General features: G+C 65.7%; 49 protein-coding genes (1 of these 49 cut by a window edge). 24 read left to right on the top strand and 25 right to left on the bottom strand.

What is annotated here, in order from left to right:
• Positions 1-56: 56 nt before the first annotated feature.
• From CI41S_RS08360 to CI41S_RS08335, 6 genes are all read left to right on the top strand, one after another.
• Positions 57-1,289, top strand: coding sequence for an efflux RND transporter periplasmic adaptor subunit (locus tag CI41S_RS08360; RefSeq protein WP_139858446.1), 1,233 nt, complete (start codon positions 57-59; stop codon positions 1,287-1,289).
• Positions 1,290-1,298: 9 nt separating this feature from the next.
• Positions 1,299-4,475, top strand: coding sequence for an efflux RND transporter permease subunit (locus tag CI41S_RS08355; RefSeq protein ID WP_139858444.1), 3,177 nt, complete (start codon positions 1,299-1,301; stop codon positions 4,473-4,475).
• 286 nt (positions 4,476-4,761) lie between these two features.
• The gene (locus CI41S_RS08350; protein ID WP_139858442.1) at positions 4,762-5,364 is read left to right on the top strand and encodes an adenylate/guanylate cyclase domain-containing protein; all 603 of its coding nucleotides are present in this window, start codon (positions 4,762-4,764) and stop codon (positions 5,362-5,364) included.
• Between the two features lie 95 nt (positions 5,365-5,459).
• Positions 5,460-7,160: a peroxidase family protein gene (locus tag CI41S_RS08345; protein WP_139858440.1), complete on the top strand. Its 1,701-nt coding sequence runs from the start codon at positions 5,460-5,462 to the stop codon at positions 7,158-7,160.
• 47 nt (positions 7,161-7,207) lie between these two features.
• Entirely contained in the window at positions 7,208-7,618 is a 411-nt protein-coding gene (locus CI41S_RS08340) for a hypothetical protein (protein WP_139858438.1), read from the top strand.
• Positions 7,619-7,696: 78 nt separating this feature from the next.
• Positions 7,697-8,107 (top strand): hypothetical protein, encoded by a 411-nt coding sequence (locus tag CI41S_RS08335; RefSeq protein ID WP_139858436.1) that lies wholly within the window; start codon positions 7,697-7,699, stop codon positions 8,105-8,107.
• Positions 8,108-8,119: 12 nt separating this feature from the next.
• On the opposite strand, the gene CI41S_RS08330 is transcribed toward CI41S_RS08335, so the two are convergent.
• From CI41S_RS08330 to CI41S_RS08320, 3 genes are all read right to left on the bottom strand, one after another.
• Entirely contained in the window at positions 8,120-10,264 is a 2,145-nt protein-coding gene (locus tag CI41S_RS08330) for an AfsR/SARP family transcriptional regulator (RefSeq protein ID WP_139858434.1), read from the bottom strand.
• A gap of 51 nt (positions 10,265-10,315) precedes the next feature.
• On the bottom strand, positions 10,316-11,611 hold the full coding sequence (locus CI41S_RS08325) for a YcaO-like family protein (RefSeq protein WP_139858433.1): 1,296 nt from the start codon (positions 11,609-11,611) through the stop codon (positions 10,316-10,318).
• A 163-nt stretch (positions 11,612-11,774) separates the two neighbouring features.
• The gene (locus tag CI41S_RS08320; protein WP_139858431.1) at positions 11,775-12,776 is read right to left on the bottom strand and encodes an NADP-dependent oxidoreductase; all 1,002 of its coding nucleotides are present in this window, start codon (positions 12,774-12,776) and stop codon (positions 11,775-11,777) included.
• Positions 12,777-12,993: 217 nt separating this feature from the next.
• On the opposite strand from CI41S_RS08320, the gene CI41S_RS08315 reads away from it, so the two are divergent.
• Positions 12,994-14,283, top strand: a complete 1,290-nt coding sequence (locus tag CI41S_RS08315; RefSeq protein WP_139858429.1) for a dicarboxylate/amino acid:cation symporter — start codon at positions 12,994-12,996, stop codon at positions 14,281-14,283.
• 12 nt (positions 14,284-14,295) lie between these two features.
• Positions 14,296-15,225, top strand: a complete 930-nt coding sequence (locus CI41S_RS08310) for an amino acid ABC transporter substrate-binding protein (RefSeq protein ID WP_139858426.1) — start codon at positions 14,296-14,298, stop codon at positions 15,223-15,225.
• Positions 15,226-15,694: 469 nt separating this feature from the next.
• On the opposite strand, the gene CI41S_RS08305 is transcribed toward CI41S_RS08310, so the two are convergent.
• Positions 15,695-16,639: an ATP-grasp domain-containing protein gene (locus CI41S_RS08305; protein WP_139858424.1), complete on the bottom strand. Its 945-nt coding sequence runs from the start codon at positions 16,637-16,639 to the stop codon at positions 15,695-15,697.
• Positions 16,640-16,937: 298 nt separating this feature from the next.
• Here CI41S_RS08305 and CI41S_RS08300 point away from each other — a divergent pair, with 298 nt between their 5' ends.
• The 3 genes from CI41S_RS08300 (at position 16,938) to CI41S_RS08290 (ending at position 20,811) form a co-directional block, all read left to right on the top strand.
• The gene (locus CI41S_RS08300) at positions 16,938-17,711 is read left to right on the top strand and encodes a ferredoxin--NADP reductase (RefSeq protein WP_139858422.1); all 774 of its coding nucleotides are present in this window, start codon (positions 16,938-16,940) and stop codon (positions 17,709-17,711) included.
• Positions 17,712-17,935: 224 nt separating this feature from the next.
• On the top strand, positions 17,936-18,805 hold the full coding sequence (locus tag CI41S_RS08295) for a patatin-like phospholipase family protein (RefSeq protein ID WP_139858420.1): 870 nt from the start codon (positions 17,936-17,938) through the stop codon (positions 18,803-18,805).
• A 380-nt stretch (positions 18,806-19,185) separates the two neighbouring features.
• A complete protein-coding gene (locus CI41S_RS08290; protein WP_139858418.1) occupies positions 19,186-20,811 on the top strand; it encodes an FMN-binding glutamate synthase family protein in 1,626 nt (541 codons plus the stop codon).
• Between the two features lie 361 nt (positions 20,812-21,172).
• Here the strand turns inward: CI41S_RS08290 and CI41S_RS08285 are convergent, their stop codons facing one another.
• The 4 genes from CI41S_RS08285 to CI41S_RS08270 all read right to left on the bottom strand — a co-directional run bounded on the left by CI41S_RS08285 (position 21,173) and on the right by CI41S_RS08270 (position 27,323).
• Positions 21,173-22,633, bottom strand: coding sequence for an FAD-dependent monooxygenase (locus CI41S_RS08285; protein ID WP_139858416.1), 1,461 nt, complete (start codon positions 22,631-22,633; stop codon positions 21,173-21,175).
• 248 nt (positions 22,634-22,881) lie between these two features.
• Positions 22,882-24,870 (bottom strand): carbohydrate porin, encoded by a 1,989-nt coding sequence (locus CI41S_RS08280; RefSeq protein ID WP_139858414.1) that lies wholly within the window; start codon positions 24,868-24,870, stop codon positions 22,882-22,884.
• A 368-nt stretch (positions 24,871-25,238) separates the two neighbouring features.
• On the bottom strand, positions 25,239-26,882 hold the full coding sequence (locus tag CI41S_RS08275; RefSeq protein ID WP_139858412.1) for an NRAMP family divalent metal transporter: 1,644 nt from the start codon (positions 26,880-26,882) through the stop codon (positions 25,239-25,241).
• A gap of 174 nt (positions 26,883-27,056) precedes the next feature.
• Positions 27,057-27,323 (bottom strand): hypothetical protein, encoded by a 267-nt coding sequence (locus CI41S_RS08270; protein ID WP_139858410.1) that lies wholly within the window; start codon positions 27,321-27,323, stop codon positions 27,057-27,059.
• Positions 27,324-27,654: 331 nt separating this feature from the next.
• On the opposite strand from CI41S_RS08270, the gene CI41S_RS08265 reads away from it, so the two are divergent.
• Positions 27,655-27,927 (top strand): metal-sensing transcriptional repressor, encoded by a 273-nt coding sequence (locus CI41S_RS08265; protein WP_139858408.1) that lies wholly within the window; start codon positions 27,655-27,657, stop codon positions 27,925-27,927.
• 122 nt (positions 27,928-28,049) lie between these two features.
• Here the strand turns inward: CI41S_RS08265 and CI41S_RS08260 are convergent, their stop codons facing one another.
• Together CI41S_RS08260 and CI41S_RS08255 are read right to left on the bottom strand one after the other, a co-directional pair.
• Positions 28,050-28,319, bottom strand: a complete 270-nt coding sequence (locus CI41S_RS08260) for a hypothetical protein (RefSeq protein ID WP_139858406.1) — start codon at positions 28,317-28,319, stop codon at positions 28,050-28,052.
• Between the two features lie 147 nt (positions 28,320-28,466).
• Positions 28,467-29,276: a creatininase family protein gene (locus CI41S_RS08255; protein ID WP_139858404.1), complete on the bottom strand. Its 810-nt coding sequence runs from the start codon at positions 29,274-29,276 to the stop codon at positions 28,467-28,469.
• 142 nt (positions 29,277-29,418) lie between these two features.
• Here CI41S_RS08255 and CI41S_RS08250 point away from each other — a divergent pair, with 142 nt between their 5' ends.
• The 7 genes from CI41S_RS08250 (at position 29,419) to CI41S_RS08220 (ending at position 36,000) form a co-directional block, all read left to right on the top strand.
• Entirely contained in the window at positions 29,419-30,450 is a 1,032-nt protein-coding gene (locus CI41S_RS08250; protein ID WP_139858402.1) for an ABC transporter substrate-binding protein, read from the top strand.
• 205 nt (positions 30,451-30,655) lie between these two features.
• Complete coding sequence (locus tag CI41S_RS08245; protein WP_139858399.1) at positions 30,656-31,459, top strand: ABC transporter ATP-binding protein; 804 nt, start codon at positions 30,656-30,658, stop codon at positions 31,457-31,459.
• Entirely contained in the window at positions 31,456-32,244 is a 789-nt protein-coding gene (locus CI41S_RS08240; protein WP_139858397.1) for an ABC transporter permease, read from the top strand. The genes CI41S_RS08245 and CI41S_RS08240 overlap by 4 nt, the downstream gene beginning before the upstream one ends.
• Positions 32,244-33,227, top strand: coding sequence for a 2-hydroxyacid dehydrogenase (locus CI41S_RS08235; protein ID WP_139858395.1), 984 nt, complete (start codon positions 32,244-32,246; stop codon positions 33,225-33,227). The genes CI41S_RS08240 and CI41S_RS08235 overlap by 1 nt, the downstream gene beginning before the upstream one ends.
• Positions 33,227-33,922 carry an AprI/Inh family metalloprotease inhibitor gene (locus CI41S_RS08230; protein ID WP_139858393.1) on the top strand — a complete coding sequence of 232 codons (696 nt, stop codon included), beginning with the start codon at positions 33,227-33,229 and terminating at the stop codon, positions 33,920-33,922. The genes CI41S_RS08235 and CI41S_RS08230 overlap by 1 nt, the downstream gene beginning before the upstream one ends.
• A gap of 376 nt (positions 33,923-34,298) precedes the next feature.
• Positions 34,299-34,694 carry a YciI family protein gene (locus CI41S_RS08225; RefSeq protein ID WP_139479700.1) on the top strand — a complete coding sequence of 132 codons (396 nt, stop codon included), beginning with the start codon at positions 34,299-34,301 and terminating at the stop codon, positions 34,692-34,694.
• 31 nt (positions 34,695-34,725) lie between these two features.
• Positions 34,726-36,000 (top strand): RNA polymerase sigma factor, encoded by a 1,275-nt coding sequence (locus CI41S_RS08220; RefSeq protein ID WP_139858391.1) that lies wholly within the window; start codon positions 34,726-34,728, stop codon positions 35,998-36,000.
• Between the two features lie 359 nt (positions 36,001-36,359).
• Here CI41S_RS08220 and CI41S_RS08215 read toward each other — a convergent pair whose 3' ends face one another.
• The gene (locus CI41S_RS08215) at positions 36,360-36,632 is read right to left on the bottom strand and encodes a hypothetical protein (protein ID WP_139858388.1); all 273 of its coding nucleotides are present in this window, start codon (positions 36,630-36,632) and stop codon (positions 36,360-36,362) included.
• A gap of 660 nt (positions 36,633-37,292) precedes the next feature.
• On the bottom strand, positions 37,293-38,003 hold the full coding sequence (gene radC, locus CI41S_RS08210; protein ID WP_139858386.1) for a RadC family protein: 711 nt from the start codon (positions 38,001-38,003) through the stop codon (positions 37,293-37,295).
• Positions 38,004-38,100: 97 nt separating this feature from the next.
• On the opposite strand from radC, the gene CI41S_RS08205 reads away from it, so the two are divergent.
• Positions 38,101-38,820: a DNA-3-methyladenine glycosylase I gene (locus CI41S_RS08205; protein WP_139858383.1), complete on the top strand. Its 720-nt coding sequence runs from the start codon at positions 38,101-38,103 to the stop codon at positions 38,818-38,820.
• An 11-nt stretch (positions 38,821-38,831) separates the two neighbouring features.
• Here the strand turns inward: CI41S_RS08205 and map are convergent, their stop codons facing one another.
• Both map and CI41S_RS08195 read right to left on the bottom strand, forming a co-directional pair.
• On the bottom strand, positions 38,832-39,656 hold the full coding sequence (gene map, locus CI41S_RS08200; protein WP_139858381.1) for a type I methionyl aminopeptidase: 825 nt from the start codon (positions 39,654-39,656) through the stop codon (positions 38,832-38,834).
• A gap of 167 nt (positions 39,657-39,823) precedes the next feature.
• Complete coding sequence (locus CI41S_RS08195) at positions 39,824-41,140, bottom strand: mechanosensitive ion channel family protein (RefSeq protein ID WP_172627947.1); 1,317 nt, start codon at positions 41,138-41,140, stop codon at positions 39,824-39,826.
• Between the two features lie 246 nt (positions 41,141-41,386).
• Here CI41S_RS08195 and CI41S_RS08190 point away from each other — a divergent pair, with 246 nt between their 5' ends.
• A complete protein-coding gene (locus tag CI41S_RS08190) occupies positions 41,387-43,180 on the top strand; it encodes a potassium/proton antiporter (RefSeq protein WP_139858378.1) in 1,794 nt (597 codons plus the stop codon).
• Between the two features lie 11 nt (positions 43,181-43,191).
• Here the strand turns inward: CI41S_RS08190 and CI41S_RS08185 are convergent, their stop codons facing one another.
• From CI41S_RS08185 to mepA, 7 genes are all read right to left on the bottom strand, one after another.
• Positions 43,192-44,370: a hypothetical protein gene (locus CI41S_RS08185; RefSeq protein WP_139858376.1), complete on the bottom strand. Its 1,179-nt coding sequence runs from the start codon at positions 44,368-44,370 to the stop codon at positions 43,192-43,194.
• A 195-nt stretch (positions 44,371-44,565) separates the two neighbouring features.
• Entirely contained in the window at positions 44,566-45,237 is a 672-nt protein-coding gene (gene modC / locus CI41S_RS08180; RefSeq protein WP_139858374.1) for a molybdenum ABC transporter ATP-binding protein, read from the bottom strand.
• 2 nt (positions 45,238-45,239) lie between these two features.
• The gene (gene modB, locus CI41S_RS08175; RefSeq protein ID WP_139858372.1) at positions 45,240-45,935 is read right to left on the bottom strand and encodes a molybdate ABC transporter permease subunit; all 696 of its coding nucleotides are present in this window, start codon (positions 45,933-45,935) and stop codon (positions 45,240-45,242) included.
• Positions 45,936-46,098: 163 nt separating this feature from the next.
• On the bottom strand, positions 46,099-46,884 hold the full coding sequence (gene modA, locus CI41S_RS08170; protein WP_139858370.1) for a molybdate ABC transporter substrate-binding protein: 786 nt from the start codon (positions 46,882-46,884) through the stop codon (positions 46,099-46,101).
• A gap of 187 nt (positions 46,885-47,071) precedes the next feature.
• The gene (locus CI41S_RS08165; protein ID WP_139858368.1) at positions 47,072-47,581 is read right to left on the bottom strand and encodes a hypothetical protein; all 510 of its coding nucleotides are present in this window, start codon (positions 47,579-47,581) and stop codon (positions 47,072-47,074) included.
• 269 nt (positions 47,582-47,850) lie between these two features.
• On the bottom strand, positions 47,851-49,425 hold the full coding sequence (locus CI41S_RS08160) for a serine hydrolase domain-containing protein (RefSeq protein ID WP_172627946.1): 1,575 nt from the start codon (positions 49,423-49,425) through the stop codon (positions 47,851-47,853).
• A gap of 19 nt (positions 49,426-49,444) precedes the next feature.
• On the bottom strand, positions 49,445-50,392 hold the full coding sequence (gene mepA / locus CI41S_RS08155) for a penicillin-insensitive murein endopeptidase (RefSeq protein WP_172627945.1): 948 nt from the start codon (positions 50,390-50,392) through the stop codon (positions 49,445-49,447).
• Positions 50,393-50,587: 195 nt separating this feature from the next.
• Here mepA and CI41S_RS08150 point away from each other — a divergent pair, with 195 nt between their 5' ends.
• Positions 50,588-51,025 carry a L,D-transpeptidase gene (locus CI41S_RS08150; protein ID WP_430650002.1) on the top strand — a complete coding sequence of 146 codons (438 nt, stop codon included), beginning with the start codon at positions 50,588-50,590 and terminating at the stop codon, positions 51,023-51,025.
• Between the two features lie 331 nt (positions 51,026-51,356).
• Positions 51,357-53,570 (top strand): putative bifunctional diguanylate cyclase/phosphodiesterase, encoded by a 2,214-nt coding sequence (locus CI41S_RS08145; protein ID WP_139858362.1) that lies wholly within the window; start codon positions 51,357-51,359, stop codon positions 53,568-53,570.
• A 312-nt stretch (positions 53,571-53,882) separates the two neighbouring features.
• On the opposite strand, the gene CI41S_RS08140 is transcribed toward CI41S_RS08145, so the two are convergent.
• From CI41S_RS08140 to CI41S_RS08130, 3 genes are all read right to left on the bottom strand, one after another.
• Positions 53,883-54,299 (bottom strand): DUF1801 domain-containing protein, encoded by a 417-nt coding sequence (locus tag CI41S_RS08140; protein WP_244626427.1) that lies wholly within the window; start codon positions 54,297-54,299, stop codon positions 53,883-53,885.
• Positions 54,300-54,371: 72 nt separating this feature from the next.
• Positions 54,372-55,154: a sulfite exporter TauE/SafE family protein gene (locus CI41S_RS08135; RefSeq protein ID WP_139858357.1), complete on the bottom strand. Its 783-nt coding sequence runs from the start codon at positions 55,152-55,154 to the stop codon at positions 54,372-54,374.
• Positions 55,155-55,345: 191 nt separating this feature from the next.
• Positions 55,346-55,951: a TetR/AcrR family transcriptional regulator gene (locus CI41S_RS08130; protein WP_139858354.1), complete on the bottom strand. Its 606-nt coding sequence runs from the start codon at positions 55,949-55,951 to the stop codon at positions 55,346-55,348.
• Between the two features lie 104 nt (positions 55,952-56,055).
• On the opposite strand from CI41S_RS08130, the gene CI41S_RS08125 reads away from it, so the two are divergent.
• Positions 56,056-56,310: a hypothetical protein gene (locus CI41S_RS08125; RefSeq protein ID WP_244626426.1), complete on the top strand. Its 255-nt coding sequence runs from the start codon at positions 56,056-56,058 to the stop codon at positions 56,308-56,310.
• Between the two features lie 222 nt (positions 56,311-56,532).
• On the opposite strand, the gene CI41S_RS08120 is transcribed toward CI41S_RS08125, so the two are convergent.
• Positions 56,533-57,671, bottom strand: the 3' portion of a protein-coding gene (locus CI41S_RS08120) for a methyl-accepting chemotaxis protein (protein WP_139858352.1). The gene runs 829 nt beyond the window's last position; only the last 1,139 of its 1,968 coding nucleotides appear in the window; its start codon lies beyond the right edge, outside the window — the gene reads right to left on this strand; it ends in the stop codon at positions 56,533-56,535.

Genomic DNA, 57,671 nt, shown 5'->3' with positions numbered 1-57,671 from the left:
CTGGTTTTCACTCGATACGACGACTTGACGAAAGCTTTTTGAATCGAGGCTCGGAAATGAGGCTTGCGCCCACACCGCCGCATTTCGTGCAAAGCAACGGCAATATTGTGCGACTGCGAACCGCGCCCTTGCTGCGCATCGCCTTCGCCGGATTCGCATTCGTCAATTTAAGTGCCTGCGATCAAAATAGTTTTGTCCCGCCGCCGCCGCCGAAGGTCGAGGTCGCGCCGCCGGTGCAGCGCGCCATCACCCGCTATCTGGACGCAACCGGAAACACCGCGCCGATCCAGACCGTCGATCTGGTCGCGCGTGTCCAGGGCTTCTTGCAGTCGATCGATTACAAGGACGGTGCCTTCGTGAAGAAGGGCACCACCCTGTTCACCATCGAGCCGGAAACCTACAAGCTGAAGCTCGAGCAGGCGCAGGCCGCCGAGGTCGGCGCGCAGGCGACGGTGAAGCAGGCCGAAGCCGACTACAAGCGACAGGTCGAGCTGGTGCAGCGGCAGGCGGTCTCGCAGTCCACGCTGGATACTTCGACCTCGACCCGCGACAACGCGACCTCCAATCTGACGCAGGCCCAGGTCAACACCAAGATCGCCGCGGTCAATTACGGCTACACCAATGTGGCCGCGCCGTTCGACGGCATCGTCAGCAACCATCTGGTCTCGGTCGGCGAACTGGTCGGCGTGGCGTCGCCGACGCAGCTTGCCACCATCGTGCAGCTCGACCCGATCTACGTGAACTTCAACGTCAGCGAGCAGGACGTGCAGCGGGTCCGCGACGAGGCGCGGCGGCGCGGCATCCCGATCGACGAGATCAGGCAATTGCCGGTCGAGGTCGGCCTGCAGACCGAGACCGGTTATCCGCACAAGGGCAAGCTCGATTACGTGGGGCCGACGGTCAACCAGTCGACCGGCACGCTTCCGGTGCGCGGCCTGATCCCCAATCCGGATCGCGCGCTGCTGCCGGGATTTTACGTCCGGGTTCGCGTGCCGTTCGACAAGCAGGACAATGCGCTGCTGGTGCCCGACACCGCGATCGGCAGCGACCAGGCCGGCCGCTACGTGCTGGTCGTCAACGCCGACAATGTGGTCGAGCAGCGCAAGGTCACGACCGGGCCGCTCGACGAGGGCCTGCGCGTCATCGAGAGCGGGCTGAAGGCCGACGATCGCGTCGTCACCGCCGGATTGCTGCGCGCGATCCCCGGGCAGAAGGTCGATCCGCAGCTGCAAAAGGCTGAAGCCGCGGCGGCGCCTAGCAAGGAAGCAGCGCCGGCTCCGGCGAAGTAAGGACGCGCCATGATCTCGAAATTCTTCATCGAGCGCCCGGTCCTTTCCAACGTCATCGCGATCTTGATGATCCTGCTCGGCGGCGTGGCGCTGTACAACCTCGCGGTCGCGCAATATCCCGACGTGGTGCCGCCAACCGTGCAGGTGACGACGCGCTACCCCGGCGCCTCGGCCAAGACGGTGGCCGACACCGTGGCGCTGCCGATCGAGCAGCAGGTCAACGGCGTCGAGGACATGCTGTACATGCAGTCCTACAGCGGCGCCGACGGCACCTATACGTTGACCGTGACCTTCAAGATCGGCACCGATCTCAACTTCGCGCAGGTGCTGGTGCAGAACCGCGTCTCCAGCGCGCTGTCGCAGCTGCCGTCGGCGGTGCAGAACCAGGGCGTCACGGTGCAGAAGCGCTCGACCGCGATCCTGCTGTTCGTGACGTTGACCTCGCCGAACAAGACCTATGACAGCCTGTTCCTGTCGAACTATGCCACCATCAGCATCCGTGACGAGCTGTCGCGGCTGCCCGGCGTCGGCAACGTCACGGTGTTCGGCGCCGGACAATATTCGATGCGGGTCTGGCTCGATCCCAACAAACTGCAGGTGCGCGGGCTGGTGCCGCAGGACGTGATTCAGGCGATCCAGCAGCAGAGCCAGCAGGTCACCGCCGGCCAGGTCGGCGCGCCGCCGGCGCCGCCCGGGCAGGCGTTCCAGTACACGCTGAACGTCAACGGCCGGCTCGACGACAAGAGCCAGTTCGAGGACATCATCGTCAAGAGCGGCAACGTCGGCGACGTCACCCGGGTCCGCGACGTCGGCTGGGTCGAGCTCGGTGCGCAGACCTACAGCCAGATCTTCTCGCTGAACCAGAAGCCCGCCACCGGCATCGGCGTGTTCCAGTCGCCGGGCGCCAACGCGCTGGAGGTCGAGAAGGCGGTCGAGAAGAAGATGGCGGAGCTGGCCAAGCAGTTCCCGCAGGACATCAGATACGACACGCCGTTCGACACCACCAAGTTCGTCAACGCCTCGATCGAGGAGGTCTACAAGACCCTGATCGAGGCCGGCCTACTGGTGCTGGTCGTGATCCTGGTGTTCCTGCAGGATTGGCGCGCGATGCTGGTGCCGGCGACCACCGTGCCGGTCACCATCATCGGCGCCTTCGCGGCGATGGCCGCGCTCGGCTTCACCATCAATTTGTCGACGCTGTTTGCGATCGTGCTCGCGATCGGCATCGTGGTCGACGATGCCATCGTCGTGGTCGAAGGCGCGGCGCACAACATCGAGCGCGGCATGTCCGGCCACGATGCCGCGATCAAGGCGATGGACGAACTGTTCGCGCCGATCGTCGGCATTACGCTGGTGCTGATCTCGGTGTTTTTGCCGGCCGCCTTCCTGCCGGGGCTGACCGGGCGGATGTACGCGCAGTTCGCGCTGGTCATCGCCGCCACCGCGCTGCTCAGTGCGGTCAACGCCGCGACCTTGAAGCCGACGCAGTGCGCGCTATGGCTGCGCCCGCCGGCGCCGCCGGAACAGCGCAACTTCTTCTATCGCGGCTTCAACGCGGTCTACGACCGGCTGGAGCGCTTCTATTCCCGCGTGGTCGGCGGCATTGCCGGGCATGCCAAGATTTCGGTCGCCATCGCGCTGATCATCATCGGCGCTGCCGGCTACGGCCTGTCGCGGGTGCCGACCGGGTTCATTCCGATCGAGGATCAGGGTTATCTGCTCGCCGCTGTGCAATTGCCCGACGGCGCCGCGCTCGGCCGCACCCAGCACGTGCTCGACAAGGTCACCGAGATCGCCAGCAAGACGCCGGGAGTCGACCAGGTGGTTTCGATCGCCGGCATCTCCGCGCTCGACAACTCCTCGAGCCTCGCCAATGCCGGCGTCGCCTATCTGATCCTGAAGGACTGGAGTGCGCGCGGCCCGGGCGAAGACCTGCGCTCGCTGGTCTTCGGCCTCAACGACAAGCTCGCGGTGATCCCGGAGGCGCGCATCCTGGTGATCCCGCCGCCGCCGATCCAGGGCATCGGCAACGCCGCCGGCTTTGCCATGCAGGTCGAGTTGCGCGACGGCAACGCCGACTACGGCAAGCTGCAGGCGGTCACCGGTGCGATCGTGGCCAACGCGCAGAGCCAGAGCGCGCTGCAGCGCGTGCAGTCCTCGTTCCGCTCGATGGTGCCGCAGTTCGACGTCGAGGTCGACCGCATCAAGACCCAGACCCTGCACGTCACCCCCGACCAGATCTTCTCGGCGCTGTCGACCTATCTCGGCGCGAGCTACGTCAACCAGTTCACCAAGTTCGGCCGCACCTTCCAGGTCTACACCCAGGCCGACGCGCAGAACCGCCTCAGCCTGCGCGACATCCAGAACATGATGGTGCGCAACAGCAATGGCGACATGATCCCGCTCGGCACCGTGGCGAAGATCACGCCGTCGGTCGGGCCCTCGCTGATCAGCCTGTATAACCTCTATCCGTCGGCATCGATCATCGGCCTGCCGGCGCAGGGCTATTCGTCGGGCCAGGCGATGGCGCTGATGGAGGAGATCGCCGCCAAGACGCTGCCGCCGGGCACGGGCTATGAATGGACGGCGATGTCGTACCAGGAGAAGGCGGTCGGCGGTCAGATCTACTACACGTTCGCGCTGGCGCTGCTGCTGGTCTATCTCGTGCTCGCCGGGCAGTATGAGAGCTGGTATGCGCCGATCTCGGTGATCCTGGCGGTGCCGCTGTCGCTGCTCGGCCCGATGCTGGTGCTGGTCGGATTGCGGATCGACAACAACCTCTACACCCAGATCGGCATTATCCTGTTGATCGCGTTGTCGGCCAAGAACGCGATCCTGATCGTCGAGGTCGCGCTGGAGCGCCATCTGCGCGACGGCCACACCGTCCTGCAATCCGCGATCGACGCGGCGCGCGCCAGGTTCCGGCCGATCCTGATGACGTCGTTCGCCTTCATCCTCGGCGTGCTGCCGCTGGTGCTCGCGACCGGCGCCGGCGCCAACGCCCGCAAGTCGATCGGCATCACCGTGTTCTCCGGCATGATCGCTTCGACCTGCCTCGCCGTGCTGTTCGTGCCGGCGTTCTTCGTCGTGGTGCAGACGTTCGAGAACTGGCGCAAGGCGAAGAAGGGGAAGCCGGCGGAGCCGCAGCCGACGCAACAGACGCCAGCGCCGGGCGCAATCCGGTAATTCAGCGTCAATCGCTGCGTCATATTTCATTTTTCTTCAAATGCCTGTGACGGGCGGGCTCGCGGCGAGCGGGCGCCGACCGCCGACGAGAAGGCGCTGGATTCGCATCGGCACCGACAGGCCAAGTCCTTCGACAAGCTGACAAAAAGGCCTCTTGCGCTGGCGGCCGGCGGCGCCGTGCGCAATCGCACCTCATGCCGAGCACAGGCGGATAACGCTGATATGACGCACGCCTGCGAGGTTGAGCCGATCAAAACGGGGACGTGCAAACAGTGTGAGGTCGGTCATGTATATCGAGCGCTTCACGGCAACTGCGCGGCAATTGGTCGACGACGTCGCGAACGAGCCCAGCGTCCAGTACCCCATCCGGAGATGGGGCGCGATCATTGCCGTCGATGTCGTCGAGTATTCGCGGCTCACGATTGTCGACGAGGAGCAGACCTATCACCAGTACAAGTCGCATCGCCGCGAGCTGATAGACCCCAAGATTGCAGAGTTCGGCGCCCGATTCCTCAAATCGACCGGCGACGGCATCATGGCGGAATTCGAGACCGCACTGGACGCCGCCCGCTGCGCCGTCCACGTGCAGCAGGGAATGGTCGGCAGATCAAGCGGTGAGGATGCCGACACACAGATTGTCTTCCGTATTGGCGTCAGTTGCGGCAGGATCATCGCCGATCCGGAAGACATCTACGGCCATGACGTCAACGTTGCCGCGCGGCTGCAGACACTGGCTCCGCCCGGCGGCATCGCGATGACCGAGGAGGTCGCCGATCGTGTCCGCGATGCCGTGGGCCTGCCGCTGGAAGATCTGGGCCTTCATTACTTCAAGAATATGTGCCGCCCGGTGCGGGTCTTTCAGTACCGGTTTGCAGCTGAAGCGAACTGATAAATTTCAATAGAATCAGTAAGTTGATAAATTTGACGATGGATTGACGCAGCCGCTGCATCGTTGACAGGTCGCAAACCAGGGGAGATGCGCCCGTGCACGGAATTAGCCTCTCGACCATTCCTGAACTCGTCGACGGCGTGACAAGGCTCGCCGTCGACGCTGACCTCAGCGGGACGCAGAATTTGCTCGCGTTGACCGACGATTCGATGTTCGGCGCCGGCAAGGAGCCCGCGGAATTGCGAAAACTGATGCGCAGGCTGGCGGCGCGCATCAGCCGCGAGACACTTCGTTCGGATCGTCCGGGCCGCAGCGAGGACAACCCCAACATCCCGTCCGGATACACCTACCTGCTGCAGTTCATCGCCCACGACATGGTCAACACGTCGATCTCCCTGGCGGCGACGGCGGGGCGGCGGTTCGGTTTTCAGAACGCAAGGCAGCAGCCGCTGACGCTCGACACGATCTATGGCGGCGGCCCGGATGTGAGCCCTCAGGTGTACGAGTATAGCGCGCAGTGCGTGCACTCGCGCGGGCTGATGCCGCGAACCAAGATGCGCTGCGGCCGCGCGCAGGACCGTGTCCATCCGGACGAAAAGATGCCGTTTGCCGATATCGGACGCGCGATGCCGGTCGAGGTCCAGGACAGCGGCCTCGACTCCAGCCCCGGCAATCCGGAGTGTCTGCGCACCGAGGCCCTCGTCGCCGATGCCCGCAACGACGACCACGCGCTGATCGCGCAAGTGACGCTGCTGTTCCATCGCATGCACAACTTCATTCTTGATCAGCTGAACAGCGCCACGCCGGCAAAAACCGCATCGGACGCCTATCGCAATTTGATCTGCGCCCGCTTCATTCTGACGCTTCTGTACCGGCGGATCATCGTCAAGGACGTGATGTACCGGCTGCTGGATCCCTCGGTGTATCGCTACTACTTCCTGCCGGATATCAACAGCGGCAAGCTGGTCTGCGACCCGGATGCCGGCGTCCCTGTCGAATTCTCGCATGGTGCCTTCCGCTGCGGCCACGCCATGACGCGCAACAGCTATCGCGTTCGCGACGACACGCCGATCCCGGCCACGCGCGCCATGCAGTTCAGCTCACGGCGCGCGCCGCAGTTCGTGCCGCTGAGCAAGGAGTGGATCGTCAAATGGGAGCAGTTCTTCGAAATCAACGGCAAGAAACCCGCCAATTTGAGCCGCCGGCTGCGCCCCGACTTCTCCTCGCTTGCACGCAGCGAATTCTACTTTCCGCCGCTGCTGCTTTCGAGCGATGGGCCCGGATTGCCGAATCGTGACCTGGTCAGTGCCGTCTACGCGCGAATATGGTCCGTTCCCAAGCTGATCGACGCCTTGCGGGCAAAGAACCCCGAGCTCGCCAATTTCCTTCCGACCTACCAGCGGGAATACGCTGCAAAACTGACCGCCTGGTTGAACGAAACCGCGGATCCGAAGGGGGGCTCCGAACAATTCGAGGCGGGCGACATCGCGGCCATCGTCGACGATCCGCCGCTTCCGTTCTTCGTTCTGTTCGAAGCGGACATCAAGCACGACGGCCAGCGGCTCGGTCCGCTCGGCTCGATCATCATCGCCGAGGCGATCATCGGCGCGATGGTGAAGTCGCCGCTCGGCAAAGGCCCGTTTGTCCTGGACCCGATGCGGCTACTGAAAGACCAGACGGGAGAATTCCGGAAGCTCGGCGTCGATGAAAAGGCGTTTTCCGTCATATCGGAAATGCAGAGTTTTGAAGACCTCCTGGTGTTCATGAACGCGCATGGGCTCTTGCATCAGGGGTAGTGAGCCGACCTGCGACTTAAAGGGATTTGCAGCAAAGGAGTATGGATATGGGCACGACCTTGAAAATCAGCGATGACGTCCGTTGGGGCAAGTTGGTGAAGTCTTGGGCCACCGGGCGGAACTATTTCGATGCGGCCGGGCAGCCGATCCCGATTCCGCGGACCCTCGACGAACTGGTAAGGACGGCGAGCGGCGTCGGCGTCGACATCGTTTTTCCCGACGGCATGGTCGGCCTGGCGGTCATTCAGTACAGCCCTCAGACGGCCGTGGTGAAGCTGCCGCCCAAGGCGATGGTGGAGGAGACGGAAGCCCAGTTGCGTCAGCCGGGCGCGGTCTATCCGATGCCGCCATTCTATGAACAGTTCTTCGAATCCCCGCTGCCCGCAATGTCCACCGAGGATCTCTTCAATCTCCATGCCGCGCGCATCGGCGACTACTCGATCAGAAACTGCGGATGAAATCTTGCGGTCGGTCCTGCGCGCGCGTGTGCTCGCCGGACCGGACGCGTAACGACCGCAATCGAGATGGAGGAGATCATGGGTACTAGTCTGGAGATCAGCGACGACGTCCTGTGGGGCAAGCTGGTCAAATCATGGGCGACCGGCAATAACTACATTGCACCGACCAGGCCGGCTCCGCCGATACCGCGGACGCGCGACGAGTTGCTGGCGCAAGCCGCCGAGATCGGGCTTACCATCACGTTTCCGGACGGAATGGTCGGCCTGGAAATTATCCAGTACAGCGGAGAGACGGCGGTCATCAAGCTTCCGCCCAAATCGATGATCGAAGAGACCGAGGCGCTATTGCGCGGCGCGGATGCGCTCTATCCGATGCCGCAATTCTACGAGGACTTCTTCGCCGCGCCGCTTCCCGCGATGGACGAGGCTCGGCGCTTGGAGCTGCATGCGGCCCGGATCGGCGACTATTCGGTGCGAAACTGCGGCTAGGATCGTCGCGGGCTACCACCCGTGATGGCTGAGACCATCGACCGGCGCGCCGGCGCCGGCGATGCCGTCGCGCAGGCGTGCCCAGCTTTCTGCGCTTGCGATCGGGAACAGATAGAGAAGCCACCGGGTCATGGTGGCGGGGGTCGCGGGCTCCGCGGACGACCAGCGCTCGCGAACGACCTTGAAGAAGTGATCGAGTTCGGCGCGTGCCTCGTCGTGGCGCCCCAGGTGATGCAGTGCGGCCGCCTTGAAGCCCGGCACGTTTGCATTGAGATCGCCGGCGAAATCCGCGGCTGAGACACAGCCTTCGTAATCCTTGATCATGAACCGCACCGCGGTGTGATACGCCCATTGCAAGGCACTGGGCGCGACGGTCGCCATTCGCTTCAACATCGAATCGACGATGTCGCGGGCTTCGGCGTCGCGGCCGCAGAACGCATAGCAATTGGCGGCGGATACCAGGGTCCACGGGTCGCTGTGGTTGAGCTCATGCGCCAGCGGAATGTAGATCATCGCCTGCTCGTAGTGCCGTGCCATCGCGTGCGACCAGCCGAGGCACAGCTGGCTGCGCGAATCGAGCGGATCCAGCCGCGCCGCTTCCTGCGCATAGGCGAGGGCCTGCAAGGTCCGGTTGGCGTCGCGCGGCGTGCCGGGCTTGACGATGTGATAGGAGTTGTTGAGTTGCGCGAGGCTCGAAAAGGCCGGCGCAAAATCCGGCATCAGCTGCACGACCTGCCGGAACAGTTCCGCCGCCCTGTCCCATCGCTTGACATCGAAGCCGAGCAGGGTCGCCTGTCCGAACAGCCAGATGTCATAAGCTTTCAGGTCGACGAGTTGCCGGCTCATGACGCGGTTCAAGCGCTCCGCCGAAACGTGAACGTTGAGCGTCGATGCGATGCGGCGCACCAGGTTTTGCTGGGACTGGTGCCAGTTCTCCAGCGTCAGCGAGAGACTCTCGCTCCAGAGATAGGTCCCGTTGATGCCGTCACGCAGGGTCAGCACCAGGTGAACCGCCTTGCGGCTCTCGAATCCACTGGCGTCGAGCACGAACTCGTCCGCTTGAGTACTGGGCGTGGGACTCGCCGGGGCGCCCGCCCAATCCCTGATATGCCATTCGCGAAATCGCACGAGGCAGGCGATCAGCTCGCGTCGAAAGCCCTGGGCCAGGTAGTCGCGCTTCAGCTCGCTGCCCGACAGGGTGAACGATCCGACTGAAAGAATCAGCCGGGCGTCGCGCGCGGCCAATTGCTGGTCCACGCTCAGTCCCGCGGGCGGGCTGGGTGGCGGGCTCGCGATGATGCGCGTCGCGGGCAATGGCGCGGGACCGCCGGGAGCTTCGAGACCGGACGGCGCGCCGCTGAACGGCAGCGCTGCCTTGACCTCAGCGATCAGGTCTTGCGTCTGCTGCGTCGGCTCGACGTCGTACTCGGCCTCGAGCAGGTCCCAGAGATTCTTGTAGACCTTGAGCGCGCTGCCGATCGCGCCGTCTGCAACATGCCCGCGAATCAGATAACGGCAGGCTTCCTCGTGGGTCTGATCCAGATTGATGATCGCGGCGGCGATGTCGCGGCCTTTCGCGGTGATGGTGATCTCATCGCGCAGCGCGGTCTCCAGATGGCGAATGAGTTGATCGCGAATGGTTTGCCGCTTGGCCGATACCCAGGTCTGAAATGCGGGGTCGCTGCTCTCGACCTCGCCGAAGATGTCGTCGACCAGGTTCTGCTGCGTCAGCAACTGCGGGTGCGGAGTTCCGGCCAGCGCATTCCTCAGCGCGTCGACCAGATCCACCTTGATCCGGGTGCGATCGAGCGCGACAACGAGCTTGTCCGCGTGCAGTCCCTCGAAGCCGGACGGCGCGAGCGCATTTCGGATCTCGTGCAGCGCCTGCCGCAGCGAGGCGCGTGCACGCTCTTCGGGGGATTCGCTCCAAAACAGACCGATCAGTCGTTCGCGGCTCTCTTCTCGCGACTCGGTGAGTGCCAGGTACCCAAGCAGCGCTTTGGTCTTGCGGCTGAGGGATTCGATCTCGTGTCCGCCAACGGACAGCGTCAGCTTGCCGAGCAAATTGATTGAGAGCGGGGGATCTTTCATCCCGCCACCTATTCCGCTCGCGCTAATCACAACTGGCGGCTCCACAAAATTGCCGCGATATGACAACGAATTGTCGGCTAGATATCATACTACCGAATTGCCTTCCATCGATTCAGCTCAGCCTATCAGTGCAAGCCCTCCCGTGTAGCGATCGCCTCCTCCGTAGTCGTCGCAGGCACGTTTGAGACGTTCTGTCACATTTGACGAAGGCAGAAGTTGGAGCGCCGGGGCAATTGCCCGCACGACCGGAATGCCGAACCGGGGACGCGTCATGTCGATCAGGATCGTCTCGATTCCGGACACGCTCATCGCCTGCGCCAGGACCTGGAATGGTTCGTCGCCTGCCGTCCGATCCTGTGTCGTCGATGGGCCGCGCGGATGCAGGAGGTCGCATTGGCCGGCATCGATGGCCGCGTCCCGTTCGAGATGGGCAAGTTCGGATGCTGCGAGCGAGTCCTGGCCGGCTTCGGCGCGCTTCAGCTCCGCGAGCTGTATGGCGAGCTCGGTCTGGCAAAGCTCGAGGATTGCGGCGCGAGCCGCCTCTTCCAGGGTCAGTCGAGCCGCCAGACCATAAGCGAGCTGCCGGCCACGGCGGTTGCACGAAAGCGCGGCAATCACGGGAATTTCGAGGTCGGTCGTGATGTCGAGCAGCCATGAAACGCGAGCTTGGGTTTGCTGCCGGAGGAATTCCAGGAGGCGGACCGCTTCGCGCATTGCTGCGCCGTCGAGCGGCAGGGATCTGCCGGGCCGGCCGCCGATCCACCACAGGCTCGCCGCATCGCGCTCGATGAGTTCCAGAACGGCGCGTGTGGCCGCCCATTCGAAGCTCGGGCCGGCGGCGACACCGACGCTGAGCTCGCTGCGTGGTCGCAGCCGTTGCTCGACGGCGGCGCGTCGCACCGTCCAGTCCGCCGGGACCAGCACGTCATCAGTCCGCTCCCCGGCAGCGCCGAGGCGGCGGCCGCGCATCCATGCAAGTTCGGTTGTCTGAGGAAGCCCCTGATCGGCCAAATCATCCGAGACGGCCATCGCCAAGGCGGGCGGCACCCGGGGCGCGAGCTCCGCCAGCGTTCCGACGCAATGAACATCGTCGGGACGTGCAATTTGTGCCAGCCGATCGATGCCTTCTCCGACACAGGCGACGAACGCATCTTCCAGCCGCTCTCCGGATCCGCTGAGGCTGTACACGACCGGCGGCACACCATCGCCGATGTCCTCGGCGGTGGTTTCCGCTCCCATGAAGCGAAGTGCGGGCGCCCAAGGAGATCGGAGCATGAACATCCGCCGAGCGAGGGATGCGGCGCGCGTGATGTCCGGTCCAAACCGATCGGTGACGGTGCCTTGAAGGGCCAGCCCCTGCGGCGAGGCGAGGTGGACTTCCATGAATGCCGGACGAACTGACTGCTCTGTCATAGCTGCACCGGTCCCGATTGGCCTCTCGAGACGAGCAGCCGACCACGGAGCCGAGGAGCCATCTCGAATGAGTCCTCAGCGTTGGCCCGTCCAGCCATGCAGTCAAGCCGACCGCATCACCGGCTGCAATGCGCCAAAACGCCCGGCTGGGCCGCGGCGGGCGCTACACCTTCACCATCCGCTTGCCGCGGTTCTCGCCGGCGAGCAGCCCGATCAGCGCCTGCGGCGTGTTTTCGATGCCGTCGATCACGTCTTCCTGCACCTTGAGCTTGCCGGAGGCGACCCAGCCTTGCAGCTCGGCCAGCGCCGCGTCGCGCTGGTCCATGTAGTCCATCACGATGAAGCCCTGCATCACCAGCCGCTTCACCACGATCAGGCCGGGCACGCCGCGCGGGCCGTGCGCGGAGGGGACGCCGTCATATTGCGAGATCGCGCCGCAGCAGGCGATGCGGCCGCGGTTGTTCATCTGCGCCAGGCAGGCTTCGAGGATGTCGCCGCCGACATTGTCGAAATAGACGTCGATGCCCTTGGGCGCCGCCGCGCGCAGCGCCTTGTAGGTGGCGCCGTCCTTGTAGTCGACCGCGGCATCGAAGCCGAGCTCGCTGGTCAGCCAATCGCACTTGTCCTTGCCGCCGGCAATGCCGACCACGCGGCAGCCCTTGAGCTTGGCGATCTGGCCGACGATCGAGCCGACCGAGCCGGCAGCCGCCGACACCACCACGGTCTCGCCCTCTTTCGGCTTGCCGACATGGAGCAGGCCGAAATAGGCGGTCAGCCCGGCGATGCCGAACACGCTGAGCAGATGCGTCATCGGCTCCAGCTTCGGCACCTTGGCAAGGTGTTTGGCGGGCACCGCGGCATAGTCCTGCCAGCCGGTGTCGCCGAACACCAGGTCACCCGGCTTCAGCGCGGGATCCTTCGACGTCACCACCTCGGCGATGCCGCCGCCGGCCATCACGGTGTTGGCTTCGACCGCGGCGCGATAGGTCGCGCCGTGCATCCAGGCGCGGTTGGCGGCGTCGAGCGAGATCAGGCGGGTGCGCACCAGCGCCTCGCCGTCCTTCAGCTCGGGGATCGCGCCGCTCACCAGGCGGAAATGCTCAGGCCCAAGCTTGCCGGTCGGCTTTTCAACTAGCAGGATCTGGCGATTGACGGTGTCGTTCATGGCGAATGTCTCCCCTTGCGTTTGATCGTTCTGAGCGCAATTGACCGCGTGGTACGCAGCTCGTTGCACAGATTGTGCGCTGCATGAACGCTAGTCCGCGCGCTGGCATTCCACAACGGAAACGTTCCGGCAAAGTCCCGTCCCGGCGCGAAGCGTGTTGCGTAGCTGCGTAAATCTGCCACACTTATCCTTTGCCGGGAACTTACGGGGGTAAGAAATGTCCAGCAGGTTTACGCAGTACATCCTGATTGCGATGGCGCTCGGCATCGTGATGGGGACGATCGTCTTCAACTACTTTCCCGACAGCCGTGCCACGATCGCAGCCGACGTCAACCTGATCGCGATGCTGTTTCTGCGCCTGATCAAGATGATCATCGCGCCGCTGGTGTTCGCGACCCTGGTCGGCGGCATCGCCCATATGGGCAGCGGCTCCAAGCTCGGGCGCGTGTTCGCCAAGACCATGGGCTGGTTCGTCACCGCCTCGTTCGTTTCGCTACTGCTCGGCCTCGTGATGGTCAACCTGCTGCAGCCCGGCGCCAACTTCCCCGGCACGCTGCCCGAACAGGGCCAGGCTACCGGCCTGCCGGTGTCGGCATTCTCGATCGAAAAATTCCTGACCCATCTGATCCCGACCTCGATCGCGGATGCGATGGCGCAGAACGAGATCCTGCAGATCGTGGTGTTCGCGGTGTTCTTCGCGGTGGCGCTCGGCGCCATGCCGGAACGCGCGAAGCCGATCATGGGCCTGATCGACGATCTCGCCCACATCATGCTCAAGGTCACCGGCTACGTGATGCTGTTCGCCCCGCTCGCGGTGTGGGCGGCGATCATGGCCACCGTCTCCAAGAACGGCCTCGGCGTGCTCTGGAAGCTCGTCGTGTTCATGGGCGGCTTCTACCTGTCGCTGCTGATCCTGTGGGCGATCCTGGTCGTGGTCGGCTTCGTCGTGATCGGGCCGCGCTACAGCCATCTGTTGCGGCTGATCCGCGAGCCGCTGATGATCGCGTTCTCGACCGCCTCGTCGGAGGCGGCCTATCCGAAGACGCTGGAGGGGCTGAACCGGTTCGGCGCCTCGTCGCGGATCTCGGCCTTCGTGCTGCCGCTCGGTTATTCCTTCAACCTCGACGGCACCATGATGTACTGCACCTTCGCGAGCGTCTTCATCGCGCAGACCTACCATATCGAGATGTCGCTCGGCACCCAGCTCGCGATGCTGGCGACCCTGATGATCACCTCGAAGGGCGTCGCCGGCGTGCCGCGTGCCTCGCTGGTGGTGATCGCCTCGACATTGGCGCAGTTCGGCATCCCCGAGGCGGGCCTGTTGATGATCATGGGCATCGATACCTTCCTCGACATGGGCCGCAGCGCCACCAACGTGATCGGCAACTCGCTGGCGACCGCGGTGGTCGCCAAGTGGGAGGGCGAGCTGAAGGCCGAGCATGAGCTCGGGCCCGACGACGCCGTGCCTTCCGACGCCGTGGCCGGCGACGCTGTGCCGGCGCACTGATGGGAGGGATGCATGCATCTCGTCCTCTGGAGGCCGATACGGGCTGAATGCCGGATTCTGTCAGCATGCCTGCTGCTTGCAGGCCTGCTGGCGGCCCCGGCGTCGGCGCAAACCGCCGGCGAGGGGCTCAGCCCCACGCTCGCCAACATCAAAGCCACGCACACGGTGCGGATCGGCTATCGCGAGAGCTCGCCGCCGTTCTCGTTCCTCGATCATTCCAACCGGCCGATCGGCTACAGCCTCGAGCTGTGCGATGCGATCGTCGAGGAGATCGGGACCGAGGTCGACGACGCCAACCTCAAGGTCGACTACATCAAGGTCACATCCGACGACCGGATTCCGGCCGTCGTGCAGAACAAGATCGACCTCGAATGCGGATCGACCACGGCGAATTCCGAGCGCGCCAAGCAGGTGGCGTTCTCGCCGCTGATATTCGTGGCCGGCACCAAGCTGATGGTGCCGAAGGCCTCGGGCGTCACGCAGATCGCCAACCTGAAGGGCAAGACCGTGGTGGTGACCAAGGGCACCACCAACGAGCAGGCGATCAACAACGTCAACGCCAAGCAGTCGCTCGGGCTGAACGTCGTCACCTCGCCCGACCACGAGCAGTCCTACCAGATGCTGGTCGACGGCAAGGCGGACGCGTTCGCGACCGACGACATCCTGCTCTACGGCCTGATCGCGCGGCACAAGTCGCAGGACAAATTCCGCGTCACCGGCGACTATTTGTCCTACGATCCCTACGGCATCATGTACCGCAAGGGCGAGAAGCAGATGAAGGATGTGGTGGAGCGCGCCTTCCGCCGCCTCGCCTCCAACCGCGACATCGTCCCGCTCTACAACAAGTGGTTCATCGCCCGCCTGCCGACCGGCGAAAAGCTCAACGTCGCCATCTCGCCGCAGCTCGAGGAAGCGTTCAAGGTGCTCGACGAGACCCAGTAGCCTCCGGTCGCGCGGCAAACACCACCGTCGTCCCGGCTTTCGCCGGGACGACACCATATCTGTTGCACACCCACCCCGTCATCCCCGCGCAACGCTCCGCGTTTGTCGCTAGAGGTGCGAGCCCTTCGGCGAGCCTCGAAGGATGAATCGGCCCCGCTGGTGGCCGTCGATCCTTCGAGGCTCGCAAGAGCTCGCACCTCCAGCGACAAAGGCGAAGCCTTTGCGCAGGGATGACGGTGTTGTTTGCTCAGCTTGCTCGGTGTCATCACCCGGCTTGACCGGGTGATCCAGTATTCCAGAGACGCCGGTGATAGAAGCGAGAGGCCGCGGCGTACTGGATCGCCCGGTCCATGTGCGCAATTGCGCACAGGGCGGGCGATGACAGCGGTGGGTGAGGACAAAGCTTCACACCCTCTCAGGATGACGGGTTGATAGCTTCGCCGGGACGACGACATTGGGACATGCTTGCCTACGGCTCTTCGGCGAACACCGCGTCCAGCGCCGCGTGATACGCCGCCTCGACCAGCTCCGGATGCCGCCGGCCCAGCGCTTCCATCTTCACCCCCGAATTCACCTCGAGGATCTTCCAGGCGTTATCGACGCGTACGACGTCGATCGAGGCGAAGCGGATGCCGACCGCCCGGGCGGCTTCGACCGCGAGCGCGGCGCAGGCGTCGTGTGTCTCGCCACCGCTCAGCAGCACCGGCGCCGCGCCGGCATCGAGGTTGTGCCGCCAGTTGATCATGCATCGCTCCGCTGCCGCCGGGATCGCGTCGAGCTCGGCCGCGGAAAAATCCTCGGCCATGGTTTTGAGCTGCTGCGTCGTTGCCGCCTGCTGCGCCAGCTCGCGCAGCGAATGCACGCCGTCGCCGACCACGGACGGACGCGTCTTGCCGTAGACGATCAGCGCGTGGTCATCGAGCAGCACCACGCGCACCTCGTCCTTGATCTCGACATAGGGTGAGATCGCCAGCGCGCGGTACTCCGCAAAAATGCGCGCGACCGCCGTCTCCAGCTGCGGCCGCGTGGTGACGCGCGTCACCAGCTCGCCGGAGGTACCCTCGTTGGGCTTGACCACAAGGCCGTGCGGATGCGCGTCGAGCAGCTCGGCCATCGCGTCGATCGAGCCCGATCCCGGAATGTGCACGCTGTGCTTGGTGCCCAGAAACAGCGTGTGCGGGATCGCGTCGATACCGGCCGAGGCCAGCACCTCGGCGCAGGCTGCCTTGTCGTTGGCGACCTGATGCGCCACCGCGCTGTTGAGCCCGACGTCATAGCCGATCGCGAGCCGCCGCTCGGTGCCCCGCCGCATGATCACCAGCCAGCCGCCGGACCGGATCTCGACCGCGATCTCGCGCGCGAGACAATATTTTTTGATGGTTTCCAGGAAGATTCGCTGGCTGATCAGGACCACTGAATGATTTTCCCTTCGCCGCGCCTTGCCGTAGCAATTATTTGCCGGATTGGCGGCGATCCCAGCAAGTATATTACGCCCGTCACGACGCGTTAACGATGTCGTGGCTGAACCTCTCTGCGGATTCGAACGACTGCCATTCTGAGATCGCAATTGCACGCCAATCGATCTTGACTATCTCATGCATCGGCGCGATGGACACGCGAGATCTTCAGTGATTTCGGGCACTTCTGCGCCGTCCGAGGCAGCCTAAAATTCAAACCATTCTAAATCTGGTCAATCGAGAAAACGAAAACACATGAGCGCGTTCTATCGAGAGAAGGTTCTTTCCGTTCAGCACTGGACCGATACGCTTTTCAGCTTCCGGGCTACCCGCGATTCCGGTTTCCGCTTCCAGAACGGCCAGTTTGCCATGATCGGCCTCGAGGTTGACGGCCGGCCGCTGCTGCGCGCCTATTCGATGGCGAGCGCCAATCACGAGGAAGAGCTCGAGTTCTTCTCGATCAAGGTGCAGGACGGCCCGCTGACCTCGAAGCTGCAGAAGATCCGCGAGGGCGACACCATTCTGGTCGGCCGCAAGGCGACCGGCACGCTGATCACCGACAACCTCATTCCCGGCAAGCGGCTGATGCTGCTGTCGACCGGCACCGGGCTTGCGCCGTTCGCCAGCCTGATCAAGGACCCCGAGGTCTATGATCGCTACGACCAGATCGTGCTGGTGCATGGCTGCCGTCAGGTTTCCGAGCTCGCCTATGGCGAGGAGCTGGTGGCGAAGCTGCACGACGACGAGCTGTTCGGGCCGATGCTGTCGGAGAAGCTCTCGTATTATCCGACCGTGACGCGCGAGCCGTTCCGCAACCGCGGCCGCATCACCGACCTCATCACCTCCAACCAGCTGTTCTCTGACCTGCATCAGGGCCCGCTCGACATCGAGACCGACCGCATCATGATGTGCGGCAGCCCGGCGATGCTGGAGGAGCTGAAGCAGCTGTTCGAGACCCGCGGCTTCAAGGAAGGCAGCGGCAACACGCCCGGCCATTTCGTGATCGAGAAGGCGTTCGTCGAGCGCTGATTCCGTAGAAACTGTCGTCCTGGCGAAAGCCCGGACCCATTACCACCACTCTTGGTTTTGCGAAGGCTGGGGTCCCATCGGGTCTCAGCCTTTTGCACTTGTGGTTATGGGTCCTGGCTTTCGCCAGGACGACGGCTGAGCTTGTGGCGTCCACCATTTCTGCCTTGCTATAACTCCACCAACGCCGCGCACGTCCCAAGCGCGGCGGCTGGGGAGCAAGCACCTTGTCCATCACCGAGCCCGATCCACCGAAGACCGCCTTTGTGATCGCCGGCGGCGGCAGTTTTGGCGCGGTGCAGGTCGGTATGCTGCAGGCGTTGGCCGCGCATGGCATCGCCGCGGATTTCGTGGTCGGGTCCAGCGTCGGCGCGCTGAACGGCGCCTTCTATGCTAGCGACCCCACGGTTGCGGGCGTGGCGCGGCTGGCCAAAATCTGGCGCGGCCTGAACCGGCATGACGTGTTTCCGGTGACCTGGCGAACGCTGGCAAGCTTTCTGTGGCGGCGCGATTTCCTGATCCCGCATGACGGCATCCGCCAGCTGATCGACGACCACATCCCGTTCCGCAATCTCGAGGACGCCCGCATTCCGGTGCACATCGTCACCACCGACATCATCACCGGCGACAGCGTGGTGCTGTCGGAAGGCTCCACCGCGGAAGCGATCGTCGCGTCGACCGCGATCCCCGGCGCCTTCACGCCGGTGCGCTACCGCGATCATTTCCTGGCCGACGGCGCGATCTCCAGCAACACGCCGGTCCGCGTCGCCGTCAAGCACGGTGCAAAACGCCTGATCGTGCTGCCGACCGGACATGCCTGCGCCAACCAGGCGCCGCCGGTCGGCGCGCTCGCCAACGCGCTGCATGCGCTGACGCTCCTGATCGCGCGGCAGCTCGTCAATGAGCTCGAGAATCTCGGCGACGGCGTCGAGTATTTCGTGGTGCCGCCGCTCTGTCCGCTGGTCGGCTCGCCCTATGATTTCTCCCGGACCTCGGACCATATCGCCCGCGCGCTCGACACCACCAATGCCTGGATCGAGAGCGATGCGCTGAAAGCAGGCCACATCCCGCGCGAACTGCAGCCGCACGATCATTGAGGTGGGACTGTCTCGCGCGATGGCTTTCTTCGCCTCTCCCCGCCTGCGGGGAGAGGCCGGATCGCATCGCAAGATGCGATCCGGGTGAGGGGGAGTCTCCGCAAATCCAACTGTCACCGTGTACGCGGAAACAGCCCCTCACCCCAACCCTCTCCCCGTAAGAACGGGGAGAGGGAGTAACAGCGCGCGTCGCGGGGATGCCCTTCGTTGCACCGCAAAAGCACCTCCCGCCAGTCGCCCCACTACAACCGCGGCACCCGCCCATTCGGGCGGTTGTCACATCCGTGACTGCCGGGCGGATATAACGTGTGGCGCTGGCTCGCTAAGTTGGATTAGGCTCACGGCCAAACAAACGGCCATGCCAATTGGTTGAGGGACTTATGGAAACGATGCTGCTTCCGTTTTCACCGCGCTTCATCGTGCTGACGATCTGCGCCGTCATCACCACGCTCCTGCTGCTGGTTGGAATTTTCGATCCGAAAGTCTTCAAGATCGTCCTGATCCCGCTTGTCATCTTCGGCGCCCTGACGCTGCTCGGCATCCGCGACCTCACGCAAAAGGGCCACGCGGTGTTGCGCAACTACCCGATCTCGGCGCATGTCCGCTTCCTGCTCGAGGAAATCCGCCCGGAGATGCGGCAGTATTTCTTCGAGAGCGAGAAGGACGGCATGCCGTTCTCGCGCGACACTCGCGCGGTGGTCTATCAGCGCGCCAAGATGGTGCTCGACAAGCGGCCGTTCGGCACCCAGGAGGATGTCTACCGCGAGGGCTATGAGTGGATGCACCATTCGGTGGCGCCCAAGCCGCATGCCGACGAGAAATTCCGCATCACCATCGGCGGCCCGGACTGCACCAAGCCGTATTCGGCCTCGGTGTTCAACATCTCGGCGATGAGCTTTGGCGCGCTCAGCCCGAACGCGGTGCGGGCGCTGAACGCCGGCGCCAAGAAGGGCGGCTTTGCCCATGACACCGGCGAGGGCGGCGTCAGCCCCTATCACCGCGAGATGGGCGGCGACATCATCTGGGAGGTCGGCTCCGGCTATTTCGGCTGCCGCAACCGCGACGGCAGCTTCAACCCCGACGAGTTCGCGCGCATCGCCGGCGAGGAGCAGATCAAGATGGTCGAGCTCAAGATCAGCCAGGGCGCCAAGCCCGGCCATGGCGGCGTGCTGCCGGCGGCCAAGGTCTCCGAGGAGATCTCCAAGATCCGCGGCGTGCCGATGGGCGAGGACTGCATCTCGCCGGCCTATCACAAGGCGTTCTCGACCCCGCTGCAGATGATGGCGTTCGTCGCCAACATGCGAAAGCTGTCCGGCGGCAAGCCGGCCGGCTTCAAGATGTGCATCGGCCATCCCTGGGAGTTTCTGGCGATCTGCAAGGCGATGAAGGAGAGCGGGCTGTATCCCGACTTCATCGTGGTCGACGGCAATGAGGGCGGCACCGGCGCCGCGCCGCTCGAGTTCATGGACCATTTGGGCATGCCGATGCGCGAGGGCGTCAATTTCGTCCACAACGCGCTGGTCGGCATCGGCGCGCGCGACCGCATCAAGATCGGCGCCTCCGGCAAGATCGCGACCGCCTTCGACATGGCGCGCGCGATGGCGATCGGCGCCGACTGGTGCAATTCGGCGCGCGGCTTCATGTTCTCGCTCGGCTGCATCCAGTCGCTGAGCTGCCACACCGACCGCTGCCCGACCGGCGTCACCACCCAGGATCCGTCGCGCAACCGCGCGCTCTATGTGCCGGACAAGATCGAGCGCGTGTACAATTACCACCACTCGACCCTGCACGCGCTGACCGAGCTGCTCGCCGCCGCCGGCCTCGGGCACACCCGGGATCTGCGGCCGATCCACTTCTCGCAGCGCACCTCGACCACCGACGTCCGCTCCTTCGCGCAGCTCTATCCGGCGCTGCGGCCGGGCGAATTGCTCGAAGGCACGCAAGACCCGCGCTACCGCGACGCCTGGGCCATGGCGCGCGCGGATTCGTTCCAGCCGGCGGGGTAGGGGGCGGTTGCCGCAGCAAACTCAGTGTCGTCCCGGCCCCCCCCGTGCGCAATTGCGCACTAGGCCCGGACGACGATGAGAGATAGACGGGCTATGCCTGTCGCGTGACTTCGGAATAATAAAAGAATACCGCTGACTTGCCCGACGTGTCAAGCTGCCGGGTCGAAGCCTGCCGGGTCGAAGCCGGTCCGCCGGCTACTTTGCATGGGGTTGTTTTTCGGCATTTTTTGTTCAGGCCGGGGCAAGCCCGGCCATGACGACGTATGTAGCCCGGATGAAGCGCAGCGAAATCCGGGGACAGTCTCTCCGTGGATCGTTCTGCCCCGGATCACGCTTCGCTCCATCCAGGCTACGCTTACCGTCAAAGTCGCGGCGCGCCGAACCATTTGGTCAGCGCCTCGGTCAGGCCAGCCTGTGTCTGTTCGCCCACCCACGCCACATGGCCATCGGGTCGAACCAGCACGGCGGTGGGCGCGGCGACGGCGCCGACGACCGGAAGCTCCCAGGCGCCGCGATAGCGCGCGTCGATCAGTTGAACACGGTCGCTCCATCCCGCGATCTCGATGCTGCAACGTTCGGCAAAATTGATCAGCACCGGCCGCGCCTCCTGCAGCAAGGCGAACACCCGCACTTCGCCGTCCGCAAGCACCAGGTCGAGATCGGGCATGCGGCGTCCGAGCAGCGGATGGCCGTCGCCGAGGTCGTAACGAACTTCGAGCCCGGACGTTGTCGCGACGACGCGCATGCGCGGCTCATCCATGCTGACGAGTTCGGACACGAACTCGTTCAGCGCCTTGCTGCGGTCGTCGGTGCGGCGCAGCGCGACCTGCGCCATCGTGTGACGCAACACCCGCGCGCCGACCGGATGGCGCTCGGCATGGTAGCTGTCGAGCAGGCCGTCCGGCGAAATGCCCTTAACCACCTGAGCCAGCTTCCAGCCGAGATTGACCGCGTCCTGCACGCCGATATTGAGGCCCTGTCCACCCATCGGCGGATGCACATGCGCGGCATCGCCGGCCAGCAGCACGCGCCGGTCGCGATAGCTCGCGGCCTGGCGGGTCATGTCGGTGAACCGCGAGATCCAGGCGGGACTGTTGATCCCGTAGTCGGTGCCGTAGATCGCGATCAGCGTTTCGCTCAGGTCGCTCAAGCCGGGCTCGCCGGATCCGAGCTGCGGCTCGGTCAGCACCAGCCGCACGCCGCGCCCGTCCTCCATTTTGCCGATGCCGTGGATGCCGACGGCGTCGTGGCGGAATCCCAATGCCGGCTCCTCGAACATCTGGGCTTCCGCGATCAGCCAGCTCGTGGTCGGATCGAAGCCGGGGAAATCGATGCCGGCCGCCTTGCGAACCAGGCTGCGGCCGCCGTCGCAGCCGACGAGATACTGCGCCCGCAGCGCCGTGCCGTCCGACAGCGCGACATCGACGCCGCCCTCGTCCTGGGTGAAGCTGGTCACGTCGCGCGCGCGATAGATCGGCACGTTCAGCTCGCCGACCCACTTAGCCAAAATGCGCTCGATATGGTTCTGCCACAGCGCGAGCGTGTAATTGTGCCGGGTCGGAAGGCCGCTGAAATCCAGCGGCACCGGGTGGACGTGGACGACCGGATGGCGCGTTCCCTGCGCGACGAACCGCTCGGCGATGCCGCGCTGGTCGAGCACCTCGATGGTGCGCGCATGCAGCCCGCCCGCGCGCGAGCCGGCCAGCTCCTGGCTGGCGCGCCGCTCGACGATCGCAACGTCGATATCGGCCAGCGCCAGTTCACCCGCCAGCATCAGCCCGGTCGGACCGCCGCCGGCAATCACCACTGCATGTTCCCGCATCCCGCACTCCTCCGTTCGATTGGGCGCGCGTTCTACGGGATCACCCCGGGCTTGCGGCAAGCCCGGGGGGTCTACATATATCTAAGTGGGGAGAGGGGCTTTCCTGCCCGATCCCATTCCAGCCGTCATTGTGAGAAGCGAAGCGCAAGCAATCCATTGCTTCGGCGTGTGCGGAGCCATGGATTGCTTCGCTGCGCTCGCAATGACCGTGTGTGATGCGCGTCCGGGACGACGTGGGAGAGAGCCGCCTAAAACTCCCCGTGGACGCGGCCCGAGAAAATGTGCACCGGGCCGCGGTCGGCGTTGTAGGCGGGGTTGGTGATGAACTGATAGTCCGCGGTCAAGGTCAGGTTCTTGTTCACCTGATAGGCGTAGTAGGTCTCAAAGATCCGCTCCGGGCTGTAGTTCAGCGCGCCGTCACCGATCAGAAGGCCAAGGCCGCCGGCGGCGAGGAAGTCGCGATGCGCGGCGGACAGGCCGTTGACCGCGCCGCCGATGCCGATGGTGTCGTTCGGCCGTCCCCAGCGGCCGCCCTTGATCGACAGGCCGCCCGAGACGCTGCGATCGACGTCGGTGAAGGACAGGATTTCATTCTGGCCGTCGTTCCAGGAGAGTCGGCCGAACAGGCCGACGTCCTGGACGATCTGCTGCTCGCCGTTCAAATAGAAGCCGTATTTCGGATTGTCCTTGCGGATGCCGGCCATCACGTCGTTGATGTCGAGCCTCGGATTGGCGTCCTCGATCGCGAGCGCCTGGCGATAGTTGCCGGAGTTGCCGCGGTTGCCGAAGATGCCGACGCGCAGTTTGCCGGGCTGCTCGAAAATCGAATAGCGGCCCTCGAACTCCACCACGGCGCCACCGGTGTTGTAGACCAGGACGTCGCTGTTCGGCGCATTCGGCACCTGGAACAGGCCGGCGCGCACCGCCCAGTCCTTGCGGTTGAGCTCGACCACGGCGCCGCGGGTGTAGCCGGGCAGGTCGGCCGGGAAGTCGTAGGCCGCCGACGCCCACATCGCCCAGTTCATGAAGTCGGCGCGCGGGTCCTTGGCGTAGGAATTGCCGTCGAAGAAGTCGCCGACCGCGAAGCGGCCGACCACGACCGTGACGCGATCGATGTCGCGCTTGCCGGCGATCTGGTTGGGGCCGTCGGCCAACTCTTCCTGCTCGCCGCCGAGGCCGAAGGTCTGCTTGAAGTAGTAGCGCTGCGGCCGGATCTTCGGGTATGGCGCGCCCGCTTTCTGCGCCTCGCCGTTCGAGAAGCCGGCGAGGCCGAGCGTGCCGTTGAGACCAAAGCCCTGCGCCGTTTCCGGGTTGAAGTAGAACTCGCCGCCGTCCCAGAGCCGCACGCCGAGGAATGCGGTCGTGGTCCAGGTCATCTGCGTCTGCCCCGGACCGGGAAGGCTGTTGGTGCCGGTATAGGGCGCGCGGAATGATGGATAGGTCTGCGGCAGCAGCGTCGTCTGCGCATGCACGCTCCAGTTATCGGACTCCGGCAGCGCGGTCCGCGTCGGTGCCGCCGACCACGGCGAGTCGCCGAACTGGTAGTTGAGGCCGAATTTCAAAAGATGCCGCCGCGGTTCGATCGCGACGCCGGGCATGCCGAACTCGGCAAGGCCGAGCGTCTTGCGCGACAGGTCGACATACTCGTATTCGACCTTGGCGGTCCAATTGCCGCTCAGCGCGAACTCGGCGCCGGCGCCGGCGGTCCAGCCGGTGTGGTACTGGCCCGGCTCGGAGATCACCGCGCCGTCGGCGTCGTTGACCTTGACGTGGCTGTGGCCCCAGGCGAAGCCGCCGGTCAGATACGGCATCCAGTTGCCGAAGCTGTAGCCGACGCGGCCGCGCAGCGTGCCGGCGTAATCGATCGTCGAGTTGAACGGAGCGAGCACGCGCCGCGGGATATCGGTTGGGCTGGTGAAGGTCGCATCTGCCTCGACGCCGAGCACGAAGCGGTTGGCGAATTCCTTGTTGTATCCGACCTGGAAACCGCCGATGCCGCCGGTGACCGTCGGCGGAAACAGGAAACCCTGTTGGGGCAGCGGATTGGTGCCGGGGCCGAGGCTGCCGTCGCCATAGCCGACATGGGCGCCGACATAGAAGCCGGTCCAGCTGTAGACGGTGCGGGCGGCCGGCGAATTCAGGGCCATGTCGGCCGCGGCCGCCGGCGTGCCGAAGGCGGCCGCGCCGAGCGCGGCGCCGGCGGCGATCCGGACCCGGAACAGGCGGATGCAGGTCATGACGCGGCGTCTTTCCGCGAACAATTGGCGGATTCGCCTGCCATCACTGCAGATTTGGCGGCCCCTCGCCACCCAAGATTTGAACTCATCGCCCGCCGTCCCCGGTCCGATCCGCGCCTGTCCCCGCAGGGCCAGGCCAGCACCCATCATCTTCAGGTTCTTATTGCAAGTAATTCGCAATAGCAACTGAGCGCGGCCGGTTACCCATCGGATTTGCACGCCCCTATGACAGCGATGCAACAGCGCGCCGCGGCCGGCCGTTGCCGCTGCCATTGGCCGCGCCGCCTCGACCGCCCGGCTGATCGATGTCGCCATGGTCTTCACCCCTGTCCTGATGGCCGGCGGTCCCGATTTCTTCCCCGGCACGGTCACGCCCCGACCGTGGCAAGCTGGACGATGCGCAGCAGCACGAGGCCGGCGGCGATGGCGAGATAGGCGCGCAGCACGATCATCCAGATCCGGCTCAGCGGGCTGAGGCGGGCCGGCGGCAGCCGGTCGAGCGGCGGCATCCGCCAGCTGTCGCGATCGAGCTTTGGCCGGGATGGTGTGATGCGGAGCGCCGCATGCCGCCGCGACGACAGCTCGTAGAGTTTCACCGCCGCGGTCACCGCGAGCGCCAGCACGCTTCCGCCAACGAGGATGCCGATGATCCACCCCTCGCCGAGATCGGGAAACAGCACCGCGGCGGTCAGGATCACCGATGGCAACACCAGCGCCGCGACCACCGCGCCGGTGAACAGGTTCAGCCGGGTCGAATTCACCCAGGGCCCGAGGATGTGGCGGTCGTTGCAGAGCAGCAGCAGGAACACGGTCGCGCTCGGCAGCAGCACGCCGGCCAGCGTCTGCACTACGTTGGTCAAGAGACCGAGCGGCGTGCCCGGCGTCAGCACCAGCACTGCCGCGAGCACGATCAGGCCGCAATAGACGCCATAAAAACTCTTCGCATCCGCGGGCTTGCGGTGCAGCGAGTGCTTGACCGCGAACACGTCGCCGATCGCATACGCGGTCGCCAGCGAGACCGCGGCCGCGCCGATGATGCAGGCATCGAGCAGCGTCAGCGCAAACAGCACCGCCGGCAATTTGCCGGCATATTTCTCCAGCCCCACCGCGGTGCCCAGCGCGTCGGTGTAGTTGCCGAACTCGGGCCGTCCGGCGAACGCCTGCGCGCAGAACGCGATCATCGCGACCGCGCCGATCACCACCAGGGCGATGCCGACGCACAGATCGATCCGCTCATAACGAATGAAGCGCGGCGTGATCCGCTTGTCGACGATGTAGCTCTGCTGGAAGAACAATTGCCACGGCGCCACCGTGGTGCCGACGATCGCGACGATCAGCAACATCACGTCGCTGAGCCTCGCGTCCTCGGGCATCTTCGGCACGAAGAAATCGGCGGCGATCTGCCCGATCGGCGGATGCACCATCAGGATCACAGGCACCAGCAGCAGGCTGCCGGCGACCAGCACGATGCCGAACCGCTCAAAGCGCCGGAAGTCGCCGGTCGAGACCGCGAGCATCACGATCGCCGCCGAGGCCAGTACGCCCCAGAACCGCGAGACGCCGAGATAAGATAGCGCCAGCGTGATGCCGATGAACTCGGTGACGATGGTCAGCGCGTTCAGCAGCAGCAGGTCGATGACGCTGAACGCGCCCCAGAACCGTCCGAACCGCGCGAAGATCAGCCGGGCATGGCCGACGCCGGTGACGGCCCCTAACCGCACCACCATCTTCTGGTTGACGTAGAGCACGGGGATCAAGAGCAGCAGCGTCCACAGCAGCGTGGTGCCGTAATTCTGTCCGGCCTGGGTGTAGGTGCCGAACGCGCCGGCATCATTGTCGCCGACCATCACGATCAGGCCGGGGCCGACGATGGCGAGCAGGGTCTTCAGCCGCGCCAGCCATGTCGCACGCGGTGCGGTGTCGTCGCGGGCAATGCTGCCGAGTGCGCCGCGGATGTCGCCGGTATGTGCGGTGTCGAGAACGGCCGTACGGGTGGTGCAGGTTTCGGTCATATCGCGTCTCCTCGCCGCTTGGCACGGCGAGGGGACGCGGAGCGGGTCTATGCGCGCGCGCCTCCGCTGCCGTGAGCAGCGGCACTTCCAGATGTCATGCTGTGCGAGAATCCCGTTGCCGCGCCTGAGTGGCGCGCAACGGGACGACTAGGTCCTTCGTCCATGTCGGCCTCCTCAGGCGCTGGCTGCGATCTTTGCTACGCGCGGGCCAAGACGCCGGCCCGCGCGCCGCCGCTGCGGAAGATCGCCGCTGCTGTCGTCGACGGTCCACCGGCATTCCAGATGGCCGCCGATCAGGAGCCAATGACAGGTCAGCGCCGGGGCTGGACGCCGGCGCCGCGCCGGATGGCGAACGCCCAGCAGGTTGTCATTGCAATGGGTGGCCGCCCGCGGCACACGCCGCGGCTCGAACGGCCGGAATTTTGCGAGCTTTTCGAACATCGCTCACCTCCACTTCCGCTGGTCGCGGCAGGCCGGTGAGGAGCGGGCGGTCAGAAGAGGCGCGACCACCTGTCCACGCAGCGGGTGCCTGCGCGATCAGTCTTGCTGTGTTGCGGCGGCAGTGCTCCCATCGGGATACTGTCGCCAAAGTTGCTACTGCCCATGTGCCTCTGCTGGCTCGTGGTCTGGTTCGTGTCCGGGGATACAATCCCGGTGCGGAACGAAGTTTCCGTCAATCGCGCACTACGCCTCACGATATAGGCTGTCAAGCCGAATCTGCTATCCTCCGGGGAGGATCAGGATCATCCTCCGGGGAGGATAGGAGAGCCATATGCCCGACGACGACCACCCGCATGTCGCGATCGTCCGGCGCCTGAAGCGCGCCGGCGGCCATCTCGAGACCATCGTCGAGATGATCGAAAAGGGCCGGCCCTGCGCCCAGATCGCGCAGCAATTGCAGGCAGTGGAGAGCGCGATCGAGAGCGCCAAGAAGGCGCTGATCCACGATCACATCGGCCACAGCCTGGAGGAGACGCTGAAGGCCTCAGGCCCGAAGGGCCGCGCCGTGCTGCGCGACTTCAGGCTGGTCGCAAAATATCTGTGAGCGTCACGCGGGTGAAAAGAATGACCCGCCCGGGGGGATCGCCGGGCGGGTCGGGGTACGACATGGGCTGGATGAGGACCCATGCCGAACGCCGGATCCGCAAACCGAAGATACCGTATCGATCAGTAGTAGCAGGTGCGCACGCGGCCGATGTAGTTGCCGTAGACGTCGTACTGGCGCACGAAACCGCAGCGGCGATAGCCGTTGTAGTAATAGCCGTCGTTGCTGGCGGCGATCGCGCTGCCGACGATGGCGGCGCCGACCAGGCCCGCGCCGACGCCATAGCCCCAGCCGAGCGGCTTGGCATTGGCCTGCGAGGTGGTGGTCGCAATCGTGCCGGTCACGGCAAGCGCGGTGAGGGCGAGGGCGGCGAATTTGGTCTTGATCGACATCGGATACTCCATCCTGTTTGAGCGCGGCGCCGGTGTGGTCCGCATGCCCGTTGGACGGAGCTGTTCCGGTTCCGGTTCGAGGAGTGAGGCGGAAATATGGTTTCGTGAAGCGTTTCGTCGCGGCCTGCCGGACGAAACAAGGTCGGTTTATCGAGCGCGGAGCGTGGTTTCGACGTCGAACTTGTCGACATCGTCGAGCAACTCGCAGAATGCGCGCGCGCCGTGCTCGAGCAGCTTCTCACCTTTCTCCGCTGTCGCCTTCGTGGCGTCGCCGATCGCGCCGCTCGGATGCAGGTCCTGCGCCTGCCAGGCGAACGGCGCCGGCCGCTGCGTCGACAGATGGCGGTGCTGCTTTTCGATTGCGATGCTCGCCGGCGTGAAGTTCGCGATCGCATCCTTGCGCACGTGCTGCGGATAGCGCGCCAGCATGATCGACGTCTCGACCGCGCCGCCGTGAATGCCGTGGCGCAATTCCTCGGCGTCGAACAGTCCGTCCGGTGCGCCGAACCGCGACCAGCTCGTGGTCACCGCCAGCATGCCGTGCTGCGCGCGCAGATCCTGCGCCACCAGCGACATCGCGGCGGAATTGCCGCCATGGCTCGTCACCATCACGAGCTTCTTGACGCCAGCGCGCGCCACGCTGGCGCCGAGCGCCATCCAGCTGGTCAGCGCCGCCTTGGTCGGCAAGGTCAGCGTGCCCGGAAAATCGATGTGCTCGGTCGAGATGCCGACCGGCTGCGGCGGCAGGAAGGTCGCCGGGGTCGCCGCCGGCAACAATTCTCGCACCCGCGAAAGATAGGCCTCGCCGATCATGACGTCGGTTCCAAGCGGCAGATGCGGCCCGTGCTGCTCGATCGCGGCCAGCGGCAGCACCGCGATCCAGCGCGAAGCGGCGGCTGCGGCGATCTCGGGCCAGCGGATGGCGGTCCAGTCACGGGGCGGAAGCGAAGAAGTCATCGAGCCAGACGTTTACAAGCGTTTCATTGGATGGATTTGCAGGGTAGTTTGTCGAGCCATCACGGGGGCGTTCCGCGCCCTTGGGCGCGGTCCACGTCCTCTGCCTTCCATCATGGGCCATAATGATCGACGGAGTCCAACCATGATGTCGGCCTTTTTGCCGCGAGCGTTAACCACAGCCCTGCTGACCGCCGCGATTTCCGCTTCAGGAGCCCTACTGCCGGCGCATGCGCAGACCCTGGACAAGGTCTCGTTCGGCACCAACTGGGTGGCCGAGGGCGAGCATGGCGGCTTCTTCCAGGCGGTGGCCGACGGCACCTACCAGAAATATGGCCTCGACGTCACCATCGTGCCCGGCGGTCCCAACGCCAACAACCGCACGCTGCTGATCGCGGGCAAGCTCGATTTCTTCATGAGCGCGAACTCGTTGCAGACCTTCGACGCCGTCACCAACAACGTGCCGCTGGTCGCCGTCGCCGCCATGTTCCAGAAGGACCCACAGGTGTTCTTGACCCATCCCGAGGTCAAGGTCACCAAGATCGAGGACCTGAAGCCGCTGACGCTGCTGATCTCGAAGGAGGGCATCACCAGCTATTTCCAGTGGCTGAAATCCGAATACGGCTTCAGCGAGAGCAAGGTGAAGCCCTACACCTTCAACCCGCAGCCCTTCATCGTCGACAAGCAGACCGCGATGCAGGGCTATGTCACCTCCGAGCCCTATGCGGTGGAGAAGGCCGCCGGCTTCAAGCCGAACGTGCTGCTGCTCGCCGATTACGGCTTCAACTCCTACTCGACCCTGATCGAGACCCGCCGCGACCTCGTCGACAAGAAGCCGGACCTCGTGCAGCGCTTCGTCGATGCCTCGATCGTCGGCTGGTACCATTACGTCTACGGCGACAATTCGGCCGGCAACGCCATGATCAAGAAGCTCAACCCCGACATGAACGACGAGTTGCTCGCCTACTGCGTCGCCAAGATGCGCGAGCACGGCATCGTCGATTCCGGCGACTCCATCAAGAACGGCATCGGCGCCATGACCGACGAGCGGATGGCTGGTTTCTTCGACAAGATGGTGCGTGCAGGCGTGGTCAAGAGCACCATCGACTATCGCCAGGGCTACACGCTGCGCTTCGTCAACAAGGCGGTCGGCGCCGAGCTGCGGCCGAAGAACTGAGCATGGTCCGATCTGCCTCGGCACCGGCAGTCCACCTCTCCCCCTGTGGGAGAGGTCGCATCGCATCGTTAGATGCGATGCGGGTGAGGGGTTCCGCCCTCTCGTGGGACCTGTGCCCCCTCACCCGCGCCTTCGGCGCGACCTCTCCCCGATGGGGAGAGGTGCAACTCGCGGCGCGGCGGCGCTCAACAACGTCAAATCGGCAATGGTAGACAGCAGAGCACCGGGAGCTAATGCCGGCCTCGCCGTGCGGCTGCGCGGGGTGACAAAAATCTATGACAGCGGCGTCGCGGCGCTCGGGCCGCTCGATCTCGACGTCGTCAGCGGCGAGTTCGTCGCGCTGCTCGGGCCGTCTGGCTGCGGCAAATCCACCGCGCTGCGGCTGATCGCCGGGCTCGCGGCGCCGAGCGCGGGCACTGTCGAGGTCTCGCACCATGGCGCGCAGCGGCGCGGCAGCCACAGCATCGGATTCGTGTTCCAGGAGCCGACCTTGATGCCGTGGGCCACGGTGCGCGACAATGTCCGCCTGCCGCTCAAGCTTGCGCGCGCAACCGGCGGTGATGCCGAGACGCGGATCGACGCCGCGCTCGACCAGGTCGGGCTCGCCGACTTCGCGAGGGCCTATCCGCGCGAATTGTCCGGCGGCATGAAGATGCGGGTGTCGCTGGCGCGCGCGCTGGTCACCGACCCCGACATCCTCTTGATGGACGAGCCGTTCGCCGCGCTCGACGAAATCACGCGGTTCCGTCTCAACAATGACCTGCTGGCGCTGTGGCGCGACCTGCACAAGACCGTCATCTTCGTGACACACTCGGTGTTCGAGTCGGTCTATCTCTCGCAGCGCGTGATCGTGATGACCGCGCGCCCCGGCCGGATCGGCGCCGAGTTTCGCATCACCTCGCCGGAGCCGCGCGGCGAGGCGTTCCGGACCTCGGCCGAATATGCCGGGTTCTGCCGCGAGGTCTCCAATGCGCTGGCGCCGTCTTATGCAGGACAGGCCGGCGCATGAAATCTCCGCACGATCTCGTCCGCCTCATCGCTCCGGTCGTGGTGCTCGCCGCCGGCCTCGTGCTCTGGGAAGCGATCGTCCGCGCCTATGACATCCAGCCCTACGTGCTGCCGAGCCCGCTATTGGTGCTGAAAACCCTGGTCAACGACTGGGGCGTGCTGTCGCAATCGCTCGGCATCACCCTGCTCACCACGCTCGAAGGTTTCTTCGCGGCCGCGATCGGCGGCATCGCGCTGGCGCTGCTGTTCAACCAGTCGAAATGGCTGGAATATTCGCTGTTCCCCTATGCGGTGATCCTGCAGGTGACGCCTATCATCGCGATCGCGCCGCTGCTCCTGATCTATCTGGAGCAGCAGACCGCGGTGATCGTGTGCGCCTGGATCGTCGCGTTCTTTCCGGTGCTGTCCAACACCACGCTCGGCCTCAACTCGGTCGATCGCAACCTCGCCGGATTGTTTCAGCTTTATGGCGCCTCAAAGCTGCAGACGCTGCTGTTCCTGAAGCTGCCCGCCGCGCTGCCCTATATCCTCGGCGGCCTGCGCATCGCCGGCGGGCTGTCGCTGATCGGCGCCGTGGTGGCGGAGATCGCGGCCGGCAGCGCCGGCGCCGGCTCGGGGCTCGCCTTCCGCATCGCTGAATCCGGCTATCGGTTGAATATTCCCCGCATGTTCGCGGCACTTCTGCTGTTGTCGCTGGCCGGGATTGTCATCTATGGGTTGCTGGCGCTAGTTTCCCACCTGCTGTTGCGGCGCTGGCATGAGAGTGCGCTAGGAAAGGAAAGCTGATGGCCCCGATTTCTTCCGACAAGATCGATCTCTTGATCTATGGACCGATCAGGCCAATCCTCGAAAACGGCTTTTCCGACCAATACGTGCTGCACAAGGCCGAAAGCCGCGGCGACCTCGAGCGCCTGACGCCGGATACCCTTGCAAAAATCCGCGGCATCGCCGTCACCTATCACACCATGGCGACCGACAAGAACGCGCTGGCGATGTTCCCGAAGCTCGAGATCGTCGGCAGCTTTGGCGTCGGCTACGACCACATCGATTCCCACTATGCGCGCGATCACAACATCGTGGTCACCAACACGCCCGACGTGCTGACCGAGGAGGTCGCCGACGTCGCGATGGGCCTGTTGATCGCGACGCTGCGGGAGTTCGTCAAGGCCGACCGCTACGTGCGCTCCGGCCTGTGGCAGACGCAAAACTATCCGCTCAGCGTCGGCTCGCTGCGCGACCGCAAGATCGGTATCGTCGGCATGGGCCGGATCGGCCAGGCGATCGGCCGCCGGCTCGAAGCCTCGCTGGTGCCGGTGTCGTACCATTCGCGCAATCCGGCCAAGGACGTCAGCTACAGGCACTATCCCGATCTGATCGAGATGGCGAAGGCGGTCGATACCTTGATCGTGATCGTGCCCGGCGGCGCCTCGACCGCGAAGATGATCAATGCCGAGGTGTTCAAGGCGCTCGGCCCGCGCGGCGTCGTCATCAACGTCGCGCGCGGCTCGGTGGTCGACGAGCCGGCGCTGGTCGCCGCGCTGAAATCCGGCACCATCCTCGCCGCCGGCCTCGACGTGTTCGCGGCCGAGCCCAACGTGCCGGATGAATTGAAGGCGATGCAGAACGTCGTGCTGCTGCCGCATATCGGCTCGGCGTCGGTGGTGACGCGCAACGCGATGGATCAGCTCGTGGTCGACAACATCAAGAACTGGTTCGCCGGCAAGCCGCCGCTGACCCCGGTTGCCGAAACTCCGGTGAAGGGCCGCTGATGCCGTTGTCCCGCTTCAGCGCCGCACTCGTCGTGCTGCTGGCCGCCTGCAGCGGCGCTGCCGCGCAGGATGCCTCGACGCTGAAGAAGGACATGATCGGGCAGTGGGAGCTCGCCACCACCGAGCGCAGCAAGACCTGCGTCGTGACGCTGAAGGGCGATGCGGCGCCGCAGGGCTTCAAACTCGAGCTCGAGCCGGCCTGCGCCGCGGCGCTGCCCTTCACCAAGGGCATCACCGCCTGGAGCATCAAGGGCCTCGGCGACATCGTGCGGCTGCAAAATGCCGCCGGCGAGGCCGTGATCGACTTCACCGAGGTCGAGACCGGGATTTTTGAGGGCCTGCGCACCAACGAGGGCGTCTACATCCTGCAAAACCTCGCCGCCGCCCGCTCGCTGGCCAAGTCGATGGACCAGATGATCGGCGACTGGTCGATGGTCCGCGGCAACGGCCAGGCGATCTGCACGTTGGTGCTGACCAACACCGACGCCGGCAACGACAATTTCCAGGTGTTCGTCAAAGGCAAATGCGATCCCGCGATCACCGCCTTCAACCCGACCCTGTGGCGGCTCGATCACGGCCAGATGCTGTTGATGTCGGCCAAGGGCGAGACCTGGCAGTTCGAGGCCGACGACAACGCCCAATGGCGCCGCGTCCCCGACACCGCCGCGCCATTGATCATGCTGCGCGAGCAATGACGGACCGTAGCCCGGATGAAGCGCAGCGCAATCCGGGGCGGTGCATCCGCGGCGAGTTGTGGTCCCGGATTTCGCTTCGCTGCATCCGGGCTACGGTAGCCTAACCTCCCCTTGAAAAGGGGAGGTCGCTTTGCTCGCCAGAGCAAAGCGGGTGGGGATCATGTCTCTCCGCATACGCCGCAGCCCGCGGCTGACCCCCGACCTTCCCCCTTTCAGGGGGAAGGAGAAGCGCTCCACCGGTTGCTCGGCTGCTCCTGCGCGCCCAAAAAAATAATTCCCACCCCCTGTCGATCCAGCTGGCTCCGGATCGTCGTTCCCTGTAGCGAGCCGGTCTTGCGGCGATCATCGCCGCGCCTCGCCCAACAGGAGTTCTCCGATGCGCTTCATGTATATCGTCACCTCCTCGCAACCGCCGCGGCCGCCGACGCCGGCCCTGATGGAGGCGATGGGCAAGCTCGCCGAGCGGGAAATCAAGGCGGGCCGCATGATCGATACCGGCGGGTTGCTGCCGGTCGCGATGGGCGCCCAGGTGCGGATTACGGACGGCAAGCTCAATGTCATCGACGGACCCTTCGTCGAGACCAAGGAGATGATCGGCGGCTACGCGATCTTCGAGCTCCGTAACAAGGAGGAGGCGGTGGCGGCCGCCGTGGAGTTCATGCAGCTGCACAAGGAGCACATGCCGGGCTGGGACGGGACCTGTGAGGTTCGCCCCTTCGCGGCCATGGGCGCCGACGGCGGCTGTCAGGTCGACGTCTCCGCTTGCGCCTGATGCGCAGCGCGGCGATCTCAAGTCGGCGGCGATGACGGCCGCCGACGTCCAGGCCACCATCCTCGGCGTGTGGCGCATCGAGCAGCCGCGGCTGATCACCAGCCTGTCGCGGATGCTGCGCGACGTGCCGCTTGCCGAGGATCTGACCCAGGAAACGCTGGTCGCCGCGCTCGAGCACTGGCCGGTCAGCGGCGTGCCGGAGAAGCCGGGCGCCTGGCTGATGGCGACCGCGAAGCGGCGCGCGCTCGACCATCTGCGCCATGCCAGCATGCGCACGCAGAAGCACGGCATGCTGGCGCATGATCTGGCGCGGGAGCAGGAGACCATGCCCGATTTCGATTCCGCGCTCGACGACGACATCGGCGACGAACTGCTGCGGCTGATCTTCACCGCCTGTCATCCCCGGCTGTCGCGCGAGGCCCGCGCGGCGCTGGCGCTGCGCATGATCTGCGGCCTCACCACGGAAGAAATCGCGCGCGCCTTCCTGCAGGCGGAGGCGGCGATCGCGCAGCGCATCGTGCGCGCCAAGCGCACGTTGTCCGAGTCCGGTCTCGCCTATGAGACGCCGTGCCGCGAGGAATTATCGGAGCGGCTCGCCTCGGTGCTCGAGGTGGTCTATCTGATCTTCAACGAGGGTTATACCGCGGCGCGCGGCGACGAATGGCTGCGGCCGCAGCTCTGCAACGAGGCGCTGCGGATGGGCCGCGTGCTCAGTTCGATCGCGCCGACCGAGCCCGAAGTGCACGGGCTCGTCGCCCTGATGGAGCTCAACGCCTCGCGGATGGCGGCGCGGATCGATGCGGCCGGCGAGCCGATCCTGCTGATGGAGCAGAACCGCGCGCTGTGGGACCGCCTGCAGATCCGCCGCGGGCAGCTGGCGCTGGCGCGCGCCCGCGAGCTCGGCGGCGCCGGCGGCTTCTACGCGCTGCAGGCCGCGATCGTCGCCTGCCACGCCGAGGCCGCCACGTCAGATGCGACCGACTGGCGCCGCATCGCCGCGCTGTACGGCGACCTCGCCGCGCTGGTGCAGTCGCCGGTGATCGAGCTCAACCGCGCCGTCGCGATCGGCATGGCGGAAGGTCCAGCAGCAGCGCTCGCGATCGTCGACGCCCTCGCGCACGAGCCGGCGCTGAAGTCCTATCATCTGCTGCCGAGCGTGCGCGGCGACCTGTTGCAGAAGCTCAGCCGTTTCGACGAAGCCCGCGCCGCCTTCGAAGACGCCGCCGATCTCGCCGGCAACACCCGCGAACGCGAGTTGCTGCTGCGCCGCGCAGCGACGGCGGCACGCGCCGCACGCGACGCGTAAGGTGAGCACACCTCTCAGGCTCCCTCTCCCCTTGCGGGAGAGGGTGGGGAGAGGGGTAAGCCCCGGGCGAGATGATTGCAATCTCGCACGACGCAGTCAAAACGCAACGGAGAGGCACGTCGTGTGGCACCCCTCTCCCTAACCCTCCCCGCAAGGGGGAGGGAACCCTGCCGCTGGTGCGTCCCTTACGGTTGCGTAGCCCGCATGAGCGTAAGCGATATGCGGGACTCTTCGCGACGCCCCCGGATTTCGCTTCGCTGCATCCGGGCTACGAGGTCGTGCGCGCCAACGACGATTTGGTGCGAATGACGGATTAACCGCGATCCCCGCGCATCTTGCTTAACGATTTGCTCAAGCCGTCAGAGGCTGCGCGGCATGGTGCGACGTCGCGCGTCGCCGGGATTGAACATCGCAAATGTTTCCCTAACGCGCGCCGCGGGCGTCGCGTTGGCAACCGGTGCAGAAACCGTGTCAGGCGTCGGGCGGAATTCATCCGGTTCCGGCCAGCGCCGCGCCACGACGTCGTTTGCCGCAGGCGGCGCGAGAATGCCGTCGCTGTGGCAGGCATCGTAAACGTACAAGGCCGCAAGAGATGCGGCTGCGACAGTAAGAACAATCCGGAAAATGGACATTGAAATAACGCCTGCTTGATTGCGGCGAACAATGCCCGGCGACCCGTGAACCGCACGTTGAAGCGACGGATCGATCGGTCGCTACGGTTCCCGGCTGATGAACGGGATGCGTAAATTGCTCGCTTACCAAGGCTCTCAACGGTGCGGCAACCAGCTTTCCTCACAGGCCGGCAAGGAGTCTCTGGCATCGAGGGACAAAGGCAAAAACAGGAGGCACCATGTTCGTCGCCGTCAGGATCATGATTTTGATCGCCAGCGCCTACGCCGGCTCGGCCGTCGCAGAGATGCAGTTCGCGCCGTTGCCGAGCGTCGCGGTTTCAGCCGCGCCGTAGGACGATAGCCCGCGCGGCACGCGACCGGGCGTCGGATGCCGGCGGGCAAATCATGCCGCGAGAACGTGGCTATATGACTCACCAGCGCCGCAACACACCCGGCGTCGTCCCGGCGAAAGCCGGGACGACGGTGGAGATTGATGCGCCAAAATCCAATCCCGTCATCCTGAGGCGCGAGCCTTGCAGCGCATTTGCGCTGCTGGGCGAGCCTCGAAGGATGAATCGGTCCGGCTGGTGGCCGTCGATCCTTCGAGGCTCGCAAGAGCTCGCGCCTCAGGATGACGGGACTGGTGGCTTCGCCAGGACGACGACGGAGAGAGTCGCCCCCTCACATCAGCCGCATCCCCTTCAGGCTCGCATGGCCGTTCTTGCCGACGATAATGTGATCATGCACCGCGATCCCGAGCGGCTTTGCGATCTCGACGATCGCTTTCGTCATCTGGATGTCGGCCTGCGACGGGGTGGGATCGCCGCTCGGATGGTTGTGCACCAGGATCAGCGCGGTCGCGGACAATTCCAGCGCGCGCTTGATCACCTCGCGCGGGTAGACCGGGGTGTGGTCGACGGTGCCGGTCTGCTGCACCTCGTCGGCGATCAGCTGGTTGCGCTTGTCGAGGAACAGCAGGCGGAACTGCTCCTTGTCGGCGAACGCCATGCTAGAGCGGCAATAGTCGATCACCTCGTTCCACGACGACAGCGCGACGCTGCGCTTGATCTCGCCCTTGGCGATCCTCTCGGCGGCGGCGGCGATCAGCTTGAGCTGGTTGATCGCGGCGTCCTTGACGCCGCCGACCTCGCGCAGCCGCGCCACTGGGGCGTGCACGACTTCGGCGAACGAGCCGAATTTCTTCAGCAGCGCCTTCGCCAGCGGCTTGGTGTCGCGGCGCGGGATCGCGGCGAACAGCGCCATCTCCAGCAGCTCGTAGTCGGTCAGTGCCGCGGGCCCGGCCGCATAGAAGCGCTCGCGCAGCCGCTCGCGATGGCCGTGATAATGCGGCGTCTCGTCGGTCTCGTCCGGGCTGTCACTCTTGGCGGGCATCGGCCACAACCATGCCGTGCCGGCCGCGATTTGCAAGCGCCGGTTTGCCTTGGCCGGAGCGCTGAACTACCGTCCGGGGAATCCACAAGGTGTCCGCATGACGTCGTTCAAGGTGATCCGCGCCCGCGCCGAGAAGCGCAAGGGCGGGCCGAAGGCGCTGGAGAAGCTGCTGCATCCGCCGGCCGGCGCCAAGGCGCTGGCAAAGCTCGGCGATGACCGCGTGCTGGCCGAGATGACCCGGCGGGTGTTCTGCGCCGGCTTTGCCTGGAGCGTGATCGACGCCAAATGGGATGGCTTCGAGGCAGCCTTCCTCGGCTTTGCGCCGGCCAAGCTCGCCTTCAAGCCCGACGAATTCTGGGAGAAGCTCACCAGCGACGCGCGGATCGTGCGCAACGGTGCCAAGATCATGTCAGTGCGCGACAATGGCCGCTTCGTGCAGGAGATCGCGAAGGAGCACGGCAGCTTCGGCAAATTCCTCGCGGCCTGGCCGTCGTCGGACGAGATCGGGCTATTGGATCTCTTGGCCAAGCGCGGCAGCCGGCTCGGCGGCAACACCGGGCAGATGCTGCTGCGCTTTCTCGGCTGGGACGGCTTTGTCACCTCGCGCGACGTCGTCGCCTGCCTGCGCGATGCCGGGCTCGACATCGCCGAGGAGGTCAAGTCGAAGCGCGATCTTGCGAAAGTGCAGGCGCAGTTCAACGCCTGGGCCGAGGAGACCGGTCTGCCCTATCTGCATCTGTCGCGCATCTGCGCGATGTCGATCGGGGAGAATTATTCGCCGCAGCAGATCGAGGACCGCACCCGCAGCGATTACTGACCGCGCCGCGGTTACACCGTAACCCACGGCTTCTCGCCGTGGCGCTCCGACAGCGTGAAGATTTCGACGCCGTCGGCGGTGACGCCGACCGAGTGCTCGAACTGCGCCGACAGCGAACGGTCGCGGGTCACCGCGGTCCAGCCGTCGGACAGGATCTTCACATGCGGCTTGCCGAGATTGATCATCGGCTCGATGGTGAAGAACATGCCGGGCTTCAGCGGCACGCCCTCGCCGGGGCGGCCGATATGGATGATATTCGGCTCGTCGTGAAACAGGCGGCCGAGGCCGTGGCCGCAGAAATCGCGTACCACGCTCATGCCCTGCGGCTCGACGAAGCTCTGGATCGCATGGCCGATGTCGCCGGTGGTGGCGCCGGGCTTCACCGCGGCAATGCCGCGCATCATCGCCTCATAGGTCACCTCGATCAGCCGCTCGGCCTTCCGCGCGATCGGGCCGATCGCGTACATCCGGCTGGAATCGCCGTACCAGCCGTCGACGATGAAGGTGACGTCGATGTTGACGATGTCGCCGTCCTTCAGCGGACGGTCGCCCGGCATGCCGTGGCAGACCACGTGATTGATCGAGGTGCAGGTCGAATAGCGATAGCCGCGGTACATCAAGGTCGCCGGATAGGCGCCATTGTCGAAGGCGAACTTGCGGACGAACTCGTCGATGACGGAGGTGGGGACACCCGGCTTGACGATGTCGGTGAGCGCATCGAGGCACTTCGACACCAGCGCGCCCGCCTTGCGCATGCCGGCAAAGCCGCTCTGCCCGTGCAGCTTGATCTGGCCGGTCTTGCGGAGCGAGGTGTCGGTGGCGTCGATATAGCTCATGGGCGGGGCGTTTTCCGGGGCGAAGGGCTGGATTCAGAGCCTAATTTAATGATCGGGGCGGCCGGTGCAAGCCAAGGTTGGGCATGGGAGGATGCCCAAACGGGCTGATTCTGGAGCATGGTCCGGACAAGTGGGCACCGGTTTTCCGTAAAGACCATGCTTAAAACCTAGGAGGAAACCTCGACAACGCTCTCCACGGGCAGGGCGCCGCCGCGGACCCGGAGTTCCCGCACCGGGTAGGGAACGCGGATGCCGTTGGCCTTGAATGCGTCCCACAGCGACAACATCACGTCGCTCTTCACATTGTCCATGCCGTCGGGGTCGGCGATCCAGAAGGTCAAAGAGAACTTCATGCCGGCCTCGGCGAATTCGGTCAGGATGCAGTTCGGCGTCTTGCCCTTGGTGGCGCGCGGATGGGCGCCCGCGGTCTCGATCGCGAGCTTGCAGACCTGGCGCGGATCGGCGTCGTAATTGGTCGAGAACGCGATCTTCACCAGCGTGTTCTTGTCGGTGTAGGTCCAGTTGGTGACCTTCTGCGTCACCAAATCCTCGTTCGGGATCAGGAACTCGCGGCCGTCGCCGGCGGCGACCGAGATGTAGCGGGTCTTCATCGCGCTGATCTTGCCGGAATTGTCGCCGATGGTGACGAGGTCGCCGGGCTTCACCGACTTGTCGACCAGCAGGATCAGCCCGCTGATGAAGTTGGCGACGATCTTCTGCAGGCCGAGGCCGATGCCGACGCCGGCCGCGCCGGTGAACACCGCGAGCGCCGCGAGGTTGATGCCGACCGCGCCGAGCGCGATCACGATCGCCATCACCATCAGCCCGATGCGGATGATCTTGACCAGCAGCACCTGGATCGACGGCGTCAGGTCGGTGGCGCGGTTGATGCGGCTCTCGGCGAAATTGCTCGCCATGTTGGTTGCCCACAGCGTCACGATCAGCAGCGCGCCGGCCTTGATCAGCAGCAGCGGCGTCAGTCGCAGTCCGCCGACGTCGATCGCGAAGGAGTCCAGCGTCTCGGCGGCCCAGTCGAGCTGGCCGATGATGCTGAGCGCCGCGACCAGCCATGCCGCGATCGAGACCAGCTTGACGATGAAGGCGTTGTCGATCACCGAGGTGACGAGGCGGATCACCAGCCAGGCCAGCGCCAGCTTGGCGGAAACCGCGATCAGGTAGCTGCGGCTCGGCCAGGTCGCGTGGTACATCACGATCCGCGAGACGATCATCAGCACCGCGAACACGGCGGTGGAGGCGCTCTTCACCATCACCCGCGCGAAGTGCCGCAGCGGCAGCGGCCAGCGCATCCCCAGCGACGACAGCTCGACGCGGGCGTGGATTGCGGTATCGGCCGCATAGGCGATGCCGGCGGCGGCAAGGATGATGCCGAACTGCAGGTAGAACCAGGGCGACGCGATCTCGGCGCCGACCTGGCGCGCCGCCATTTGGATCGATTCCAGCAGGTCCTTCAGGCCCATGTCCATCGGCAAGATCTCAACTTGAAGTGCGGGTCAGGCAAATGTGATTCGAAGCCACCGTGGAGAATCCCACAAAGGCGCAGCTGCGACCATCGATACAACACAGTGTCGGGGCGACGTCGAGGCGGCGCATGGGCGATCTCGGCCCGACAAAACCGGACCAATTGCCGCTGATGTTCAGAAATGGGGTTGGCGTCCAAGTGTGGCGACGATAAGGATGCAAATACAAGCATTTGATCCCCTCTGAGGCGCATGGCATCCCTCGATTCGGTCAGTCTGGCGATCCTGCTCGGCGCGGTTCTGGTGATGGCCGGAATCCTGTCGAGCCTGTTGGCGCTGCGGTTCGGCGCACCCTTGCTGCTGGTGTTCTTGCTGGTCGGCATGCTGGCCGGGGATTCCGGCCCGGGCCGGCTGCAGTTCGACGACGTCCGCACCACCTATCTGGTCGGCTCGGTGGCGCTGGCGCTGATCCTGTTCGACGGCGGATTGAAGACGCGCTTTGCCAGCATCCGCACCGTGCTGGCGCCCTCGATGGTGCTGGCGACCGCCGGCGTGCTGCTGACCGCGCTGATCACCGCACCGGTCGCAAAATATGTGCTCGATCTCAACTGGACCGAGTCGCTGCTGGTCGGCGCCGTCGTCGCCTCGACCGATGCCGCGGCGGTGTTTCTCCTGGTGCACACCCAGGGCCTGCGCCTGCGCCCGCGCGTCGGTGCGACGTTGGAGGCCGAATCCGGCACCAACGATCCGTTCGCGATCTTCCTCACCTTGATGCTGGTCGAGTTCATCTCGATCGGTCAGAGCTCGGCCTCGCACATCGCGATGGAGTTCATCCAGGAAGCGGTGTTAGGAGCCATCATCGGGGTGATCGGCGGCCGGCTGGTGGTGCTGGCGCTGAACTATGTGGCGCTGCCGCAAGGCCTGCATGCGCCGTTCGTCACGACGGCGGCGCTGGTGATCTTCGGCGGCTCGCAGATGGTGCATGCCTCGGGATTCCTCGCCGTTTACCTCGCCGGTATCATCATCGGCAACCGGCCGACCCGCGCGCATAATTCGGTGGTGACGTTCCTCGACGCCGCGACCTGGCTGGCGCAGATCGTGATGTTCGTGCTGCTCGGCCTCCTGGTATCGCCGCATCGCCTGGTCTCCAGCATCAGCGGCTCGGTGCTGGTGGCGCTGGCGCTGATGCTGATCGCCCGTCCCCTGGCGGTTGCGATCTGCCTCGCGCCGTTCAAGTTCAACTGGCGGGAGAAGGTCTTCATCGCCTGGACCGGCCTGCGCGGCGCTGTCGCGATCTTCCTCGCCTCGATCCCGATGCTGGTCGGACTGTCGAAGGCCTATCTGTATTTCGACGTCGCCTTCGTCGTCGTCATCATCTCGCTGCTGCTGCAGGGCTGGACGCTGGGGCCGGCGGCGCGGCGGCTGCATGTCGCGCTGCCGCGCGCCGAGCGCGGGCCGCGGCGTGTCGAGCTGGATCTGCCCGGCCAGCTCGAGCAGCAGCTGGTCGGCTATCCGGTGCGGCCGAAGAGCCTGTATTTCCGCCGCGGCCTGATCCCGTCCTGGTCGAAGCCGACGCTGGTGATCCGCGACGAGCGAATCCTGACGCCTGTCGAGGCCGATCCGGTCGCGCCCGGCGACTACATCTATCTGCTGGCGCCGCCGGAGCGCGCCGAGGCGCTCGACCGCTTCTTCGTCGACATGCCGCCGTCCGCCGAGCCCGATCCGCATCTGCTCGGCGACTTCATGGTCTCGGGCGAGCATACGCTCAGCGAGCTCGCCGAGATCTACGGCGTCAAGGTCGACGAGCATCAGGCCCAGCTGACGCTGGCGGACTATTTCGACATCTATCTCGACCGCGCGCCGAAGCAGGGCGCCGAGCTCGGGCTCGACACCATCGTGCTGGTGGCGCGCAACATCAGCGGCGGCCGCGTCAATGTCGTCGGTCTGCGCCTGCCGGAGGAAGAGGAGGCGGCCGCGCCGCTGACCCGCATGCAGATGGTGAAGCGCAAGCTCGCCGATATCTGGACGTCCGTTGCGGGGGTCTGAACCTCAGCGCGTCACTGCTTGCGCAGGAAGCTGGAATCCGGCGCGAACTTCTTGATCATGTCGGAGAGGCCATCGTCGCCGGGCGCCGCCGCGTCCTTCGCGGCATCAGTCTTGGCGGAGCCGGGGGCTTTCTCGCCCGAGATCTCGGCCAACGCGGCAAGCAGCGACTGGTCGAGGTCGTCGGCTGGCGCCTTGGGCTTGGGCTCCGTCGCCGGCTCCTTCGCCGGCTCGTTGGGCGGGACCGCGCGGATGTCGGGCTCGCTCTTGGTCGCGGCCGGCGGAGGTGAGGGCGCCGCTGGCGGCTTCGCCGGCTCGGCGCGCTTGGCGGAGGCCTCCGTGACGGCGGCGATCAGCGATGCCTCGAGGTCGGCGGGCGTGCTGGCCGGCATCGGCGGCGGCGAGGGCGGCCTGGACTCCCGGGCCGCGCTGCCGAACAGCGGGCTGCGCCGGGTCACGGGCGCGGGTGGGGTTTCGGTCGCCTTGGCGGGCTTGGGCGGCTCGGCGCGTCCGGTGGCGGCCTTGGCGGCGGATGCCTCCTCGACGGCGGCGATCAGGGAGGCCTCGAGCGCGTCGGCCGGGTTGGCCGGCGCCGGTGGAGGTGGCGGCGCACCCGGTCGTTCGATGGGCAGGATCACCAGGTGCGGCGGGACCCGCGGCGCCGGCGGCGGCCGCGGAGCCTCGGGTGGGGCGGGGGGCTGGGCCGGCTGGCCACCGCGGGCGCGGGCGATGATGCCGTCCACGATCGCGCCGAGGCGGTTCTTGTCCGGGGCGGCCAGGTAGCTGGTGGCGAGCTCGTCGACATATTGCGGGCCGTAGTCGGCCAGCACCTTGGCGAGCCCGGCGAGATCGGGGTCGCTTTCGACCAGCCGGCGCCACGCCTCCCGGTCATAGGGCGCGCCGCTGCGCTTTTCGGACCGGCGCGGCTGTTGCGATGGCGCGGTGTCCTGAGAGGCGCCTTTGGAAGCGTCCTGGGCGAGGGTCGGCGGCTGCAGCCCGGCGCCGACCAGCGGAGCAGTGAAGTCGGCGCCCCCGGCGCCGGCGACGGCGGCTTCTGCCCCGAGCCGGCGGCGCTCGGCCACCTGCAGCGCGATCAGGCCGACGCCCATCAGCAGAAAGCCGAGCGCCGCCCAGGCGATGGTCGCGCAGAGCAGCCCGCCGATCAGCAGCAATATCCAGCCAGTCAGTCGCACAGCCTGCCTTTCCCCTGCCGCCGATCCGGCGCCCGATTCGTAACCTGATGGACAAGCTGGACTATCTTATGCCGATTTTCGCGGGAAACGGCCAGCTAGAGCATGATCCGGAAAAGTGTGAAGCGGTTTTCCGAAAGATCATGCTCAAATAAGAAGCTAAAGCGCGATGACGATCCGACCCAATCTCATCGCGCTTTAGGAGCCGCCGGTCAGCACCCTGACACCGCCGAACGCGGTGACCCGGCCGCCGCGCAGCATCACGATCTGGGTGGCGAGCTGGCGCAGCTCGGCCGCGTCATGGCTGACATAGACCATGGGGATGCCGGCCTCGTCGCGCAGCCGCACCAGATAGGGCAGGATCTCCAGCTTGCGGCCCTCGTCGAGTGCGCCCAGCGGCTCGTCCAGCAACAGCAGCCGCGGCTTCGACAACAGCGCCCGGCCGAGCGCGACGCGCTGGCGCTCGCCGCCGGAGAGCTTGCCGGGGCGGCGGTCGAGCAGGGCGCCGATGTCGAGCAGGTCGACGACGCGCCGGCGCAGCGCGGGATCCTCAGTGAGGCCGTTCATGCGGCGGCCGTAGTCGAGATTCTGCCGGACATCGAGATGCGGAAACAGCCGGGCGTCCTGGAAGACGTAGCCGATGCGGCGGCGCCAGGTCGGCACGTGGATGCCGGCGGCGGTGTCGTCGACGGTGTCGCCGTCGATCACGATGGTGCCGCGGTCGGGCCGCAGCAGCCCCGCGATGATGTTGACCAGCGAGGTCTTGCCGGAGCCGGAGGCGCCGAACAGCCCGGTGACGCGGCCCTCGCTGGCGAACGACGCCGCCAGCGTGAACTCGCCGAGCTGTTTTGCAATGTCGACGCGCAGCATCGCTATTGTCCGTGCAGGCGCGCGGTGGCGCGGCGCGCGAACACTTCTGCCGCGATCAGCGCGCCGACCGCCAGCACGATCGAGATGATCACCAGCCGCGCCGCGGCGGGGTCGCCGTCCGGCGTCTGGATCAGCGAATAGATCGCCGACGAGATGGTCTGGGTCTCGCCGGGGATGTTGGAGACGAAGGTGATGGTGGCGCCGAATTCGCCGATCGCCTTGGCAAAGCCGAGCACCATGCCGGCGAGCACGCCGGGCAGCGCCAGCGGCAGCGTCACGGTCGCGAACACCCGCCAGGGCGCGGCGCCGAGCGTCTCGGCAGCCTGCTCGAGCCGGCGGTCGATCGCCTCGATCGAGAGCCGGATCGGCCGCACCAGCAGCGGAAACGACATCACGCCGCAGGCCAGCGCCGCGCCTGTCCAGCGAAATGCGAACACGATGCCGAGATGCTCGGCCAGCCAGCCACCGACCAGGCCGCGCTTGCCGAAGGTCAGCAGCAGCAAATAGCCGGTGACGACCGGCGGCAGCACCAGCGGCAAATGCACGGCGGCATCGAGCAGCGACTTGCCCCAGAAATCGCGCCGCGCCAATAGCCAGGCCAGCGCGATGCCGAACGGGGTTGCCACCAGCGTTGCGATGATGGCGACCCGCAGCGACAGCAGGATCGCCGTCCATTCGGTCGGCGAGATCTCGAACACTAGTGTCTGTTCCCGAAGTTCGTATGCAAGTGCGGCTCCTCTGTTACGAACTTCGCGAACAGACACTAGCAAGAGTCAATATGCCAGTGCCGCTGATCGATTTGACGTTCCTCACCGTATGCGCGGCAGTCACTGGAGGAACGTCAAATCGGCGGCGCTGGTCTCAAGTCGTCGGGCTGATCAGGAACTTGAAGCCGTACTTCTCGAGAATCGTCTTCGCCGCGGACGAGCGCAGGAAGGCGAGATACTGGGCGGTCTCCGGCTTCGCGGTGGTGGTCGCCGCCACCGGATAGATGATCGCGGGATGGCTGTCGGCCGGGAAGGTGCCGACGATCTTGACGCCGGGCTCGATCTTGGCGTCGGTCGAATAGACGATGCCGAGCACGGCCTCGCCGCGCGCCACCAAGGTCAGCGCCGCGCGCACGCTCTCGGCCATCGCGAATTTCGGCTCCGCGGCCTGCCATGCGCCGAGCTTCTCCAGCGCGGCCTTGGCGTATTTGCCGACCGGCACCGCCCTGACGTCGCCGGTCGCGATCTTGCCGTCGCCGGCGAGCTTGGCGAGGTCGAAGCCGGAGGCGATGGTGACGTTGTCGATCTTGGAATCCTTCGGCGCGATCAGCACGATCGCATTGCCGAGCAGGTTCACCCGGGTCGCTTCATTGATGTTCTTCTGCTTGATGGCGTAGTCCATCCAGTCGGTGTCGGCGGAGACGAACACGTCGGCCGGCGCGCCCTGCTCGATCTGCCTGGCCAGCGCCGAGCTCGCGGCATAGCTGGCGGTGATCTTGACGCCGGTCTTGGCGGTGTAGGCCGCGTCGATGTCGTCGAGCGCGTTCTTCATCGAGGCCGCGGCAAAGACGGTGAGCGTCTTGTCCTCGGCCGCGGCAGGCGAATGCAGCGCGCCGAGCAGGATGACGAAGGCAGTGAACAGTCCGGCAAGTCGTGACATTGGAAGCGCTCCGTGCGAGCTCGCGCGCGAACGAGCGCGCGCAAATCAAGCGTTGGTGGGTACTGGGCCGCGACGGACGGAAGCGCTGTTCCGCGGGTCCCCGACGGACTTACGGTCCTCGGGGATATCGCACTGCAAACATAGCAGGCTGAGGCTTACGGTAAAGGCGACCGTTTGTCTAACCGAGCTATTCGTCCGCCGGCTGGATCACGACCGAGAGCGCGTTCTCCCTGGCGCCGCTGACCTGCAGCACGAAGGGGCTGGCGGCGAGCTCGAATTTCACGGTCTTGCGGATACCGTCGCAATCGGTGGCGTCGGAAAACGCCTTCGGCTTGAGGACACGCCCGTCCTGTACCACGTCGATCCAGGCCCCGGCCGAGAGGCTGATGGTGTAGAGCCCGGCCTTCGGCGCGGTCCTGAAGCTGGCGAAGCCGGCGAAGGTGCCTTCCTTCGGCGCGCGCTCCGGCGGCGTCGGCAGTTTGGCGTCGGCCGGCGCAACCAGCGCCAGCGTGATGGCGGTCGACGGCAGCGCTGCCTGCTCGCTGCCCGATGCGAGCCTGGTGCGATCCGGCGCGGTGAGCGCGGCGCGTGCGTGGTCGATCGGCCATTTGAACTTGTCACAGCCGCTCGGCTCCTCCGCTGCGACAGCGGGTGCGGAGACGATCAACAGCAATGCGGTGAGGAGGGGTTTGTGCATGGCTAGTCCACTCAACATGACGGATGAACAGATCAGCGGCCCCGATCCTTCGCTCGCGCGCGCTTGCGGCGCGCCGATGGGTGCTTTTAACCCATCTCGGAGGCAATTGAAAACCTGCCGGCGCGGAGCCGCGACTAGAGCATGATCCGGAAAAGTGTGAAGCGGTTTTCCGAAAAGATCATGCTCAAACAAAGAGCTAAAGCGCGAGGATGGTTCAACCTGATCTCATCGCGCTTTAGTGTCGCGTTATATCGCGCCGAAGCGCACGCTCACTCCGCTGCTTCGCCACGCAGCGCGGCCTTGGTGCCGTCGGTATTCGCGAACTCGACGGCCACCTTGTTGCCGTCGAATGTCAGGGACCAGGTCTGCATTTCACCATGTCCCAGGATGCGGCGTTCGACCAGGAACGTATGCTCGTTGAGCCAGCGGCCGCGGACGGCATTGATGCCATAGCTCGCCGGCTGGCTGGTGCGGAACGTGCCGTCGAGCCCCATCGGTCCGGTGAATCGATCCTCGATACCATCCGGCTTGCCGGTCTCCGTGGTGATCAGCCAGGAGGCATCCGGTTCGGAGAAGTTGAGGGTGAAAGTCCTGACGCGCAAATCGTTCTTGTCGAGCCGATAGGTTCGCCCCGAGATCGTCTTGGCGAGTTCGGAGGTGCCGCCCAGCGCGGACGGCCGTTCGGTCGCGGCTTGCTGGATCGCGGCGGCGAGCAGGGATTTCGCGATCGGGTCCGCCGGCAAGGCGGACTCCGATTTCACCGCGCTCGCAATGTCGTCGATCAGGCGCGAGGTGGAGAAAAATTCGTCGTCCCGCAACACGCCGGTCATCACCGCAACGATGTCCAGTTTTGGCAGCACCAGAATCAGTTGCGAATGGCGGCCGCGCGCCATGTAGGCGCCTTTTTCGGGCAGCGACCACCACAGATTTCCATAGTGGAATCCGAAGGTGGCCTGCACCGGGCCGGCCTTCGCCCGTTCGACCCATGATCGCGGAATCAACTGCTTGCCGTCCCACATGCCGTCGTGGAGATAGAGATAGCCGATCCGCGCCATGTCGTGCGGCGCCAGATAGAGGCCGGCTTCTCCGTTGCTGTTGCCCTGCGCGTCGACGCGGCCCCACGCCGCGCTGGTGATGCCGAGCGGCGCGAACAGCTCCTTCCTGGCGAAGTCGAACGCGCTCTGCCCGGTCTTCCTCGTGATCAAGGCGGAGAGCAAATAGGGATTGCCACCATTGTAGTAAAACTTGCTTCCGGGCGCATCCGACATCGGCTGGTCGAGCACGAACGCGGCGCGGTTCGGGCTGCGGTACATCTGCATGATCGTCTCGTCCGGCGTGTAGGCCCGCTCGCGCCACTTGATGCCGGATGTCATGTCGAGCAGGTGCTGCACCGTGATCGCCCGCTTGAGGTCGTCATCGTTGGCCACGGGCTTGTCGGAGAAGAGATCAACGATGGCGTGATCGACGCTGTCCAGTTCGCCGCGCTGGGCCTCGATTCCGACCAGCGTTCCGACGACGCTCTTGGTCACTGACCTGAGGTCGTGGGCGATGCCGGCGACATAGGGCGCGTAATAGACATCGGTGACGATCCGTCCGTGCCGGATGATCGTCAAACTGTCCTGCTTGTAGCCGCCGACAGTTTCGATCAGCCGGGCGAGGCTCGCGGAGTCCATGCCTTGCTCCTCGGGCGTCGAAACCGGCCACGATTTTGTCGGCCAGGGAATCTCCGAAGACGAGACTCCTGGCGCTCCCTGGTCATCGGCGGCGTTGGCCGGTGTGCTCAGGTCGGCGAAACATTGCAGCGTCGCGATCAGCGCCGCCGTCATCGCAATTCTGAAGGGCATGTCGGCTCTCCTATTGCTTCTATTGCTTCGCGTCGGGTGCATTCAGCACGGTCTTGCAGGGCGCCGGCAGCTGCGCCAGCGTCATCGGCGGCCGCGGCTTCGGCGGCTTCGGTGGCGGCTTGGGATGCAGCACCGAATCCTTGAACCAGAAGGCGAGGTCGGAGGGCTTGCAGCCTTCGCCCTCGGATTGCGGCTTTTGTCCCTCGCATTGCGGGCTGCCGGGCGGGCATCGCATGCGGATGTGGAAGTGATAATCGTGGCCCCACCACGGCCTGATCTTCGACAGCCAGCTGCGGTCGCCCTTGGCCTCGCGGCACAGCGCCTTCTTGATCGCGGGGTTGACGAAGATGCGCTGCACCGCCGGCTCCTGCGCCGCGTCGCGCAGCACCAGCACATGGCCCGGCGTGAACACCCGCGGATCGATGTCGAGCCGGTCGTCGCGCACCATCATTACCGCGGAGGTCTCTTCACGCTCCTCGCGCGACAGCTTGCGATCGGGCATCGGCGTCAGCCAGATGTCGGCGTCGAGGCCGATCTGATGGCTGGCGTGGCCGGACAGCGCAGGGCCGCCGCGCGGCTGGCCGATATCGCCGACCAGAATGCCCGGCCAGCCGGCGTCCTTGTGCGCCTTGGCCGCCAGCCGCTTCAGCAGCGCGATCATGGCGGGATGGCCCCAATAGCGGTTGCGCGACAGCCGCATCACCTGCCAGGTGTCGCCGTTCAGCGGCATCTGCGCGCCGCCGGCGAGGCAGCCCTTGGCGTAGCCGCCGATCGCCTGCGTCGGCAGTTCCGCCGGCAGCACCTTGCGCGCGAACAACTCCCTCGCCCCGAGCTTCGGATCGTTAGGGTTAGCGAGCGGCGGTAGCGGCTTTGGATTGACGGAGCCCTTGTCCTGCGCCCGTGCGGGCAGGCTGCAGGCGATGACGGCACAGAACAGGAGCGGGATCAGACGCAGGCGGGGTGTCATTCGGATCACTCTGTCTGCATAAAGCTAGCATGGATTTGCCGCGCGCGAACTGCGCCTTCATCGCAATCGCCTGATCGCCCACAGCCGCGATTAAGATTACCGGCGGCTTCCCGGCCTGCGTGTGACGTGCAGCACTTTACAATCGCCCGTTCCCGGCGACAAATGCGGACAATAAATTTCAGGGCAGGCGTTATTATGACTGGCGTGTTTGGCGTACGGCTGGCGTTTGCAGCCGCGATCGGCATTTTGACGATGGTGTTCACGCCGGCAGAGGCCGGCGTCGTTGTTCACATCGACAAATCATCGCAGCGCATGGCCGTCAGCGTCGACGGCGCGATGCGCTACAACTGGCCGGTGTCGACCGGCCGCCATGGCTACGGCACGCCGAGCGGGGTGTTTCGTCCGCAGATGATGGTGCGGCGCTGGTACTCGCGCAAATACTACAACTCGCCGATGCCGCATTCGATCTTCTTCTATGGCGGCTTCGCCATTCACGGCACCTATGAGCTCGGGCGGCTCGGCGGTCCCGCCTCGCATGGCTGCGTGCGGCTGCACCCGTCACACGCCGCGACGCTCTACGCGCTGGTCGAGCGCAACGGCCGCGGCAGCACGCGGATCGAGATCACCAACTAGACTTCTGGCTTGCAGGACGGCTCGATTGCGTCGCGGCTTAACCGCGCGATAACCCTGTTGCGCGTTGACGCATATTGATGCGCATGAGCGCGATTTCAGCGCATTCATTGGGCAATCGCGCCGCGCTTTACGGAATAATCACACCACACGGCGGGCTTCGGCGCCGCGAATCCGCTTGCAGCGCGCGGATCGCTCGCGCGCTGCGCGAAGCCGCCTGCAAAGCGGGCAGGCCGCGATGTCTCATCCGGCGCGGAGATATGCCGAGAGATACCAATTTTTCAGATACTTATCGCAGAAGTGTCGGCGAACTGGACTACGCGTGGGGCGTGCGATGCCGATGATGCGGCCAAAGAAGATCAAGAAGCCAAAGCGGGCCAAGCTGCCGCGTCCGCCGGGCCGCCGGCCCAAGATGATGGCGAAACCCTCAGGCAATTCGCGCCGCGCCGCCGCCGAGATCGGTGAGTTGGTGCGCCAGCGCGCGCAGGCCGAAGCCGCGATCGCGGAGGCGCGCAAGTCCAACGCGCGGCTGCGCGAGGCGATCGACATCCTGCCGCAGGGCATCGTGTTCCTCGACTCCGAAGGCCGCTACATTCTCTGGAACAGGAAATATTCGGAAATCTACCAGCGCAGCTCCGACCTGTTCGAGCACGGCGCGCGTCTCGAAGACACCATCCGCATCGGCGTCGCGCGCGGCGATTATCCCGAGGCCGCCGGCCGCGAGGAAGAGTGGATCGCCGAGCGGCTCGCGAAGATGTACCAGCCCGGCGCAAGGCATGAGCAGGTGCTCGCCGACGGCCGCGTCATCCTGATCGAGGAGCGGCTGACCGCGGATGGCGGCATTGTCGGACTGCGCGTCGATATCACCGAGCTGAAGCAGCGCGAAGCCTCGTTCCGCCTGCTGTTCGACGGCAATCCGGTGCCGATGATCCTGTGCGCGCTCGATGGCGAGAAAATTCTCAGCGTCAACGATGCGGCGGTCGCCCATTACGGCTACGCCCGCGCCGAGTTCGAAAAACTCTCGATCCGGAGCCTGCAGGCGTTCGATCCCGAACTGCCCTGGGCGGCGGGACGCAGCAGCGACGAGCAGGCGGCGCGGACCTGGAAGCATGTGCGCGCCGACGGCACGCTGATCGATCTTGCGATCTACTCGCGCCAGCTGATGCATGGCGACCAGCCGGCGATGCTGCTTGCGCTGATGGACATCACCGAGCGCAAGCGCGCCGAGGCGCGGCTGGCGTTCATGGCCCAGCACGACGCCCTGACCGGCCTGCCGAACCGCAATCTGCTGCGGCAGCGGATGGACGAGATGCTGCAGCACACCCGCCGCAGCACCGACAAGGTTGCGGTGCTGATGCTCGGGCTCGACAATTTCAAGGCGATCAACGACACGCTCGGCCACGGCGTCGGCGACAAGCTGCTGCGCGGGGTGGCAAAACGCCTGCGTTCGACGTTGCGCGAGGAGGACGCGCTGGCCCGGCTCAATTCGGACGAGTTCACGGTCGTGCAGGCCGGCGTGACGCGGCCGGAGGACGCGGTGCTGCTGGCGCGGCGCATTCTCGACGCGATCGGCGAGCCCTATCTGCTCGAGGGACATTCGGTGGTGATCGGCGCCAGCATCGGGATCGCGATGTCGCCCGGCGACGGCGAGGATTCCGAAAAGCTGCTGAAGAGCGCCGACATGGCGCTGTCGCGCGCCAAGAGCGAATTCCGCGGCACCTTCTCGTTCTTCGAGGCGGAGATGGATGCGCGCGCCCAGAGCCGCCGCAAGATCGAGATCGATCTGCGCGACGCGATCCAGAACGAGGGCCTGCGGCCGTATTACCAGCCGCTGGTCGATCTCTGCAGCGGCCGCATCACCGGCTTCGAGGCGCTGGTGCGCTGGCCGCATCCGGAGCGCGGCATGATCTCGCCCGCCGAGTTCATCCCGGTCGCGGAAGAGACCGGCCTGATCAACGCGCTGGGCGGGCTGATGCTGCATCGCGCCTGCATGGACGCGGCGCAGTGGCCGGACGACGTCCGCGTCGCGGTCAACCTGTCGCCACTGCAATTCCGCACCGGCAATCTGCTGTCTGTTGTCACCGACGCGCTCAGGCAGTCCGGCCTGCCGGCGCGGCGGCTCGAGCTCGAGATCACCGAGACGCTGCTGTTGGAGAAGAGCAGCCAGGTGCTGGCGACGCTGCATGCGCTGCGCGCGCTCGGGGTGCGGATGTCGATGGACGATTTCGGCACCGGCTATTCGAGCCTCAGTTATCTGCGCAGCTTCCCGTTCGACAAGATCAAGATCGACCAGTCGTTCGTGCGCGACCTCGACGCCAACCGCGACGCCCAGGCGATCGTGCGCTCGATCGTCAGCCTCGGTGTCGGGCTCGGCGTCACCATCACCGCCGAGGGCGTCGAGACCGAGGCCGAGCTGAGCTGCCTGCGCGCCGAAGGCTGCCACGAGGGCCAGGGCTTCTTGTTCAGCCGCGCCCGGCCCAACGCCGAGGTCATCAGCCTGCTGCGCGCCCAGCGTGGGGCTGTGGCGAGCGCGGCGCTGGTGGCTTAGGGCACGGTATCACCGCGTCATTGCGAGCGCAGCGAAGCAATCCATCCCTCAGCGTACGCGGAACGATGGATTGCTTCGTCGCTTCGCGCCTCGCAATGACGTTGGATGGAATTGTAGCTCGTAGCCCGGATGAGCGCAGCGATATCCGGGGCCGGCCTGCGGGCACAGCCCGGAGCCGCGAGCGCCGCGCTGGTGGCGTAGGGGCGGACGGCTCTATCAACCACGTCATTGCGAGCAAAGCGAAGCAATCCATCTCTCCGCGTATGCGGAACGATGGATTGCTTCGCTGCGCTCGCAATGACGGTGGATACACTATGTCCCGCGGTCCGGCTTCCGCCGCAAATGATACGTCAGCGCCAGCGCCACGCAGTGGCGCAGCGCCGCCTCCGGCAGCTTGCCGGCGACGTCGAGTACGATCGCGCGATTGCCGCTGTAGCTGAGCTCGGGATAGAGCTCGCGAAACGTCTCGACCAGATTGGTCTGGCAATGAAAATACACCGCGACCTGGTTCGCGGCGGGCTTCACCTGATCGATTCGAACAGTGCTGCCGCTTCCGGTCTCCACCGCGAGATAGCTTGGCTGGCCCCACTTCGACGTCTCCTGCAGCGCGCCGACGCCCTCAGTCGTCTTCGCTGTGTCGAAGATCAGGCGGCGCAACGCCAACAGCTTTGCCTTGACCGGTGCGGGATACACGGCGAACAGGGCATCGCCCGACGGCGCCGGCTTCACGCGCGCCCTCCGTGATCCCCTGTTGCTTGCCGGCTTGCCCATCGTGGTCTCCGCGGACGGCGTCCGCTCTATCTACCACAGCGCCTTGAAGGTCATATAGAGCGCCATCAGCGAGACGAAGAAGATCATCGCACTGCGCAGCGTCGTGCGGTCGATGCGGTTGGCGGCGCGGGCGCCGAGATCGGTGCCGGCGAGCAGGCCGATGGTGACGCCGGTCAGCACCGGCCATGACGCGAGCGAACCCTCGGTCCAGTAGATCCAGGCCGAGGGGATCGTGGTCGGGATCAGCGACATCACGAGGCTCGCCATCTGGGCCTGATGTTGCGGGACGCCGAGCACGGCGCTCAAGCCCACCACGGTCGCCAATCCGCCGCCGATGCCGAGAAAGCCGGACGACAGGCCGGCGAGCAGCCCGACCACAAGCAATGCCGCCCATGAGACGTCACGTCTGGCGCCGGCGTCGTCACCCTCGGGCTTGTCGCGTCCGCCGCGCAGGATCAGCATCGCATCGAGCGCGACGAGATAGGCGACATAGCTCCAGCGCAGCGCCGGCTCCGCGACGTGGTTTGCCGCGAGCGCGCCGGCGGCGCCGCCGGCGACAAAACCGATCGTCAGCAGCGCGATCCAGCACAGCGGCGTGCGGTTGCCGCTCTGCCAATAGCGCCGGATGCCGGCAAGACTGGTCGGCGGCACCTGCGCGACCAGCGAGATGCCCTGCGCGACATGCTGCCCGGCGCCGAGCAGCAGCACCGAGAACACGACGAGCCCGCCACCGGGGCTGACGCCGAGCAGTCCGGCGGTGAGGCCGCCGGCGAGCCCGGTGGCGATGCCGGCGAGGAGGTCATGCATGTTCATCGCGGCCCTCCTTTGGGATGACGGGTTGATTTGGGCAGCTTGCTCGGTGTCATCACCCGCAGGTGATCCAGTATTTGAGGCCGCAGTGCTTGAGCCGATGAGCCGCGGCGTACTGGATCGCCCGGTCCACATGCGCAATTGCGCACCGGCCAGGCGATGACGGCGGTCGATGGGGACATCGTCGCATCCTTTCAGCGCCGTGCGGCAAGGCCGGCGAGGAAGATGTCGAACGCCTGCATCGCCTCCGATGTCGAGACCGTCTCGCCCCACAGCCGCTGCAGCACGATGCCCTGGAACATGGCGACCATCGCCCGCGCGGCGCCGCGCGGCTGCACGCTGCGGTCGATCGCGCCGCTCTTCTGGCCGCGCCGCAAGAGGTCGATGGTCAGCGCGATCGGTTGGCGGATGCCGCCGACCACCTGGTCGCGCACCACGTCGTCGCGCAGCGCTTCCGCCCAGAGCTGCAGCGCGACTCTGCGGGCGCGCAAGCCGTCTTCCTTCTGCAAATCGCCGAGAAAGCCGCGGGCGATCGCGCGCAGGCTCTGCAGCGGATCGTCCGTGCTGCCCTTGACGGCGAGCAGGGCACTGTCGCGCTCATGACGGCTCTCGCCGATTGCCTGGATCAATTCCTCCTTGCCGGTGAAATGCCCGTAGATGCAGCCGGCGCTGAGCCCGGACTGCTTGATCACGTCCTGGATCGTGGTCTGATGAAAGCCCTGGCGCGCAAAGCAGATCTCCGCGGCGCGCAGGATCTCCTCGCGGCGGATGGCGAGCGTCTCGGGTTTCACCTTCGGCATTGTCGGTCCTTCAGTCGTGATCGGCCGCCACGGAAGCCGGCTTGACGACGATCTGTGGTCATTATAAAGAACGAATATTCGTTTTGTAAAGAGGAGCCATCGGCATGATCGGCTTTGCAAAGCTTTTGTGGCTGACGGGGGCGGGCGAGGTGATCTGGGACCGGCTCGCCGGCACCTACAATCGCGGCCCGCGCTTTGCGGAGCTGCGCTACGGCCTCGACGGTTTTGATGATGCCGGGAAGCGGTCGCTGCGCGGCTTGCTCAAGATGCCGTTCATGGGCGAGTGGGGAAAGCCGGCAGCGCCGACGCACGGCGAGGCGGAGCCGTCCGCCTCGCCGCCCATGCTGCCGTGGCCGTGATTACGCTCTCGGGCTACTGCGCCATAGGCCGAGGCGCAGGCTCCCTTACCGTCATCCCCGCGCAAAGGCTTCGCCTTTGTCGCTGGAGGTGCGAGTTCTTGCGAGCCTCGAAGGATGAATCGGCCCCACTGTGGCCGTCGACCCTTCGAGGGCCGCTGAAGAAGCGGCCACCTCAGGGTGACGGGTCAAGAAGCGTACGCCTGGACCTGTGACGCGCCGCGACTACGCCGCGTTGCGCAGTCCGGCGAGGAAGGTGTCGACGCTGTGCGACAGCGCGGAGGCCTCCTCGCCGAGCTGGCTTGCGGCCTGCAGCACGTTGCCGGTGAGGGCGCGGGACTGGCCGGCGGCCGCGCTCGCGCCCGCGACATTGGCGGAGACCTCGCCGGTGCCGGCGGAGGCCTGCTGCACGCTGCGGGCGATCTCCCGCGTCGCCGAATCCTGCTGCTCGACGGCCGCCGCGATCGCGGTGGCGATGCCCGAGATCTCGCGGATGGTGCCGCTGATGTCGCCGATCGCGCTGACGCAGTTGCCGGTGGCCGACTGGATTGCGCTGACCTGGCCGGCGATCTCCTCGGTGGCCTTCGCGGTCTGGCTTGCCAGTCCCTTGACCTCGGCGGCGACCACTGCAAAGCCGCGGCCGGCCTCGCCGGCGCGCGCGGCCTCGATCGTCGCGTTGAGCGCCAGCAAATTGGTTTGGCTCGCGATCGCGCTGATCAGGCGCAGCACGTCGCCGATCTTCTCGGCGGATGCCGCAAGGCTCGTCACCATGTCGGTGGTTTCCCTCGCCTTCACCACGGCATTGTCGGCAACGTGGGCGGAGTGAGTGACCTGACGGCCGATCTCGGTGATCGAGGACGCCAGCTCCTCGGTCGCCGCGGCGACGGCATTGACGCTGGCCGAGGCCGCCTCGGAGGCCGCGGCTGCCGCCGAGGTCCGCTCCGAGGCGCCGTTGACGCTGGTGGTGATCTCGCGGGCGACGCGCTGCATGTCGTCGGTCGCATGGGCGACCGCGGCGACCACGCTCTTGACGTCGGCTTCGAAGCGGTCGGCCATCTGGCGCTGCAGGGCGCGTTTCTCGGCCTCGCCCTTCGCCTTGTCGGCCTCCTGCGCCTCGCGCAGCGAGGAAGTCTCGATCATGCTGCGGCGGAACACGTCGACCGCCTTGGCCATGGTGCCGAGCTCGTCGCGGCGCTCGCTGCCGGGAATCGTGACGCCGGTGTCGCCGCTGGACAGCCGGTTCATCACCGCGGTGATCGCGGCGAGCGGCCGTGACAGGCCGCGGCCGAGCAGGAAGGCGAGCAGCACCGCGGCGGCCAGGATCGCGACCGTGCCGAGGATCAGGTTGCGCTGGGCGCTGGCGG

The organism is Bradyrhizobium ivorense (assembly GCF_900696085.1).
GTDB lineage: Bacteria > Pseudomonadota > Alphaproteobacteria > Rhizobiales > Xanthobacteraceae > Bradyrhizobium > Bradyrhizobium ivorense.
Note: the sequence above shows the minus strand (reverse complement) of the source record. Positions and strands in the feature narration are given on the sequence as shown.

Bases quoted from the DNA above. Each gene is read 5' to 3' on its own strand.
- CI41S_RS08145 (WP_139858362.1), top strand. From the start codon at position 51,357: ATGCCGATGATGCGGCCAAAGAAGATCAAGAAGCCAAAGCGGGCCAAG.
- CI41S_RS08270 (WP_139858410.1), bottom strand. From the start codon at position 27,323: ATGTTCGAAAAGCTCGCAAAATTCCGGCCGTTCGAGCCGCGGCGTGTG.
- CI41S_RS08230 (WP_139858393.1), top strand. From the start codon at position 33,227: ATGCCGTTGTCCCGCTTCAGCGCCGCACTCGTCGTGCTGCTGGCCGCC.
- CI41S_RS08310 (WP_139858426.1), top strand. From the start codon at position 14,296: ATGCATCTCGTCCTCTGGAGGCCGATACGGGCTGAATGCCGGATTCTG.
- CI41S_RS08340 (WP_139858438.1), top strand. From the start codon at position 7,208: ATGGGCACGACCTTGAAAATCAGCGATGACGTCCGTTGGGGCAAGTTG.
- CI41S_RS08195 (WP_172627947.1), bottom strand. From the start codon at position 41,140: ATGGACATGGGCCTGAAGGACCTGCTGGAATCGATCCAAATGGCGGCG.
- CI41S_RS08280 (WP_139858414.1), bottom strand. From the start codon at position 24,870: ATGACCTGCATCCGCCTGTTCCGGGTCCGGATCGCCGCCGGCGCCGCG.
- CI41S_RS08325 (WP_139858433.1), bottom strand. From the start codon at position 11,611: ATGACAGAGCAGTCAGTTCGTCCGGCATTCATGGAAGTCCACCTCGCC.
- CI41S_RS08315 (WP_139858429.1), top strand. From the start codon at position 12,994: ATGTCCAGCAGGTTTACGCAGTACATCCTGATTGCGATGGCGCTCGGC.
- CI41S_RS08360 (WP_139858446.1), top strand. From the start codon at position 57: ATGAGGCTTGCGCCCACACCGCCGCATTTCGTGCAAAGCAACGGCAAT.
- CI41S_RS08135 (WP_139858357.1), bottom strand. From the start codon at position 55,154: ATGAACATGCATGACCTCCTCGCCGGCATCGCCACCGGGCTCGCCGGC.
- CI41S_RS08225 (WP_139479700.1), top strand. From the start codon at position 34,299: ATGCGCTTCATGTATATCGTCACCTCCTCGCAACCGCCGCGGCCGCCG.
- CI41S_RS08130 (WP_139858354.1), bottom strand. From the start codon at position 55,951: ATGCCGAAGGTGAAACCCGAGACGCTCGCCATCCGCCGCGAGGAGATC.
- CI41S_RS08220 (WP_139858391.1), top strand. From the start codon at position 34,726: ATGACGGCCGCCGACGTCCAGGCCACCATCCTCGGCGTGTGGCGCATC.
- CI41S_RS08350 (WP_139858442.1), top strand. From the start codon at position 4,762: ATGTATATCGAGCGCTTCACGGCAACTGCGCGGCAATTGGTCGACGAC.
- CI41S_RS08260 (WP_139858406.1), bottom strand. From the start codon at position 28,319: ATGTCGATCAAGACCAAATTCGCCGCCCTCGCCCTCACCGCGCTTGCC.
- CI41S_RS08285 (WP_139858416.1), bottom strand. From the start codon at position 22,633: ATGCGGGAACATGCAGTGGTGATTGCCGGCGGCGGTCCGACCGGGCTG.
- CI41S_RS08265 (WP_139858408.1), top strand. From the start codon at position 27,655: ATGCCCGACGACGACCACCCGCATGTCGCGATCGTCCGGCGCCTGAAG.
- CI41S_RS08290 (WP_139858418.1), top strand. From the start codon at position 19,186: ATGGAAACGATGCTGCTTCCGTTTTCACCGCGCTTCATCGTGCTGACG.
- CI41S_RS08165 (WP_139858368.1), bottom strand. From the start codon at position 47,581: ATGCACAAACCCCTCCTCACCGCATTGCTGTTGATCGTCTCCGCACCC.
- map (WP_139858381.1), bottom strand. From the start codon at position 39,656: ATGAGCTATATCGACGCCACCGACACCTCGCTCCGCAAGACCGGCCAG.
- CI41S_RS08240 (WP_139858397.1), top strand. From the start codon at position 31,456: ATGAAATCTCCGCACGATCTCGTCCGCCTCATCGCTCCGGTCGTGGTG.
- CI41S_RS08335 (WP_139858436.1), top strand. From the start codon at position 7,697: ATGGGTACTAGTCTGGAGATCAGCGACGACGTCCTGTGGGGCAAGCTG.
- CI41S_RS08355 (WP_139858444.1), top strand. From the start codon at position 1,299: ATGATCTCGAAATTCTTCATCGAGCGCCCGGTCCTTTCCAACGTCATC.
- CI41S_RS08275 (WP_139858412.1), bottom strand. From the start codon at position 26,882: ATGACCGAAACCTGCACCACCCGTACGGCCGTTCTCGACACCGCACAT.
- CI41S_RS08150 (WP_430650002.1), top strand. From the start codon at position 50,588: ATGACTGGCGTGTTTGGCGTACGGCTGGCGTTTGCAGCCGCGATCGGC.
- CI41S_RS08125 (WP_244626426.1), top strand. From the start codon at position 56,056: ATGATCGGCTTTGCAAAGCTTTTGTGGCTGACGGGGGCGGGCGAGGTG.
- modA (WP_139858370.1), bottom strand. From the start codon at position 46,884: ATGTCACGACTTGCCGGACTGTTCACTGCCTTCGTCATCCTGCTCGGC.
- CI41S_RS08205 (WP_139858383.1), top strand. From the start codon at position 38,101: ATGACGTCGTTCAAGGTGATCCGCGCCCGCGCCGAGAAGCGCAAGGGC.
- CI41S_RS08160 (WP_172627946.1), bottom strand. From the start codon at position 49,425: ATGCCCTTCAGAATTGCGATGACGGCGGCGCTGATCGCGACGCTGCAA.
- CI41S_RS08235 (WP_139858395.1), top strand. From the start codon at position 32,244: ATGGCCCCGATTTCTTCCGACAAGATCGATCTCTTGATCTATGGACCG.
- mepA (WP_172627945.1), bottom strand. From the start codon at position 50,392: ATGACACCCCGCCTGCGTCTGATCCCGCTCCTGTTCTGTGCCGTCATC.
- CI41S_RS08255 (WP_139858404.1), bottom strand. From the start codon at position 29,276: ATGACTTCTTCGCTTCCGCCCCGTGACTGGACCGCCATCCGCTGGCCC.
- CI41S_RS08245 (WP_139858399.1), top strand. From the start codon at position 30,656: ATGGTAGACAGCAGAGCACCGGGAGCTAATGCCGGCCTCGCCGTGCGG.
- CI41S_RS08250 (WP_139858402.1), top strand. From the start codon at position 29,419: ATGATGTCGGCCTTTTTGCCGCGAGCGTTAACCACAGCCCTGCTGACC.
- CI41S_RS08215 (WP_139858388.1), bottom strand. From the start codon at position 36,632: ATGTCCATTTTCCGGATTGTTCTTACTGTCGCAGCCGCATCTCTTGCG.
- CI41S_RS08300 (WP_139858422.1), top strand. From the start codon at position 16,938: ATGAGCGCGTTCTATCGAGAGAAGGTTCTTTCCGTTCAGCACTGGACC.
- radC (WP_139858386.1), bottom strand. From the start codon at position 38,003: ATGCCCGCCAAGAGTGACAGCCCGGACGAGACCGACGAGACGCCGCAT.
- modC (WP_139858374.1), bottom strand. From the start codon at position 45,237: ATGCTGCGCGTCGACATTGCAAAACAGCTCGGCGAGTTCACGCTGGCG.
- CI41S_RS08320 (WP_139858431.1), bottom strand. From the start codon at position 12,776: ATGAACGACACCGTCAATCGCCAGATCCTGCTAGTTGAAAAGCCGACC.
- CI41S_RS08190 (WP_139858378.1), top strand. From the start codon at position 41,387: ATGGCATCCCTCGATTCGGTCAGTCTGGCGATCCTGCTCGGCGCGGTT.